44 protein-coding genes and 2 pseudogenes are annotated in these 56,760 nt (G+C 53.1%); 22 read left to right on the top strand and 24 right to left on the bottom strand.

The genetic code is table 11. The features are described 5' to 3' along the window. The 5 genes from EPIR_RS18925 to EPIR_RS19240 all read left to right on the top strand — a co-directional run. On the top strand, positions 1-842 hold an 842-nt coding region (locus EPIR_RS18925; RefSeq protein WP_048697737.1), incomplete at its 5' end, for a VgrG-related protein. A gap of 1 nt (position 843) precedes the next feature. Then, positions 844-1,221 carry a lysozyme inhibitor LprI family protein gene (locus EPIR_RS14335; RefSeq protein ID WP_023656182.1) on the top strand — a complete coding sequence of 126 codons (378 nt, stop codon included), beginning with the start codon at positions 844-846 and terminating at the stop codon, positions 1,219-1,221. A 284-nt stretch (positions 1,222-1,505) separates the two neighbouring features. Continuing rightward, positions 1,506-3,458, top strand: coding sequence for a type VI secretion system Vgr family protein (locus EPIR_RS14330; protein WP_023656180.1), 1,953 nt, complete (start codon positions 1,506-1,508; stop codon positions 3,456-3,458). A 54-nt stretch (positions 3,459-3,512) separates the two neighbouring features. Continuing rightward, positions 3,513-3,653: a glycosyl hydrolase 108 family protein gene (locus EPIR_RS19210; RefSeq protein ID WP_277302538.1), complete on the top strand. Its 141-nt coding sequence runs from the start codon at positions 3,513-3,515 to the stop codon at positions 3,651-3,653. Continuing rightward, positions 3,590-3,745 carry a glycosyl hydrolase 108 family protein gene (locus EPIR_RS19240; RefSeq protein WP_338043465.1) on the top strand — a complete coding sequence of 52 codons (156 nt, stop codon included), beginning with the start codon at positions 3,590-3,592 and terminating at the stop codon, positions 3,743-3,745. The genes EPIR_RS19210 and EPIR_RS19240 overlap by 64 nt, the downstream gene beginning before the upstream one ends. A gap of 40 nt (positions 3,746-3,785) precedes the next feature. Here EPIR_RS19240 and EPIR_RS14325 read toward each other — a convergent pair. From EPIR_RS14325 to EPIR_RS14270, 12 genes and pseudogenes are all read right to left on the bottom strand, one after another. Then, positions 3,786-4,754, bottom strand: a pseudogene (locus EPIR_RS14325) (IS5 family transposase). Positions 4,755-5,255: 501 nt separating this feature from the next. After that, complete coding sequence (locus tag EPIR_RS14320; RefSeq protein WP_023656176.1) at positions 5,256-6,251, bottom strand: FecCD family ABC transporter permease; 996 nt, start codon at positions 6,249-6,251, stop codon at positions 5,256-5,258. After that, positions 6,248-7,180 carry an ABC transporter substrate-binding protein gene (locus tag EPIR_RS14315; RefSeq protein ID WP_048697744.1) on the bottom strand — a complete coding sequence of 311 codons (933 nt, stop codon included), beginning with the start codon at positions 7,178-7,180 and terminating at the stop codon, positions 6,248-6,250. Before EPIR_RS14315 ends, EPIR_RS14320 begins: the two co-directional genes overlap by 4 nt. Before the next feature lie 56 nt (positions 7,181-7,236). Beyond that, entirely contained in the window at positions 7,237-8,010 is a 774-nt protein-coding gene (locus tag EPIR_RS14310; protein WP_023656174.1) for an ABC transporter ATP-binding protein, read from the bottom strand. A gap of 527 nt (positions 8,011-8,537) precedes the next feature. Beyond that, positions 8,538-9,370, bottom strand: a pseudogene (locus EPIR_RS14305) (omptin family outer membrane protease). Between the two features lie 416 nt (positions 9,371-9,786). Then, positions 9,787-10,815 (bottom strand): fimbrial protein, encoded by a 1,029-nt coding sequence (locus EPIR_RS14300; protein ID WP_023656171.1) that lies wholly within the window; start codon positions 10,813-10,815, stop codon positions 9,787-9,789. 109 nt (positions 10,816-10,924) lie between these two features. Then, positions 10,925-13,549 carry a fimbria/pilus outer membrane usher protein gene (locus EPIR_RS14295; RefSeq protein ID WP_240987368.1) on the bottom strand — a complete coding sequence of 875 codons (2,625 nt, stop codon included), beginning with the start codon at positions 13,547-13,549 and terminating at the stop codon, positions 10,925-10,927. Positions 13,550-14,013: 464 nt separating this feature from the next. Next, complete coding sequence (locus EPIR_RS14290) at positions 14,014-14,517, bottom strand: fimbrial protein (RefSeq protein WP_023656166.1); 504 nt, start codon at positions 14,515-14,517, stop codon at positions 14,014-14,016. 544 nt (positions 14,518-15,061) lie between these two features. Continuing rightward, a complete protein-coding gene (locus EPIR_RS14285; RefSeq protein WP_023656165.1) occupies positions 15,062-15,571 on the bottom strand; it encodes a fimbrial protein in 510 nt (169 codons plus the stop codon). A 297-nt stretch (positions 15,572-15,868) separates the two neighbouring features. Then, positions 15,869-16,552 carry a fimbrial biogenesis chaperone gene (locus tag EPIR_RS14280; protein WP_023656164.1) on the bottom strand — a complete coding sequence of 228 codons (684 nt, stop codon included), beginning with the start codon at positions 16,550-16,552 and terminating at the stop codon, positions 15,869-15,871. Between the two features lie 52 nt (positions 16,553-16,604). Beyond that, a complete protein-coding gene (locus EPIR_RS14275; RefSeq protein WP_023656163.1) occupies positions 16,605-17,159 on the bottom strand; it encodes a fimbrial protein in 555 nt (184 codons plus the stop codon). 372 nt (positions 17,160-17,531) lie between these two features. Then, on the bottom strand, positions 17,532-18,248 hold the full coding sequence (locus tag EPIR_RS14270) for a PilZ domain-containing protein (protein WP_023656162.1): 717 nt from the start codon (positions 18,246-18,248) through the stop codon (positions 17,532-17,534). A gap of 426 nt (positions 18,249-18,674) precedes the next feature. On the opposite strand from EPIR_RS14270, the gene EPIR_RS14265 reads away from it, so the two are divergent. From EPIR_RS14265 to yjjJ, 11 genes are all read left to right on the top strand, one after another. Continuing rightward, on the top strand, positions 18,675-23,498 hold the full coding sequence (locus EPIR_RS14265) for a membrane-targeted effector domain-containing toxin (protein WP_023656160.1): 4,824 nt from the start codon (positions 18,675-18,677) through the stop codon (positions 23,496-23,498). Positions 23,499-23,699: 201 nt separating this feature from the next. Then, positions 23,700-25,289, top strand: a complete 1,590-nt coding sequence (prfC, locus tag EPIR_RS14260) for a peptide chain release factor 3 (RefSeq protein ID WP_048697734.1) — start codon at positions 23,700-23,702, stop codon at positions 25,287-25,289. Between the two features lie 275 nt (positions 25,290-25,564). Next, positions 25,565-26,179 (top strand): molecular chaperone OsmY, encoded by a 615-nt coding sequence (gene osmY / locus EPIR_RS14255; protein ID WP_048697731.1) that lies wholly within the window; start codon positions 25,565-25,567, stop codon positions 26,177-26,179. 122 nt (positions 26,180-26,301) lie between these two features. Beyond that, positions 26,302-26,463, top strand: coding sequence for a DUF1328 domain-containing protein (locus EPIR_RS18370; RefSeq protein WP_004159835.1), 162 nt, complete (start codon positions 26,302-26,304; stop codon positions 26,461-26,463). A 103-nt stretch (positions 26,464-26,566) separates the two neighbouring features. After that, complete coding sequence (locus tag EPIR_RS14250; RefSeq protein ID WP_023656157.1) at positions 26,567-27,574, top strand: patatin-like phospholipase family protein; 1,008 nt, start codon at positions 26,567-26,569, stop codon at positions 27,572-27,574. After that, complete coding sequence (locus EPIR_RS14245; RefSeq protein ID WP_023656156.1) at positions 27,571-28,347, top strand: TatD family hydrolase; 777 nt, start codon at positions 27,571-27,573, stop codon at positions 28,345-28,347. The genes EPIR_RS14250 and EPIR_RS14245 overlap by 4 nt, the downstream gene beginning before the upstream one ends. 267 nt (positions 28,348-28,614) lie before the next feature. Beyond that, positions 28,615-29,394, top strand: coding sequence for a deoxyribose-phosphate aldolase (deoC, locus tag EPIR_RS14240; RefSeq protein WP_023656154.1), 780 nt, complete (start codon positions 28,615-28,617; stop codon positions 29,392-29,394). 123 nt (positions 29,395-29,517) lie between these two features. Then, complete coding sequence (deoA, locus tag EPIR_RS14235; protein ID WP_023656152.1) at positions 29,518-30,840, top strand: thymidine phosphorylase; 1,323 nt, start codon at positions 29,518-29,520, stop codon at positions 30,838-30,840. Between the two features lie 63 nt (positions 30,841-30,903). Continuing rightward, the gene (deoB, locus tag EPIR_RS14230; protein WP_023656151.1) at positions 30,904-32,127 is read left to right on the top strand and encodes a phosphopentomutase; all 1,224 of its coding nucleotides are present in this window, start codon (positions 30,904-30,906) and stop codon (positions 32,125-32,127) included. A 72-nt stretch (positions 32,128-32,199) separates the two neighbouring features. Continuing rightward, entirely contained in the window at positions 32,200-32,919 is a 720-nt protein-coding gene (deoD, locus tag EPIR_RS14225; protein WP_023656150.1) for a purine-nucleoside phosphorylase, read from the top strand. A gap of 145 nt (positions 32,920-33,064) precedes the next feature. Further along, complete coding sequence (gene yjjJ, locus EPIR_RS14220) at positions 33,065-34,393, top strand: type II toxin-antitoxin system HipA family toxin YjjJ (protein ID WP_023656149.1); 1,329 nt, start codon at positions 33,065-33,067, stop codon at positions 34,391-34,393. Between the two features lie 17 nt (positions 34,394-34,410). Here the strand turns inward: yjjJ and EPIR_RS14215 are convergent, their stop codons facing one another. Then, positions 34,411-35,094 carry a YtjB family periplasmic protein gene (locus EPIR_RS14215; protein WP_023656148.1) on the bottom strand — a complete coding sequence of 228 codons (684 nt, stop codon included), beginning with the start codon at positions 35,092-35,094 and terminating at the stop codon, positions 34,411-34,413. A gap of 162 nt (positions 35,095-35,256) precedes the next feature. Between EPIR_RS14215 and serB the strand changes: the two genes are divergently transcribed. The 5 genes from serB (at position 35,257) to EPIR_RS14190 (ending at position 42,316) form a co-directional block, all read left to right on the top strand. After that, entirely contained in the window at positions 35,257-36,234 is a 978-nt protein-coding gene (gene serB, locus EPIR_RS14210; RefSeq protein WP_023656147.1) for a phosphoserine phosphatase, read from the top strand. A gap of 9 nt (positions 36,235-36,243) precedes the next feature. Next, entirely contained in the window at positions 36,244-37,626 is a 1,383-nt protein-coding gene (gene radA, locus EPIR_RS14205) for a DNA repair protein RadA (protein WP_023656146.1), read from the top strand. 49 nt (positions 37,627-37,675) lie between these two features. Continuing rightward, entirely contained in the window at positions 37,676-38,902 is a 1,227-nt protein-coding gene (nadR, locus tag EPIR_RS14200) for a multifunctional transcriptional regulator/nicotinamide-nucleotide adenylyltransferase/ribosylnicotinamide kinase NadR (RefSeq protein WP_023656145.1), read from the top strand. Positions 38,903-39,255: 353 nt separating this feature from the next. Then, positions 39,256-40,515: a collagen-like triple helix repeat-containing protein gene (locus EPIR_RS14195; RefSeq protein ID WP_023656144.1), complete on the top strand. Its 1,260-nt coding sequence runs from the start codon at positions 39,256-39,258 to the stop codon at positions 40,513-40,515. Between the two features lie 61 nt (positions 40,516-40,576). After that, entirely contained in the window at positions 40,577-42,316 is a 1,740-nt protein-coding gene (locus EPIR_RS14190) for a POTRA domain-containing protein (protein ID WP_048697729.1), read from the top strand. 93 nt (positions 42,317-42,409) lie between these two features. Here EPIR_RS14190 and EPIR_RS14185 read toward each other — a convergent pair whose 3' ends face one another. Next, complete coding sequence (locus tag EPIR_RS14185; RefSeq protein ID WP_023656142.1) at positions 42,410-43,411, bottom strand: zinc-binding alcohol dehydrogenase family protein; 1,002 nt, start codon at positions 43,409-43,411, stop codon at positions 42,410-42,412. A gap of 97 nt (positions 43,412-43,508) precedes the next feature. Here EPIR_RS14185 and EPIR_RS14180 point away from each other — a divergent pair, with 97 nt between their 5' ends. Beyond that, positions 43,509-44,390, top strand: coding sequence for a LysR family transcriptional regulator (locus tag EPIR_RS14180; RefSeq protein WP_048697727.1), 882 nt, complete (start codon positions 43,509-43,511; stop codon positions 44,388-44,390). A gap of 64 nt (positions 44,391-44,454) precedes the next feature. On the opposite strand, the gene ettA is transcribed toward EPIR_RS14180, so the two are convergent. The 10 genes from ettA to uca form a co-directional block, all read right to left on the bottom strand. Further along, positions 44,455-46,122 (bottom strand): energy-dependent translational throttle protein EttA, encoded by a 1,668-nt coding sequence (ettA, locus tag EPIR_RS14175; protein WP_023656140.1) that lies wholly within the window; start codon positions 46,120-46,122, stop codon positions 44,455-44,457. Positions 46,123-46,466: 344 nt separating this feature from the next. Further along, the gene (locus EPIR_RS14170) at positions 46,467-46,877 is read right to left on the bottom strand and encodes a hemolysin XhlA (RefSeq protein ID WP_240987367.1); all 411 of its coding nucleotides are present in this window, start codon (positions 46,875-46,877) and stop codon (positions 46,467-46,469) included. A gap of 152 nt (positions 46,878-47,029) precedes the next feature. Further along, entirely contained in the window at positions 47,030-47,782 is a 753-nt protein-coding gene (gene deoR, locus EPIR_RS14165; protein ID WP_023656138.1) for a DNA-binding transcriptional repressor DeoR, read from the bottom strand. Between the two features lie 123 nt (positions 47,783-47,905). Then, on the bottom strand, positions 47,906-48,604 hold the full coding sequence (gene urtE / locus EPIR_RS14160) for an urea ABC transporter ATP-binding subunit UrtE (protein WP_023656137.1): 699 nt from the start codon (positions 48,602-48,604) through the stop codon (positions 47,906-47,908). A 1-nt stretch (position 48,605) separates the two neighbouring features. Next, positions 48,606-49,397: an urea ABC transporter ATP-binding protein UrtD gene (gene urtD / locus EPIR_RS14155; protein WP_023656136.1), complete on the bottom strand. Its 792-nt coding sequence runs from the start codon at positions 49,395-49,397 to the stop codon at positions 48,606-48,608. Then, entirely contained in the window at positions 49,390-50,466 is a 1,077-nt protein-coding gene (gene urtC / locus EPIR_RS14150) for an urea ABC transporter permease subunit UrtC (RefSeq protein ID WP_048697740.1), read from the bottom strand. The genes urtD and urtC overlap by 8 nt, the downstream gene beginning before the upstream one ends. Further along, positions 50,466-52,025, bottom strand: coding sequence for an urea ABC transporter permease subunit UrtB (urtB, locus tag EPIR_RS14145; RefSeq protein WP_023656134.1), 1,560 nt, complete (start codon positions 52,023-52,025; stop codon positions 50,466-50,468). The genes urtC and urtB overlap by 1 nt, the downstream gene beginning before the upstream one ends. A gap of 56 nt (positions 52,026-52,081) precedes the next feature. Continuing rightward, on the bottom strand, positions 52,082-53,350 hold the full coding sequence (urtA, locus tag EPIR_RS14140; protein WP_023656133.1) for an urea ABC transporter substrate-binding protein: 1,269 nt from the start codon (positions 53,348-53,350) through the stop codon (positions 52,082-52,084). Positions 53,351-53,366: 16 nt separating this feature from the next. Beyond that, a complete protein-coding gene (locus EPIR_RS14135; protein WP_023656132.1) occupies positions 53,367-54,077 on the bottom strand; it encodes a GntR family transcriptional regulator in 711 nt (236 codons plus the stop codon). A gap of 10 nt (positions 54,078-54,087) precedes the next feature. After that, positions 54,088-56,760: urea carboxylase (uca, locus tag EPIR_RS14130; protein ID WP_048697724.1), on the bottom strand; the 2,673-nt coding region annotated here is incomplete at its 5' end.

The following is a 56,760-nucleotide window of genomic DNA, read 5'->3' as shown; positions in this document are numbered from 1 at the left end:
TGGAAAAAGACGGCTTTATTAATACCGGCGGTAAAATCAATCTGAATGATGGTAGCGCGGCAGCGACTGCCGCCCCGGGTTCATCCCATAAAGCAAATATTACCAGTGCCGTGGAGGCGCTGTTCCCGGCAAAAAAGGGGAGTAAGCAAGGGGCGGCGGTAAAAAAATCGCCACCTTCTTCTTCGGATACAGAAAGCCACCAGCGTGGCGACCTTTCAATGAAATATGAGACCGGAAGACGTCCAGGCCAATATGCTCAGGCTGCGGCAACCGTCTCATCCGGAAGAGGAGATCCTGGAGGTAAGTCTTATGGTGCTTATCAGCTTGCATCTTCAGCTAAAGGTGGACATCAGGTGCAGAAGTTTTTGCAAAATGAAGGCGCAAAGTGGAGTAAAGAGTTCAGTGGTATGAATCCCGAAAAGTCCGGCTCTTTTGAGAGTAAATGGAAAGAAATTGCTAACAGTCAACCTGACGAGATGTTCAATGCGCAACATGCTTTTATTGAGCGAACACACTTTAAGCCAGCACTTGAAAAAGTTTTAGATAATACGGGTGTTGACCTTTCGTTAAGGAGTGCTGCCGTACAGGACGTTGCATGGTCGACATCTGTCCAGCATGGTAAAGCGGCGGAAATGCTGACTCAAGCTGTTAATGAAGTTAAAGCCACAACGCCGGTAGATAATGTTAATTTTGACAGGGAATTTATTGACCAGCTGTACAGCAACAGAACAGACTATGTAAATAGCCTTTCTAAGCTAAATGAAAAAACTAAATCTGGATTAGTTAATCGATATCTTGATGAAAAAAACAGTGCGCTTAAAATGTTAACGGACGGGATGTAAAATGAAATTATTTATTGCTGCATTTATTGTGCTTCTGTTTTCGTTTACCGTGCAGGCTAAAGAGCAGGCTTATTCTGACAGCTATAATCAATGTATGGATAAAGCGGGCGGGGTGACAGTGTCAATGCGTAATTGTCTTGCGGATGAAATAATCGTTCAGGATAAAAGGCTGAATGATAATTACAGGAAGTTTATTTCGACAATGAGTGCTGATGTGAAAAAAAACTTTATTGATGCGCAGCGACAGTGGGTAAAATTCAGGGATTTAGACTGCAATGCTTTTGCCTCTCTGGAAGCAGGTGGAACGCTGTCTGCGGTTATTGCCGATAGCTGCTATCTGAAGATGACGGCGCAACGCGCCGATGATTTTAGCCAGTAAACCAAGGGCGGCAATGATAACGGTGGCCATAGCACCACCGTTATCATTGTTAACGGATGCTGGCACCACTAATGGTTTTTTATTCGCTAAAGAAATAGTTTTTTCCTTAATATTCTCACTGTTGCAGATATAAGAATAAACTGATGGTGTGCTGAAAATAGATCAAATACAACAGGCAGCCGTTATTGCCGATAATCAAAATAACCCCCGTGCGCCCGGCTGCTAAAGCCACAGAATAAAGACCACGCCCGCCAGCCTGCGGGTGCTGCTTTAAGGAGAGAGTTATGTTTGACCGTATCACCGTGCAGCTGCCGATGGACGGCCTGCTGTTCTGGCGTCTGAGTGGGCGCGAAGCGCTGTCACAGTCATTTGAACTGAGCGTGCAGCTGTTAAGCACCGACGCGCGCATTGAGCGCAAGGCGCTGCTCGGCCAGCCGATCGTCGTCTCCATTCCCACCCTGGGGCTGCTGAGCACGCGCTATCTGAACGGCAAAATCACCAAGGTCTCGGTCAGCAGCCAGGAGCTGGGCGGCACGCGCTATGCGGTGTACACCCTGGTGATGGAGCCGGATCTGTGGCCGCTGAAGCGAGATAAAAACCTGCGTATTTTCCAGGGGCAAACGGTGCCGCAGATCGTCAAAACCCTGCTCGGCGAGTACAACGTCAAACTCGAAGATCGGCTGACCGGCAGCTACCGCAGCTGGGAGTACTGCGTGCAGTACCAGGAGAGCAGCTTCAACTTTATCAGCCGCCTGATGGAGCTGGAGGGGATCTACTACTACTTCCGCCACGAGGCGGACGGGCACACGCTGGTGCTGATGGACGCGGCGCAGCAGCATCAGCCGTTCAGCGGCTATGAGGCGATCCCTTATCACGTCACGCCGTCCGGTGGCAGCACCAGCGAAGAGGGCATCGGCCTGTGGTCGCTGGAGGACAGCGTCACGCCGGGAATGTACAGCATCGACGACTACGACTTCCGCAAGCCGAACGCGTGGATGCTTCAGGCGCGGCAGAACCCGGCCTCGCCGCAGCCGGGGGCGATCGACGTCTACGACTGGCCGGGCCATTTTGTTGACCACGAGCACGGCGAGTTTTACGCGCGCATTCGTCAGGAGGTGTGGCAGGTGGAGCACCAGCAGATCAGCGCCGCCGGCACCGCGCTCGGGCTGGCGCCGGGCAACACCTTTACGGTGCTGAACGCGCCGTTTATCAGCGATAACGGCGAGTACCTGACCACGGAGGCGTACTACGATTTTGAAGAGAATCAGTACGCCAGCGGTGACGGTGGCAGCGGGACAAAACACAACATTGCCATTCGCGTTATTCCCTCCGGCGTGACCTTCCGCGCGCCGCCGGACACGCCGTGGCCGCGCACCCACGGGCCGCAGACGGCGAAGGTGGTGGGGCCGAAAGGGGAGTCGATCTGGACCGATAAATATGGCCGTATCAAGGTCAAATTTCACTGGGACAGGCTGGCCAAAGGCGACGATACCAGCTCGTGCTGGGTGCGCGTCTCCAGCGCCTGGGCAGGCCAGGGCTATGGCGGGGTGCAGATCCCGCGCGTGGGCGACGAGGTGGTGATCGACTTTATCAACGGCGATCCGGATCGGCCCATTATCACCGGCCGCGTGTACAACGAGGCGAGCATGCCGCCGTGGGCGCTGCCCGCCGCCGCGACGCAGATGGGCTTTATGAGCCGCTCGAAGGACGGCACGCCGGACAACGCCAACGCGCTGCGCTTCGAGGATAAGGCGGGCGAGGAGCAGGTGTGGATCCAGGCCGAGCGCAATATGGATACCCAGGTGAAGAATGACGCCAGCCACAGCGTGGGCAAAAATCACAGCCATTATGTCGGGGAAAGTGAGCTGCACCGGGTAGAGACGGATCGCGTACATGGCATTAAGGGGGGGGAACAGCTGCTGACCGGTAAAGGGAAAAGCGATGCTGCGGCAGAAACCTATGTGATTGGTTCCGGCACCACGCTGCGTCTTGAGTGTGGGGAAAGCGCCATTGAACTGACCGCCAGCGGCCAGATCAATATTGTTGGTAAGGGCTTTAATCTCTGCGTGGAAAAAGACGGCTTTATCAATACCGGCGGTAAACTCAATCTGAATGATGGTAGCGCGGCAGCGACTGCCGCCCCGGGTTCATCCCATAAAGCAAATATTACCAGTGCCGTGGAGGCGCTGTTCCCGGCAAAAAAGGGGAGTAAAGCTTCTACTGCACCGACTAAATGAATAAATTCTCCTGTTGGCAAAGGTGATAACTTCTCTAAGCTTTCGCCAATTATTTTGAAGCATGAAGGAGGTTATTCTAATCGAGCAGCAGATAAAGGAGGGCTAACAAATCATGGCATTGCATGGAACACATGGAAAAAATATGCCAAAGAAGATCTGGGGATAGATCCTACCCTTCCTGCTCTAAAAAAATGACCGCAGAGCAAGCTGAGGTCATCTATAGAAAGCGCTATTGGGAAGTGAGTGGGTTTAATGATATTAAAGATCCAAAAGGCTTTGTTGAATAAATCAGAATTCGGGTACGTATCCCTGTAGCTGGTTTTGTTTTCAGGCAATACGCATGCTTTCAGGCATACCTGCCTTCGTCATTTTGTTAAGTGCGCGCACCATGGCCATAGCTTCCGCAACCTGACCATCGTAGTCATGCAGCGTCAGTGAACCTCCAAACAACCGTTTTACCCGGTACATCGCCGTTTCCGCTATCGAGCGACGGTTTTAATCTGTTGTCCATTTCCACCGCGCATTACTCTCGGTCAGCCGCTGATTAGCCACTGCACGGTTACGGTCCGCGTATTCACCGGGCCAGTAACCCGCGCCTTTTCGGGGAGGGATAAGCGCGCTGATTTTCTTACGCCGCAGTTCATCGTGACAGAGTCGGGTGTCGTAAGCCCCGTCTGCCGCTGCTGCCCTGATTTTTCTGTGAGTCTGCCGGATAAGACCCGGGAAGGCTTCTGAGTCCGTGACGTTGTTCAGCGACAGGTCTGCACAGATGATTTCATGTGTTTTACCATCAATAGCCAGATGCAGTTTTCGCCAGATACGACGGCGCTCTTTGCCGTGCTTTTTGACTTTCCATTCACCTTCACCAAAGACCTTCAGCCCGCTGGAATCAATCACCAGATGTGCGATTTCACCCCGGGTGGGTGCTTTGAAACTGACATTAACCGACTTTTCCCGCTTACTGACACAGGTGTAATCCGGGCAGCGCAACGGAACGTTCATCAGGGCAAAAATGGAATCAATAAAACCCTGCGCAGCCCGCAGGGTCAGGCGGAATACGCGTTTAATCACCAGAACGGTGGTGATGGCGAGCTCAGAATAGCGCAGGGGTCTTCCGCGTGATGAAGGCGTAGCCGTCTCATACCAGGCCTGAATCGTCTCATTGTCCAGCCAGAAAGTGAGGGAGCCACGGTTGGTAAGGGCTTTGTTGTAGATGGGCCAGTTGGTGATTTTGAACTTTTGCTTTGCCACGGAACGGCCTGCGTTGTCGGGAATATGCGTGATCTGATCCTGCAAATCAGCAAAAGTTCGATTTATTCAACAAAGCCGAAGTATTGGTCAATGTTGCCTATGTATATGGGAAAATAAGAAAAAATTAAATTAAAGCCGGAAGCGATCCCTCAGATCCTTCCGGCTTTAACCTTCAGCCGTCCTTCACACCAGTATCTCGATAATCCACTCTTTAGCCTGCTCCAGCTGCTGCTCCATTTGTAACCATCCGGCATACTAGTAATGCCCATGAGGAGATCACTATGCGCAAAGTCTGTTATACCGGACACCAGATCATCGCCGTTCTCAAGCAGATGTTCGCCGATCTGAGCTTTGAGAGCAGGGCGCTGAAATATGTGACCGAATAAAACTCTGAAGCTGGCAAAAAAGCGGGAGCTGATAAAGCACGTGCGCAGACGTTTCTCTCAGCATCAGGTAAACCTGCCGGGCTTTTCGTTTTAGTTCTTCGGAATTTCCTTTTCATAACAAACGAAACTATATCTTTTAAACTTAATAAACAGGAGGCTATTATCGTTTTAAAAGTAGTCCTAGCACAAAAAAACCACCAAGTCCGGCGGTAATGATACCGATTGGTAACTCCTGAGGTGCGATAAATATTCGGCTCAGAAGATCCCCGCCCGACATCAAAATCGCACCAAAAAGAGCGACTACAGGTACTAATAGCCGATGACGCACGCCGCAAAGTGGGCGGGCTAGATGTGGTACCATTAGGCCAACGAACCCTATCACGCCTGTCAACGAAACCAATAATGACGTTGCTAGTGCACAGCCGAGGAAAATCTCAATTCGCAGAAGATTAAGGTTAATCCCCAGAGAAACGGCTGTTTGCTCACCAGCCAATAAAGCATCAAGCCATCGCCATCGCAGAGCAACTAATGCAAAAAGTAGCACCACGGCGGCCAGTGCAAAGCCAATGTTGTCCCATCTGGCCAATCCTAACCCCCCGAGAGACCAAAAAAGTACAGAGCTTGCGGCACGTTGATCGCCTGAAAAAACCAAATAATTGGTCAGAGAGCCAAACAGGAACGAAACCGCCAGGCCGCTAATTACCAGTTTTTCTGCCCCTTTAGCGCGCTGCAGTATAAACAACAGCATTACTGAAATTGAGGAAATAATCCCCCCAACAAAGGCCGAAGTAGGTAAGCCCCAGGATCCCAAATGGTCGCCGTATCGGGTAATTACTGCCACAGCGCCTGCGGATGCGCCGGATGAAAGCCCAAACAAAAACGGGTCGGCCAGTTCGTTTCGTGTGGTGGTTTGCAGCAAAGCGCCGACCATCGCCAGACCAGCACCTGTCAGTGCTGCCAATAAACTTCGCGGTAATCGAAGCTCAAAGACGATGCGACAGACCATATCAGGAACCGGGACGTGGTAAAGCCCTAGTGATGACAAAACCTGCGAAATGGGCAGAGGAACACTGCCCACCACGACGCTCAATAACATCAAAATGATTAAAGTAATTAGACTTATAATAATTATTAGAAAATAGCGAAAATGACTCATTTTTGATGGCTTTTTGTTCGTTCGAGAACATTAGCGATCTTCTCCACTGCATCGATATTTGACGGTCCCGGCGTTAACTCGGTGTATTGCAGTTTCACATAATGATGGTTCTTCACTGCTGGCGTCTGTTTCATCAATGGGTGAGATTCCAGAAAATGCTGTAATGTCTCCGCTCCGCCTCCAGTCTGGTAATCCAGCAAAATAATCACGTCAGGTTGGTTATTCGCCACGCTTTCCCAAGAGGTGGTGACCCAACTGGCATCTAAATTGTCCATGATGTTTTTGCCACCGGCAGCCTCGATGATCGCGGTTGGCATGGCATATTTACCGCTGGTAAAGGGTTTGTCCTCACCTGAGTCATACACGAAGACTTTGAGCGGTTTTTGTTGATCTGTCTTCATTTGTACCGCTGCTACTCTGGCTTTCCAGGAAGCAACTAATTTTAAGGCTTGTTCGCGCTTTCCGAAAATTTCTCCCAATTTCATCTCATCACCATAAAGCAGGTCCATGGTCGCTCGGGGACGACGTTTATCCACAAACGTGCAGCTTTCGCTCAATACTAATGTTTTTATACCGTAATGGGCTAATGATTGTGGTGTCACATCACCGCCGATTTTCATTCCATAATTCCAGCCTGCGAAAAATAGGTCGGGTGTTACCGCTAATAAAGTTTCTAACGATGGATACTTAGCTGCCAGTTCAGGAATACTCCCTTGATTTAACTTAAAATCCGGCGTGATTTTGTACCATCCGCTAACGCCAGTGATACCAACAATATGGTTTTGCAAGCCCAAAGAAAATGCCATTTCTGACATATTTAAATCGTTGATAACCGCACGCTGGGGTGCTTCAGTAAAAGTTAGAGGCTGCCCGCAACTCTCAACGGTTACGGGAAAGTCAGCAGAATAACTTATGCAGGGAAATAGCATAATCGATATTAAAAAAAGTAATTTTTCTATTATATTTTTTATAAAATATTTACTTATTATACACATGAAGATGCCTCAAAAATAAGGATGGGATGCCCGGTTATAGGATGGGTGACGGTGTGACTTTTCATGCCGAACACCGCGTTTATTACTTTCGAGGACAGCGCATGTTTTGGTCTGGCGCATGTCACCATTCTGCCTTTTTCCATTACGACGACCCTGTCGGAGAAAGGTTCAATGAGCGGCAAATCATGCAATACAGCGATAGTCGCAATTCCCTTACTGCGTACTAGTGACAACAAGGTTGAACGACTTAGCGGGTCGAGATGATTGGTCGGTTCATCAAGTAATAGCAACTTGGGAGTTTGAGCAAACGCGCGAGCCAGGGAGGCGCGCTGTTTTTCACCGCCAGATAGCGAACCTATAAGCCGATTGCGCAAAGAGACAAGCCCAGTATCAGCGAGCGCTTGATCAATGCAACGTCTATGATGAACATAGGAACAGCAATGATGGTGTGGGATTCGACCAAGTGCCACATAATCTTCAACCATCAACCTCGGGTCGGCCGGATCGTCTTGTGCAACTAATGCGATGTTTTTGGCTCTATCCTGCCGTGAGTAACGATCCAGCGGCTGGCCATTCAGCACAATACTTCCTTTCCTGATCGCGAACTCACTTGCCAGTGCACGTAACAAGGTTGACTTACCACTTCCGTTCGGTCCGATCACTGCCAAACACTCACCACGGCGAAGAGAGAAGCTCACTTTGTTGACGAGAAGTTGGCCGCTATGAGTGCAGATATCCAGACTATTGACACAAAGAACACTCATGCAAAAAATCCTCAAGCTCAAATCATATTGCAATGTTATAACATAACAATTGCAGAATGCAAAATATGATTCCCATATACTTCAGTGGATTTTAAAAAATATAATAAACTTATTAATTTTTTCCGAGCATAGAGTCTTTTTCTGCATCACTTAAATACATGACTCCACCACCAGTGGGAACTTTTTCCTAGCGGAGAGGGCGCGCCACCTTATAATTTCTCGCAGTGCATTTTTCTTCTTGGAGCAGGTGTAACCATCCCGAATAATAATGCCATTCTCTTCCAGTGACCGTAAGATTAGTATAATAACTGGGGTGATGAAGAGGTGATATTTAAGGCTTACCTCACTGAGGGAAGGAGCCTTTTTTAGGCGGGTTGATATTTAACTCTTATATTAAAACCTTAGAAGATCTGAATTGCGAAAAACGATTGCTTGGTATTTCCGATAAAAAGTGATCTCCCGTCAGTCGTCGTATCGGCGTGCTATTCCTGCTGCTGCCACGCCAACATCTCTGTCATCCGCCATTCTTAGAAAGAGTACTGCAGGCCGGCTGTCGTGATAAAGTTATCGCTTTCAATACCGCTGCTGTTCTCTATGCTAAATGTCTCGCCTGTGCCGTAATCATTGACAGACATACTGTCTTTTTTGTTGCTTGTGCGGTTCCATACTCCCTCCACATAGACTTTTACATTGGGCATTAAGTCATAACCCGCGTTCCCGGCAACAGAGTAAAAATTCGGGTTCTTAATATTCGATCTGAAGGTTGTATTTGTCAGGTAATGTTCATCGTTGTCGGATGCGCGCACCCATCCACTATATTTAAAGCTGCCGCCGAACTCGAAACGCTTATAACGGTAGCTGCCGACAAGGCCGATATAGGGCATTTTAAAACGCTGCTTGTAGCCGATGACTACCCTCCTGCACGGGAAAGTCCCAATGTCAGTGAGGCCGGTCTCGTCATCAGTATAGTTGTAGGCTCCACCGGAGGCCGTAAAGCTGTAGCGGCTTTCCTGATAGCCAGCCATCACGCCAAAACGATAATCAGGCTCCTTTAATAACCATCCTTTTAGATTGAAATCAAATTCGTTTGCATAGTTTAAGCGGGTGTCAGGATGACTGCTGTAGTCTGTCCATGCATCCTGACTTTCATCCAGCCAGTCGGTGTCGTCCATATAACCCCCCGGCTGGCAATCGTTGTCCAGCCAGAAGCGCCAATCGATACCCTTTGCATTAAATCCCAGTCAACAGAACCTTTAATGATCGCAGCGTTATCGTATTGCCAGTTAAGCTGGCTGATCTTACGTTCACCGAAATCGGAGTCGTAAACCCGTTCTTTGATCTTACCGCTCAGGCTACCCAAGCCTATATCTCCGGTAAAACTTCCAAGTATAAAAATTGATTGTCAATATCGGCCACGGCAGCAAAAGAAACGGTTAAGGCAATGGTGAGTGCCAGAATGGAAACTCTCATTAATTAGATCCTTAATAAATTAGTAAAGAGTTTTATGTTTGAAATGACGAAGAGAGTCCACAACTCACCATTGAAAATTCAGGTGATGTTTAGCTCGTTATCTGAATTTCGCAGGTCTGCGGTATCTAATATCCCTTAACCTGAGTTTTCGTTGCCGTTAGCATCAGGATCCTAATAATTTTATTGCAGACAATCAACAGGGTGGAAAACGTGATGCGAGACCCGCCAGGTGGCGGCGGATCTCGCTATGATCAAAAAACGAGTGAGATTCCGGAGCGGCCTTATTAGCCTTAGCACCTGGATCCGCTATTTAAACGTGACATCCACATTTGCCGTGGCGCGAAAGAACCCGGTTTTTGGGGCGTTATTCAGCCAGCGCAGACTGGCAATAAAATCATTTTTTGCCACGCTGCCATTGACATAACCCAGCGCTACGTTGGTGTTTAGCGGAATAAAGCTGTTTGGCGCATTGGCGGGGGCGACGGAAATGCCAAATCCGCTGTCGGCACCGGGTAAAATCATATCAGTGCCGCTGGTAGCATTGGTGGTACTAAAGCTGACATTCATCATCTTACCCTGGCAGTCTTGTCCCGCATTGCGATCGGTTAAATTCGCCTGAACGGAGAACGGGAGCTGTTTTTCCGTTTTTCCCGCCTGCGCATTGTGTGCCTGAATAGAACCAAAATCCACCCCCGCACCGTTATTTGCCACCACGTTAATTTGCGGTTTACAGGAGGTAAACTGGATATTTGTCAGCCCGCCGAGGTAAACATAATAATCTGAGGATAAGGAGCGACTATTTTCCACACCTATGTCAAATAGAGCATATTGCCCAGCGTTGTTGATATGCCCATCCGCAGGTGGTGTCTGACCCGTTGCTTTGAGTATAATAGAAAAATTGACCGAAATAGCTGTTGGGCCGCAGAATCCTGCACTACAAAAAAGTGTTTGACCAGTCGAGAATTGGCCTTGTGTACTGACCTTGAGATCAGCATTGAGATAGTTCACATCTACCTCAATCGATTTGTCAATTTGCCCAATTACGCTCTCTGGGTTAAATTTCAGAAAAATAGTTCTTTTATTAACATCTGATGGGATTCCAAAACATGATAATGCGATGTTTAACGGATCGGAACGCCAAATTACCGTTCCCGGTGTTAATTTATCGGTGGGGAATCTAATGGTCGGAACCAGATGTGTGTAATAGTCTACAGAGCCAGATGATTTAGCTTTACATTGAATATCAGCCAGAGCACTTTGCGAAAACAGACATAAAATCACCGCCAGCAGGACAGAACTGAAATACGTTTTTATTTGTCTTAAGGTAATATACATTGAATAAATCCTTATCGGGATAACTTATACTTTTTTCTGACTGATTAACCCGGGCTACAGCATCGCCCGGGGTGCAGGGAATAATGACTGCCCTCATTACGGAGGACGGTTACTTAGGCTGGCACGGCAGACTGAGTTCCTGATAGCCCGCTTTCGTGCTGGCCTGAATCGTCGGCAGGGTGATCCAGCAGCGCTGTGTCGCTCCTTCCCCCCATTTCACCTGTAGCCGCTCATTGCTGCTGACGCCGGAAACATAAGTACTGCCGTTGGTACCCACGGTGCCGACATTGCTGCCGTCTGCGTTAAATACCGCCGCGCCGATAGTGGGCAAATTATTTTCTGCACTTTGCAGGTGGATCAGTAAACTCTGCCCGCTGCGTGTCTCGAAGGTGACCCAGCTAATCGCACCTTCGGTTGGCACAATATCTTTGACCGCCATCGGAATATCCAGCCCGGCCCCAATATCCTCGGTACGTAGGGCTATTCGGTTATGACGATAAGGCATGGCAGAGTTCATTACCGCATAGCCCGCCCGGTTGATGGCCACACCGGGCTGGTTCTCCAGCCGCACGCCCCGGGCATTTTTCGCCTGCACCAGCACGATGGTATTTTGTAGCGGCTGGCTCAGGGTGACGCCGCCACTGTGTGCCAGTACGCCACCCGCCAGGTTTAGCGAGCTTTGTTGATAGCTGTCGCTCCAGGCGTAGCCCATATCAATATTCCCCATGCTGCCCATATAGCCTGAGTTAAGGCTGCTGGTTTCACCGCCCGTGTGTGAATGACCGGTTTGCAGGCTATAGTTCAAACGGTTGTCATCAAGCAACGTGCCACTTAAACCACTGCTAATACTGTCGCCGCTCTGCTTGCTGTGTGACAGGTTGAGATTCGCGCTCAGCTGTTTACCGCTAAATGCCGTAAACGGTATCGAAAGGTTAAGGGCAATGCTGCGATCCTTTTCACCGTAATTACTGTGGCTGTCCTGTATGAAAACGCTGTAGTTAACGTTTCCGACCATGCCGTTCACTCCCGCTTGCAGAGTGCGGTCGCGTTGATCAGATCCCCAGTAGGCTTGGTTAGAAAGGGTGGTATAAAGTGATACCGGCCCGATATTCTGGTTAACCGTCATCTCCACGCGTTGGCGTTTGTTGTTATAGCGTCCGGTGTAATAGTATTTGTGCTGCTGATTAGCCCAGTCTGGGATACCGTTGCCTTTGTCACCGCTATCGTTATATTCATTGCGATAGCGACCGTTCTCGTAGTTGGCTCGCTCGGACACCATATCGTTGAAATCGTAATAGCCTGATGTGGAGTAACGGTAACCGGCAATGCGGAATTCGGTGCCCAGTTCATTCAGTGATTTGGCGTACAGCAGGCGGAAACTGTTGCCCTGTTTGTTATCACCATTTTGTAAATCGGTATCTGACCAGGCGGTATCGAACGAGGCAGCCCCAAAACTTCCGAGGCTTTTACCCATCCCCAGTACCGCAGAGCGATAGTGATCCGCCAGCAGCACGCCACCATATGGCGTGATGTCGTATTTCATACCGTGTGAGAGCGTGCCCTGGATAAAGCGCGGCTGATAGGTTGACGATCCGTTCTGATATTTACCTGCCGTGAGTGAATAGTCCCAGATCCCCTCACGTAGCATATTAGGGACGGAAGAAAACGGGACGCTGAAACTTTGCTTTGAGCCATCGGCTTCAAAAACCGTCACCATCAGATTGCCGCTCGTGGCGCTGGGATAAATATCATTCAGTGCAAAGGGGCCGGGAGCCACGTTGGTACTGTAAACCGTATAGCCATTTTGACGAACCTCAATGCGCGCATTGGTGCGGGCAACCCCACGTATTACCGGCGCATAGCCACGCAGACTGTCCGGCAGCATTTCAGTTACGCTGGTAAGCTGCACGCCACGGAATTGAAAGCTGTCAAACACCTGATTACTGGTGCTACGCTGGCCTATTTGCAGGCGTGAACGCCAGGGCGCAATATCGGTTTCCGCCCAGCTGGCGACAGGGGTCCAGTGGCTGCCACCGGTGGACTGCCTCTGCCAGTTGGCATCATTACGCAGCCGCCAGCGCCCGATATTGAGCCCGCTGTTAGTGGACAAATAATAATAGTTGTTGGCACTGTTCAGGCCGTCCGCGCGGTTGCGGTTACGGGTGGCGCTAAAATTATAATTAATAAAACCGGCGTTGATGCCCTCGTCATATACCCGCGTCGGGATGCTGCCTTGTGCCATAGGGATAAGAAAAATTTGTGGCACCGAGATGTCCACTTTTTGTATACCCGCATCATAGGTAACCTGAGCGCCGGTAAGCTGGCTGGCCAGGTCGGCACAGTCTGTTTTTTCGTTCTGCGCTGCACCAAGCTGGATACCGTAGTCACGGTATTCCTGGGCGCTGAGACAGATCTGCACGGGCTTGTCGGCAGAGACCTTGCGAAATTCAACCTGGCGGTGATCCACCTGCTGACCATTAAGGAAAATATCAAAAGGGTAAGTGCCGGGTAGAATATTATCGACGCTGGTCAGTGCCTTTACGGCAGAGGCATCTCCGTGGATAAATGCGGTATTAAACGTCTCTTCAGCTAATACCGGAGCGGAATTCAATGACAGAAGTATTGCAGCCACGATAAGGGATAAAGCAGATATTTGTTTTTTCCTGTCATCGGCAGGGAGGAGAGTGATGGCAGCAATAGCGATCATATAAATTTTTTCCAGTGTTAACATCATTATCGTTCAGTCCGTCGCTCACAGGTTGATATTCCTGATCCGCTCGTTACCGACAAATCACGATATATCTGAAGCTTAATCGGGGACATTATCATCTGCGGTAGCAGGTTAATTGTCTTGCGGTAAACAGATTTATTGTTATCAGCATCAACAGTCTGCTTTTTCCGCTGCTGCTGCCGGTGATGATATTATGCAATCCCGCACGGTCACCCAGAATCATGATTCAACATTCTGGGTGAGTCCTTTATTTAACAGATAAATATCACTTCGTATTCTAACCGGCAGCAGGTTTTAGCTCTGGCCATTGATGATAAATAATCCAGATTTTAAATCTCTGTAATGAATGGATTTTATTGCATCAGTTCAGATAACCGCTACGGCAATCAGCAGCACAATGTCCGATTGTTTGTTCAGGCTTTCTTATTTAAACCTTCACCGCCGGTGGCAGAGGTGTTACAGATTCATTAGTTATACACAAGCTCAACATTCGCGCTGGCATTCGCTGGGCCTGCGGTGACGCTATCTTGGAATGATATGTAAAATGCGGACAGACTAAACGTATAGATACCGGTGTCTGGCATGGTTATATACATGTTGTCAGTAGGATCTTGGTTGAAAATAGCCCGCTGGTTTGTTTTTTGATCAATTATCCTGATGCCCAGGCCTTTAGCGCCATCGACCGCTAATAAATCGGCGTTATTAATGACTGTATTTCCGCCCCACTTTAGGGCAATTCTGCTTTTTTGACAGCCGGATATATTTATTGAGAAGTTTTTATACTCTGTCGTAGTGTTCCGCGCTGAAAACTTGGATGTGGGGTAATTCCCCATGAACACGGGACTCCCCACTATTTGCAGCGAACAGGCCTGCTCGACCAATCCGTTGAATTGAACGGTATCGACGGCCAGAGTACAGGTCGCTGTCAGCACCAGCATCACCCCAGTCAGAGGTAAGAAAACATTTCTCATTTTTATTTCCCGCAATCAAAATAAACAGAATGAATAAAGATATTCCAGCATCGGTGGAGTACGTTCTTTCAGATTCCTTTCGCGTTAACATAAGCAGCGGAGGAAACCCTATTGGTAATAAATTTACTCCGACTTTGGCACATGATTAATTATTTATATTTAGCCAACTCAACTTATTAACAGGTAAAAACTATCGTTGGTTGCATCTTATTGATTTTACCGAGCGAATGAGTACTTCAATAAGGCGGCCAGAGACGAATGCGTTTTATAGCAATGTAGAAAACTTGCCCCTGGCAGCATGGTGATGATTGTATAAATAAGATTATTTAACGGATTGAGACGGAATTATTGCGGCATCCTACGCTGCGATGAGCAAACCAGCCATTGAGTGATCAATAAATATCGTTATATCAGAATAAATAACGGCATTGCATCAACGGCGGCTACTTGACTCAGAGAAAACAGTGCGGGTTGGGAATGATTCATTTCTACAGGCAGACTTATCTCAAGCTGCCTCGTCAGAGGGGGAGGCTGCACTGATGGATTACCCATAAATGACTTCAACCGTTGCGCTGGCATTCGCCGGGCCTGCGGTGACACTGTCCAAGTAGGATTTATAGAATGCGATCATGTGAAAATTATAGTTGCCGTCGTCTGGCATGGTTATAAACATATCGTCTTGTGGGGTTTGGGTAAAAGTAGACAGCCTGTTTTTATCTTGGTCTCCAACCAGAATTCCAAGACCTTTAGCGCCATTGACAGCTAATAAGTATTGATCTCCATTGGCTATATTTCCGGTCCACTTAAGGGCAATTTTACTCTTTGCGCAGCCAGATATATGTATTTCAAAGGGTTTCCTCGGACTATAGGTTGACGCTCTGGGAAAATAGGACGTGGGGTAACGTCCCATATCAACCACCAGGGGGTTACTACTCATACTTAGCGTACAGGATTGAACGACGGTGGCGGTAAAATCAAGTTGAGTGCCAGCTTCGGCACCGGCATTTGCCAGCATCAGCACTATCCAAGTCAGAGGTAACAGAACTTTTTTCATTTTTATTTCCATTAATCAGTACAGATGGGATAGTGATTAATATCAGTATCCGTGGGACGATTTATTGTCGTACTCCTGTCCTGTTGCCAGGCATGGTAGTCTCGACCTTGGACGTTTGAGCAGTGCTAAATGGAATTCAGCATGACAGGATGATTAATCCTTATTTTTATCCACATTTATCGTGGCTTAGAAACACCGCGACCGGCGGGGGGAATTCAGCCCACACCCACTGGTCGCAAATTATATTGGCCTGACTGTCCGTGACAATAATCCGTCCCGGTGCATAAGCGCGTGGGCTTACAGGCTGATATTGTTAACCTGACTGTTGCCGCCATAGTCATTGATATAGCTGAAGCCTATCCGTGAACCATTTTCTGTTCCTGCCGGAAGAGTCATCGTCGCATGATCAAAAGGTTTAATCATGTCAGCATCGATCGTCTGTTTTTTACCGCTGCCGCTGGTGAGTGTCACCGTGCCCAGCGTAATATTCAGCGGGCCGCTATTTTCAACGATCAGTTGATTGCCCTGGCGATGCCATTTCAGCGCCTCTGCCTGCTTTTCTAAGGTGGTATTAAGTCCATCGGGGCGATAGAACAATTTGATACGCGTGCGAACCGCAATCTGTAGCACGTTTTCCTTGCTAGAGGTTGGCGGGATTTCCTGCACGTTGACCCAGAATAGCGATTCACGATCCTGAGGTAGTCCCTTACCCGAATAGATGAAACGCAGTACTGCTTCTTTATTACCGGCGAGTTTTAACACCGGCGGGATCACCTGCACGGGGATATCCTGAGGTGTTTTAGTCGCGTCGCCCTGGTCAAGCCAGGTCTGCACCATATAGGTTTCCGGTTTATCGTTATGGATGTTCAACGATGCGGATTGCGCATTACCATGATAAATAACCCGGGTTGCATCAACCTGAATGCCGGCCGCAGCACTCAGAGAAAAGCAGCACAGCACAGCACTTAATAATTTTTTCATTAATTAACTCTTCTAAATGTGTGCCATCCCTGGCAGACACGATCATGACTGATTACTTGTATGCGATGACGAATTTTACGGTGGCATTTGCATCGCCAGCCGTGACTTTATCCGTGAAAGACTTATAGTGCGCTTTCAGGTTAAACGTGGTGGTATCAGGTGTGCCTGGAGCGGCATTTGACGCTGGCTGCCACGTTGCTTCATCCGCAGCCTGATTGAAAGTGATCAATTTATCACCTACACCCGAAAATTCGACGCCCACTCCAAGAGCCTCGCCCACTCCGGCAGATAATAAATTAGGGTTGTTATTAACGGTAGTACCATCAAAACGCAGCCCGTAGTTACCGGCGCTCTTCGCACAGCCCGTTAACTTGATAGTAAAGGGGACGTCAGGCGTTTGGTCACCTGTCTTTTTGAAAGTATCAGTGGAATAGTTTCCCAGCACGACCGGTTTCGTTTGATCGTTCGCATCAACCGTACAGCTGGATTGAAGGATACTCCCTGTTAACGAAATGGTACCACCAGCATTATTAACTACATCGGCCTCTGCATTAACAGCTGCAAAAACCAGCGCCGCGCCAGCGACAGGCAGCAACAATCTTTTCATTTTAACTCCATAGATTAAGGAAGGATAAACAGTGAAACAAACATCGTTATCCCCGCCAGTTTGCCTTTATCTTTAAATCAGGAAACAGAAAAAGCTGTCAGGGAGTACCTGTAAGTTCAAAATAAATTTAATCCGGTCAACACGCATCATTGATTATTTATTTTTCTCCAAAGCTATTAATTAACAGGTATAAACTATCGTTTGATATATCCTGTTGATTTGGATGTTTAATTAACAACTTTACCAGAGGTAGGGTTATGCTGTTATCACTACGTGGTAAATACGCTCTACACTTGGCAAAACATGGTGAGTCTCTTCATGTATAAGATTATTTAACAGGAGGTGGAGAAATTTATGGCAAAGTCGACGTCTTCAGCGAAGTCGCTTTAATTTTTTCTGTTCAAGAAGAATATGCATTATAATTTCTTCTATCTTTCGGTTAAAGGCTTTGGATGGCCTCTGGAAGCGGCAGGAGATGATATGATAACTATATTTTCTGTTTTCACTATCCAGTGCAGTGACTTCCTTAATACCTGATAGTATGATATTTATCATATACTTATCCTGCTCCTTCTCACCCAGCATAATTACCATCCCTGTTAATAAAATCCCTGGGCGAGTTAAGCCAGGCAGGGGGTGAGGGTAGTGCAGTCCGATGCCCTTGAGTGAGAGATCTTTAATGCGCAGTTTGTAAATAAAGCCATCACGGAAACGCCCTTCACAAAAGAAATTATAGTGCTCCGGGATCGCTATTCGGTGGTGGCTGCGGCGTTGTGTAATGACAACTTCTTGTGGGAAATCAAAGGAAAGAGTCCCGAACGAGCTTTTATCTACTGACTGGCTGGTGGTAAAACTAATTCGTTCCCGGTTGCCCTTGATCACCACTTCGACTGGCGTGGTGAGCATGCTCAACTCATCCAAGTTGGCAACGGTGAAACGTTGCAAATCAATGCTTAAAAACTGACAGCTGAACGCACGTTCGGGGAGCATAAACTCAACGCTTCCACTTTGTTTCATTGATTCACGCAGCAGGGCAAGTATTTCATAGCGGTCAGTTCTTTTCAGTTCTTTATATTCTGGTATGAGCATTTGATAAGCCCTACTTCGTTAGTGAAATTTATTTTATGGATTATAATTTCAGGTGCTGTAGCAGAAAGCAGGTTGATCCCCGTCATCGCCTTACAGTTATATGACAAAGAGAAAACTTAGTGTAGTGACAATGCGTAATTTATTGAGAAAGCCTCTTTCATTCACCAAATTATAGTTCCGGATAATCGCACTGATTTGTGATCGTACATCCAAAATGAATGTCGTTATGACAGTAGTAAGAGCAACGTATTGTTATTTTGGGAGTTAAATATGATACCCCGCATCGATTCAAGTGGCTGAAGTCAGCACCTAAAAAAATAAAAGCGTTTTGTGACAACAATAAATGTTAATTGATCGAAATTGATTTAGCACTTCCGTTACCTTGACAGGTGTTATTCCATCCCACCTATCATTGGAGAGCCTATTGTGCCAAATATCAATGTACCCACTGCCCCTCAGACAACCCCGTTCTGTGCTGACGGAAACGCCTGTCACCCTGATGTGCAGGCAACGCCAGTAATCGAATTGCTGAAGTCTGTCAGCAATTCGGCCGTCAAGTATTTGGTTTGTCCTGTCCTGAATACCGGCAGGCAGGTTTACCGCTCACTGCGCGAGCGTTCGCCTTGGCGTGTGTACCGCGTCTGCGAACAAGATATTGAGCTGCAACCGGTTCACGCCATGGGGGAGAAGTTGCGCAGCGAAGCTGAAGCCATCAATCATTCCCGACGTATGCAGGATGGACATCAAACTCTGCCGCTATTACTAAAGGGGAAAGTCGGGGTAGCCCTGGGCGCGGCTTTGCTGACTGGAACAGGCTTTGGGGCGGGGTATTATTTCAGAAGGGCTGGCAGCAATGCACAGAAGGAGGATTTCAGCGAGGGTCGCCGCACCACGACCGCCGGCAACAGTTCGGATAGTCCGTATTTTACCCGTGGCGAGACACTGAAGGAGTCACTGGCTACTCATCTGTGGCGTTATAACACCACCTCCAGCGGCAACGCTTACCCAGGCCAATCCGGTTCAACTGTCGTGCCGGAGGCAGAAAACATCCCTGCGGGTGGAGTCGCTGGCGCTGGCAAAAGGGGAAGGCGTCATATTGATATTTCCGATACGACCAAAGAGGCAAACAGCAAAATAATCTGGCATCTTTATAATGAAAATTATTTGCAAGATGGTGATATTAACATACAAAAGATGCTCGCTGTCGCATCAGGTTATCTTTTGAATGTTGATTCAGATTCCTCCGGCGAGCAAGAGGATAGAATGTGTCTATTAGCCAGGAAAATACTGGCAGCCGCCGATCTGTATGGAGGAAGAGAGAATGAGCCAATTTCCGATGCGCAGGCAAAGTCTGCCGTCCGCCACTGGTTTTTTAGTAATGTACTGGGCGGCAGTCCGGGATACGTTATTGCAAGGAAAATAGCGCTCAGTAAGTCTCCCTCTACTTATACTCCCGGCAAGATTAACGGATATTTCTCATTTGAAAAATTGTATTCCTACACTGGAAAACTGGCGAGTGATGTCAGTAGGGGATATTTTAATGCTTTTGCCATTATGTGGAATAAAATGCTGAATGAAGAGATGCCATTTTTAAAATTTGCAACGGTTTTAGATGAATCTTTCGTGCTATATGGTGAGCAGTTTGCTTCTCTTTATGCCGGAGCGAAGTTTATGCAAGAGAATGGGCAGTGGAATTATGCTCCAGAGGATGCCATCAAAGTCGGTGAGGTGATATGGGGTGTGGCGATTAATGGAAATATTAGCGTTGATCAACTCGGTTATTTTGAATTGCCCTCCATTTTCTTTATGGCGAAGCATTCACCGCAAAAAATCACCAATGTGTTGAATGTACACGATCTGAGTTATTCTGCTATTCTGGAATATATTGCAAACCGTAAAAATAACGTGATTAAAGCGCACTATAATCATTATCGCACGGCAGTCAATACATGGCGCAGTAAGGGAGCGCTGGCTGATGATATTTTATCAGGATGCCCGACCGAAGAGCTTGTGGCGTTGCCTGATATAGCCGATGGCATCCGCAATCAACAGGAGCGCCGTGAAAATGCGTTACCCGGAGCCAGGCAGTTCTATTTGTTGGGATGGAGAAAGCCCTGCAAAAGTGCGCCTGATAGTTTGATTGATGAGTTTACTAAACAAACGTTAAATGTCGCTGATAAATATTTTGAATTGGATCGAGTTCTCATTCAATCAGCGTTTAATGCCCTGCCAGAGGATGAATATAATTTTTTTTCTGCTGCGGGTGTGATAATGCGTCCGGTGTATTTTAGTATGAGTAAACAAGGAGCGGTGTGGTTTGCCTATAATGTTGTAATAGATACAGATGTCTCTATCGTTTTAAATAAAACGGATCTGTTTTCCCTGGCTAATGAGACAGAGGAGAGGATCTATGCTCTTAAAAGAGTCAACGTAGAAAAAAATTTTTACACAATTATTCGCGTCGACAGGGATATCCGAAAATATATTCACTCCGGTATTCTTGGTTCTGACCTTCTCGGCACTGACTATGAGGTAGAAGGGAATACGGTTATCAGCAAGGGTATTCATTTTGGTTATACAATTACCACTGACCACCATAAAATTTCTGCCAGAGCCGGTGATATTGAATCGCTTGTTCACTTCCTCAGCACATCACATCGGGAAAAGCTCTATCACGCTCTTTTCGAAGCGGGAAACGATAGCTCAGAGATCGGCAAGATCTGGGATGTTGTTAAGCATATCATCCCTTTTTATGACTGCATTGAAGGAGTCGTTAATAACGATCCCGTTCAGGCAGTATCTTCATGCATAATGGACGCTCTTCCTGTTGGCACAGTAACAGGGATGGCAACCGATCTGAGCGTACATTTTGCTATGAAGCTTGCTTATGGGGCTCGTAGTGGCGTTCTGAACGCAGGCAAAAACGGGTTATCATTAGTCGTTAAAAACACCCTTAAACATGTCAGTCTGCCCAACTCAGCTGATATGCTTACATTAGGGATAACAGCGATGAGAAGCATCGATCCTGGTTTTGAGCTTTTATCCACCGTAAGCAGGAGTTTTAACAAAAAAATAGAGGTGCTGCTGGAGACCGATAGTAAAACACGTTATTTGTCGCGTAAGGTTGCGCCAGTAAGCACTGTTGATAGCCAGCCCCTCCCCCTGCCAACTGAATCCATAGTGGCTTCAATCCCCGGCACGGACTTGAGACTCCCTTTAAAACGCATCCCTGATGTAAACGGGAAAAATCTATATGCACAGTTTAATCCAGAAACGGGTGAAGCATTCGGAGCATACTATCACCGCGATGATGAACAGTTCCACCAAGTTACTATAGAATATCCTGGTGGAAGTTTTTCTTCTGAAAACAACCTTGAGTATCTACTTATCAATTCACCGATGTTAAATAGTAAAATGTTAATGCATTTGACCCTCGATAACAAAGGGTTGTATCGCTATATAGATTCGGTGACAAGGTACAAAAAACATGCATTAAAAGTGAATGAAAAATTCTATCAGATTATGCCCGGAAAGCAGCCGTGGTCAATGAAGGTCGTTGGTGAAAATAATATATATATTGAGATTGCCCGTTTCGATAAGCTTTATTATAAGATAAACCATGCTGAAAAGCTGAAAGTGAAGTATATAAGCTGTCGTTCACTGCGTTCGCCTGGCGGTCGCTGCGTGCATCTGTCCCCCAAGTTGGAAGCTATCTTTAAAGAAAATAAGCGCTATGGCATTCCTGAGGGTGATGTTTCATCTATTAAGCCCGCAGAGTCTCATCCTGGGCTGTATGAGAATTCAGAAGGAAGGCTCTATATAAAATACGAGAATGTTCTTTTCAGTTTAAAAAATGAAGGGGCTAAAGATCAGGATGAAATACTTTCAGTTACTGGCCCAAGTTTAGGGGGTGTTTTTGGCGGTCTAATAAAAAAAAGAATTGCTGAGGTGACTGCCAGCAGAGATGGAGGTGGGTATTACTTCAATACGCCTGAAGAGAATATGATGGAATGTGCAGGAACCAGCCAGTCAGTGGCAGAGCTGCATTCAGCCATGAGAAGGTTGTCGTTTATGGACCATCGAAATTTTCTTATGCCTGCAGAAATAAGGGCGACTGGCATGAGGATGGATAAAAAAGTCTTGAATGATAGAGATTATTACTCTAATGATCTGACAGCAGAAGAAGAAACTATCGTCAGTGTTTTCAGAAAACAGACGGACGAAATGTTAGATGAGGCAAAGAGATTTTTCAAAAAAGGAGTGAGTTATCTTAATAAATGTCATATTCCCACCATTTCGTTAACGGATAAACCGAAAATTTTCTTATCAAAGATTTACGAAAAAAATAACGGCATCGCTATTGGAGAGTTTCACTCATCCATAGCCAGTAAAAAGTTTATCATTGAAAATATTGACGTTCTTCATAAAAATGGTGTGAGGACGCTTTATATCGAGCATCTGCAAACAGATATGCATCAGGCCGATTTGGATAGTTATTTTCAAACAGGAAAAATGTCAGTCAGCCTTAAAGGTTTCATCAATGAGATGGATACTATGGCTGAGACAGATCTACTTGGATTTTATACCTTTATGACGCTGATTCAAACGGCACAGAAAAGAAAAATTCGTATCACGGCTATCGATTCATTTGTCAGTTATTTCGGTATCCCGTCAGGAACCGGAACCAGTGACAGGGTGGCATTAATGAATTATTACTCCCACTTACTGATAAATAAAAATCAGTTACATCATCAGAATAAATGGATTGCATTGGTAGGGAGTGCCCATACAAATACCTTCGAAAATGTGCCAGGTCTGGCTGATTTAAACGGGGCAGTCAGTATCCGGGTTAACGATCTTCGCGTTGGTGAAGTTGGCGGGATATTTAAAGACCCTGGTGAAGTTTATCACTGTTTTCGGGCACACCGGGCAAGGGTTGTTCAAGCGGACCTGTTGCTTGAAATGGGGGTCACTAATATGAGAAGGGTGAGGACAACACCTCCTGCAACAAGGCATTTGAAAACTCCCGGTCAGTTTATCATTGTCAGGAGAGGTAACCAAAACTTTCTGGCATATATGGACAGAGAGGCCAATATCTTGCATTTCCCTATAGACCTGACGGAGGATAATTATTTTTACCTGAATACCAACGAACCTCGTTGGGATATTGTTTCCAGAGAAAGGTTTGAGCGTCTTGATGCGATGATAAGCTTTATCGAAGAAAAGCGGGGGATGAAGCTGGTTGCCTGATTGTCCTTTGCCCGAACCGATCTCATGCTCCAGGAGGATGAATACCGCGTACCGGCGTCTTTCCACGGATTAAGCGCCGTTCCGCATTGTGTCTGGCGCCGGGATCGGCGAAAATGCCGACCATTAACGTTCAATCGGCTGTGGATCCCGCTACGCACGCTGCGTGACGGAGTGGCACAGCGCCAAACCAGAAGAATCTTCATGTCAAATGCACCTTTTATGCAAGAGGTGGCACGCCGCCGCACTTTTGCCATCATTTCTCATCCGGACGCCGGTAAAACCACCATCACCGAAAAGGTGCTGCTGTTCGGACAGGCGATCCAGACCGCCGGTACGGTAAAAGGCCGTGGTTCCAGCCAGCACGCTAAATCTGACTGGATGGAAATGGAGAAGCAGCGTGGCATCTCCATCACAACCTCGGTGATGCAGTTTCCCTATCGCGGTAGCCTGGTAAACCTGCTGGATACCCCTGGACACGAAGACTTCTCTGAAGATACCTACCGCACCCTGACGGCGGTGGACTGCTGTCTGATGGTGATTGATGCCGCAAAAGGCGTTGAGGATCGTACCCGCAAGCTGATGGAAGTCACCCGCCTGCGCGACACGCCGATCCTGACCTTTATGAACAAGCTGGATCGAGATATCCGTGACCCGATGGAGGTCATGGATGAAGTAGAAAGCGAACTGAAAATCGCCTGTGCGCCCATCACCTGGCCGGTTGGCTGTGGCAAGCTGTTCAAAGGCGTTTACCATCTTTATAAAGATGAAACCTACCTGTACCAGTCCGGTAAAGGCCACACCATTCAGGAAGTGCGTGTAGTAAAAGGGTTGGATAACCCGGAGCTGGATGCTGCCATCGGTGAAGACCTTGCCGCGCAGCTGCGCGACGAGCTGGAGTTGGTGCAGGGTGCCTCGCACGAATTTGACCGTGATGCGTTCCTGAACGGCAAGTTAAGCCCGGTATTCTTCGGTACGGCGCTGGGTAACTTTGGCGTTGACCATATGCTCGACGGGCTGGTGGAGTGGGCGCCTTCTCCGATGCCGCGTAACACCGATCTGCGCACCGTAACCGCTACCGATGAGAAATTCACCGGTTTCGTGTTTAAGATCCAGGCCAATATGGACCCAAAACACCGTGACCGCGTGGCATTTATGCGCGTGGTATCCGGCAAGTACGAAAAAGGCATGAAGCTGCGCCAGGTACGCACCGGTAAAGACGTGGTGATTGCCGATGCCCTGACCTTTATGGCCGGTGACCGTTCACATGTTGAAGAGGCGTATCCCGGCGATATTATCGGCCTGCATAACCACGGCACTATCCAGATCGGCGATACCTTTACCCAGGGCGAAAATATGAAGTTCACCGGCATTCCGAACTTCGCGCCGGAACTGTTCCGCCGCATCCGTCTGCGCGATCCGCTGAAGCAGAAACAGCTGCTGAAAGGACTGGTACAGCTGTCGGAAGAGGGCGCGGTTCAGGTGTTCCGCCCGGTACACAACAATGATTTGATCGTTGGTGCAGTCGGTGTGTTGCAGTTTGATGTGGTGGTAGCCCGCCTGAAAAGTGAGTACAACGTCGAAGCGATTTACGAAGCGATCAACGTCTCTACCGCCCGCTGGGTAGAATGCGATGACGTGAAGAAGTTTGACGAATTCCAGCGTAAAAATGAGATCAACCTGGCCTTAGACGGCGGCAATAACCTGACCTACATTGCTCCGACAATGGTTAACCTGAACATTACGCAGGAACGTTACCCTGAAGTGGTGTTCCGCAAAACCCGCGAGCATTAATCTTCGCTTTTTGCTGACGGCGGCGGGCCTTTCCTGGCCCGCCCGCTTACAGACTCCTCCTAAAGAATCTGCTTTTTGCTGTTTTATCCATCAATCCCACTGTTATGCCCGGTGAAATCCTGATTACCAACTATATTAATTGGCACAGGACGCAAAACATGCGGCGCGGTTGCTGCAACGTTCACCGGCTAGCATCATGCCGACATCTACAGTCACGTCGTTTGTGGCTGAAAAGCTCACCGTTGTGAGTTGTCTAAGACAAAAGGAACGAATCGATAATGAAGACTAACATTGCAAAAACTCTGATGGCAGTAATGGTAGGTTCTGTACTGGTAAGCGGTTCTGCTGTGGCAGACGAGTCGATGACCCATAAAGCGCAGTCAAGCGCGGACAGTGCCGGTGCCAAGCTTGATAGCTCAATGAAAAAAGTTGGCGGCTACATGGACGATAGCGGCGTGACCGCCAAGGTGAAAGCGGCGCTGGTTGACGATGAAGCAATCAAAAGCACCGATATCTCCGTCGAGACTCACAGCGGCGTTGTTACCCTTAACGGTTTTGTGACCACCCAGGATCAGGCGGAAAAAGCGGTTGCGGTCGCCAAGAAAGTGGAAGGCGTGAAATCGGTTAGCGATAAACTGCATGTGAAAGACAGCACTAAGCAGAGCGTGAGCGGTTATGCTGGCGATACGGCCACTACCAGCGAAATTAAAGCTAAACTGTTAGGTGACAGCACCATTGCTTCACGTCACGTGAAAGTGGAAACCACCAACGGCGTGGTACAGCTGACCGGTTCGGTGAAAACTCAGGCACAGTCTGAACGCGCCGAAGGCATTGCTAAAGCTATTGAAGGCGTTAAAAGCGTTAAAAACGATCTGAGCGTTAAGCCGTAACAGGCTGGCGGCTCCGTAACGAGTCGCCATCAGAGTGTCCCGCAAAGAAAAACGTTCGGCACGCCTGAGGCGTGCCGAACGATAAAAAACAGTCTGAATTCACTACTGGTAAGGAGAGGCTTATGTTTCGTTGGGGTATTATTTTCCTGGTTATCGCGCTGATTGCTGCGGCGTTAGGTTTTGGTGGTCTGGCGGGTACCGCAGCATGGGCAGCTAAAGTGGTCTTTGTGGTTGGTATCGTGATCTTCCTGATCAGCCTGTTTACCGGCCGTAAGAAGCTCTAGTCACATCGCTCAAGCGCATTGCTAAGAATAGCAAGAAGCGCCCCACGGCGGTCAATGATTACGGGTATCCTCTTTACGCGCTGATACTAAGAGGATACCTGACTTGGGCATACATATTCCGATTACTCCTGGCAATATTGCGCCACTGGCTATACAGCCTTTTGCACCCGGCAAGCTTGCCCTGGTGTGTGAGGGGGGCGGACAGCGCGGTATCTTTACTGCTGGCGTGCTTGATGAGTTCCAGCGTGCTCACTTCAATCCCTTCCATCTAATGCTCGGCACTTCCGCCGGTGCGCAAAATCTTTCAGCCTTCGTTTGCGCACAGCCGGGTTATGCCCGTCGCGTGATCACCCGCTATACCACCAGTAAACTGTTCTTTGATCCTTTGCGTTTTGTGCGCGGCGGGCACCTGCTCGATCTTGACTGGCTGATTGATATCACGCGCCAGGAGCTGCCCCTGGCTATCGACGCCGCAGAGAAGCTCTTTGCCTCCGGGCGCGAATTTTATATGTGCGCCTGTCGCAGTGACGATTACAGCCCGGACTATTTTGCACCAACCGCTGAAAACTGGCATGACCTTATCCGGGCTTCCAGCGCCATTCCCGGCCTGTATCGGTTAGGGGTCGATCTTTCAGGCGTGGCTTATCTGGACGGCGGTATCAGTGATGCCATCCCGGTGCGAGAGGCGGCGCGGCGCGGGGCTGAAACCATCGTCGTGATCCGTACCGTGCCGTCGCAGATGACCTACACGCCACAATGGCTGAAAAGAATGGAACGCTGGCTGAGCGATGGTGCATTGCAGCCGCTGATCAACATTATGCAGCTGCATGAAGAGAGCTATCATCAGACCCAGGATTTCATCAATAACCCGCCGGGTAATCTGCGTATCATTGAAATTTATCCGCCGCATCCGCTGTCCAGCATGGCGCTAGGGAGTCGTGTCTCTTCCTTGAATAAGGATTATCACCTTGGCAGGCGCTGCGGGCGTTACTTCCTTGCCACGCTTGGCCAGTGGTTGAGTGACGATGACAGCCCGTTACATCGGCATATTGTCATGCCGTCTGCTCCCGTGGCCAATGACACTCACTTTGAGAAGGGGTCGCTGGCATGATGCCGCACTTTGTCGATACGCACTGCCACTTTGATTTTCCGCCATTTGTGGGTGACGAAGAGGCAAGTCTGGCGCGGGCGGCTCAAGCCGGGGTTGAGAAGGTGATTGCCGTTGGCGTCTCTGCACCGCGCTTTGCCGGGGTGATGGCGCAGGCAACACGACATGCGGCGGTGTATGCCGCGCTCGGACTGCATCCGATGGCGGTGGCAGAGCATAATGAACAGAGCCTGGCCGCGCTGGAGCAGCAGCTGCGGCAACGACATCCCAAACTGGTGGCCATTGGCGAAATCGGCCTCGACCTGTATATCGAGAACCCGCAGTTTGAACGTCAGCAGGCGTTGCTGGATGCGCAGCTGCGCCTGGCACGGGATTACGCTCTGCCGGTGATCCTGCATTCGCGCCGTACTCATGACAAGCTGGTGCAGCAGCTGCGTCGTAGCGATCTGCCCAGACGTGGCGTGGTGCACGGCTTCGCCGGGAGTGAACAGCAGGCGCTGGCGTTTATTCGCGCCGGTTATGCGATTGGCGTAGGAGGCACTATCAGCTATCAACGCGCCAGCAAAACCCGTCAAACCATTGCCCGCCTGCCGCTCACCTCGCTGCTGCTGGAAACTGACTCCCCCGATATGCCGTTACAGGGGTTTCAGGGCCAGCCTAACCGCCCCGAGCGGGTCAAAGATGTCTGGCATGCCCTGTGCGCCCTGCGCGACGAATCCCCGCAACACATCGCCGAAACGCTACGTGAGAATACGTACAACCTGTTTGGTATATGAATGACGCCGATCGGCAACCCGTTGATTTGCTGATTTTATGTGATAATTATAACATTGTCATATCGTCAGCGGCCTGGCGCGCTTCGCCCTCATTCAGCCATCACAATGTGATCCTTGCCTTGTTTTAGATGATAATGTTGCAAACACCATATTATTTTCGTGAACTTCTCCATAAAATAACACACCACAGGATGTTATCATTTTCACATCGCAGGCGCTGCTACTCCTGGTTAACGCCTGCCCGACGACTTTTATCTGGAGATAAGCATGTCCAAAGTCAAAGCTCAGGCGCTGCGCGCCCTGCAATTGATGGATCTTACCACCCTGAATGATGACGATACCGATGCGAAAGTGATCGCCCTTTGTCATCAGGCAAAATCCCCGGCCGGTAACACTGCCGCCATCTGTATCTATCCGCGTTTTATCCCGCTGGCGCGTAAGACGCTGCGCGAACAGGGAACGCCGGAAATCCGTATTGCTACCGTGACCAATTTCCCACATGGTAATGATGATATCGACATTGCGCTGGCGGAAACCCGTGCGGCAATTGCTTACGGGGCGGATGAAGTGGACGTGGTATTCCCGTACCGTGCGCTGATCGCCGGTAACGAAACTATTGGCTTTGAGCTGGTAAAAGCCTGTAAGCAGGCCTGTCTGGATGCAAACGTGCTGCTAAAAGTGATTATTGAAAGTGGTGAGCTGAAAGAGGAGGCGCTGATCCGTAAAGCGTCTGAAATAGCCATCGATGCCGGGGCTGATTTCATCAAAACCTCCACCGGAAAAGTATCCGTTAACGCCACGCCAGCGGTTGCTGAGATCATGATGCGCACCATCGTCGCGAAAGGCGTACAGAAACAGGTCGGCTTCAAGCCTGCCGGTGGTGTGCGTACCGCAGACGATGCGGCGCTCTACCTGAAACTAGCCGATGACATTCTTGGCCCGGACTGGGCGGATGCGCGTCATTTCCGTTTTGGTGCTTCCAGCCTGCTCGCCAGCCTGTTGACCGCTGCGGGCTTTAGCGGAGTGACCAGCAACAGCAGCTATTAACCCTTGCGCATCCACAACCTGTCTGATGATCAACCCTGGGCTGTGTTTTTACGCCCCTGAGCGGCGACAGCCATCACGCCGCCGTGGAGCAGCATCATTGATGGCATTGACCTGGGAGTTATTGTGTTCCTGCCACAAGAAATTATTCGCAAAAAACGGGATGGACATGCGCTAAGTGAAGAAGAGATCCGCTTCTTTATCAACGGAGTGCGTGACAACCAGGTGTCCGATGGGCAGATTGCTGCGCTATCGATGGCCATCTGGTTTCGTGATATGACGCTACCAGAGCGCGTGGCGCTGACGATGGCGATGCGTGATTCCGGTTCGGTGCTCGATTGGAAGGAGGTGGATCTCAATGGCCCGGTGGTGGACAAACACTCTACCGGCGGCGTTGGCGATGTCACATCGCTGATGCTCGGCCCGATGGTAGCCGCCTGTGGCGGCTATGTGCCGATGATCTCCGGCCGTGGGCTGGGCCATACCGGCGGCACGCTGGATAAACTGGAAGCCATTCCCGGTTTTGATATTTTCCCGCCGGACGACCGGTTCCGCGAGATGATTAAACAGGTTGGGGTGGCGATTATCGGACAAACCCGCTCGCTGGCCCCGGCAGATAAGCGTTTTTATGCCATTCGTGATATTACCGCCACGGTAGACTCAATTCCGCTGATCGCCGCCTCCATCCTCGGTAAAAAGCTGGCCGAAGGGCTGGATGCGCTGGTGATGGATGTGAAGGTGGGTTCCGGGGCGTTGATGCCCACCCTTGAACAATCTGAAGCGCTGGCGCAGGCGATTTTTGGCGTCGCAAACGGTGCCGGCTGTAAAACCACCGTGCTGTTGACCGATATGAATCAGCCATTGGCTTCCAGCGCCGGTAATGCGCTGGAAGTGCGCGAAGCGGTGCAGTTCCTGACTGGCGCGCACCGTAATCCGCGCCTGCTGGAAGTGACGATGGCGTTATGCAGCGAGATGCTGCTCTCCGGCGGGCTGGCGCAGTCCGTGGATGAAGCGCAGACGAAGCTGCGCGCCGTGCTGGATAACGGTGCTGCTGCCGAGGTGTTTGCGCGCATGGTCGCCGCGCAGAAAGGCCCGACGGACTTTATTGAACGCATCGACAGCTATCTGCCCGCCCCTATGCTGAGCAAAGCGGTTTATGCCAAAACCAGCGGCATTGTCAGCACGATGGATACCCGCGCGCTGGGGATGGCGATAGTGGCGATGGGTGGTGGTCGTCGCCGCGCCAGCGACAGCATTGACTACAGCGTGGGCTTTAGCCATCTGGTACAGCCGGGCGATAAGGTTGACGGCGGGCGTCCGCTGGCGATAATCCACGCCGCCAGCGAATCCAGCTGGTTGCAGGCCGCGCAGGCAGTGCAGCACGCCGTGGTGGTTGGACAGGAACCGCCAGCCTCAACGCCAGTTATTTATCGCAGAATTTCGCAATAAGCGGTATTCTACTCCGATCGCAAATTTTTAACGCTCATCGCGCGGATAGCGCAGGAGATCAGGATGAAACGTGCATTTATCATGGTGCTGGATTCTTTCGGAATCGGCTCCAGCAAAGACGCCGAAAAATTCGGCGATAAAGGCTCGGATACCCTCGGGCATATCGCCGAGGCCTGCTTCAGGGGCGAAGCAGACAAAGGACGTAAAGGCCCGCTCCATCTGCCCAATCTGACCGCATTAGGTTTAGGTAAAGCAGCAGAGGCCTCAAGCGGGAAATTTCCACCGGGCCTGGATGAAAAGGCTGAGATTATCGGCGCTTACGCTTATGCCAGCGAACTCTCCTCCGGCAAGGACACGCCGTCAGGTCATTGGGAAATCGCTGGCGTTCCGGTGCTGTTTGACTGGGGTTACTTTAGCGATACCGAGAACAGTTTCCCGCAGGAGCTGCTCGATTTGCTGGTGGAAAAAGCCGGTCTGCCCGGCTATCTCGGTAACTGCCATTCGTCCGGTACGGTGATCCTTGACCAGCTTGGTGAAGAGCATATGAAGAGCGGAAAACCGATCTTTTATACCTCCGCCGACTCGGTATTCCAGATTGCCTGTCACGAAGAGACTTTCGGCCTTGAACGCCTCTATGCACTCTGTGAAATCGCCCGCGAGGCGCTGACCGAAGGCGGTTACAATATTGGTCGCGTCATTGCACGTCCATTTGTTGGCGATAAACCGGGCCACTTCGAGCGCACCGGCAACCGCCACGATCTGGCGGTAGAACCCCCGGCACCGACCGTGTTGAAAAAACTGGTTGATGAGCAGGGCGGCGAGGTGATCTCCGTGGGTAAAATTGCCGATATCTATGCCCATGTTGGCATCACCAAAAAGGTGAAGGCCACCGGCCTGGATGCACTGTTTGACGCCACGGTGGCAGAAATGCAAAGCGCACCGGACAACAGCATTGTGTTCACCAATTTCGTCGATTTCGATTCGACGTGGGGGCACCGCCGCGATATCCCAGGCTATGCCGCAGGACTGGAGCTTTTCGATCGCCGCCTGCCGGAGCTGATGGCGCAGGTGAAAGAGGGGGACATTCTGATCCTCACGGCGGATCATGGTTGCGACCCCAGCTGGCACGGAACCGAGCACACCCGTGAGCATATTCCGGTGCTTTGTTTCGGGCCGGGCGTAAAGCCGGGTGATTATGGCTATCGTGAGACGTTTGCCGATATTGGCCAGACGGTCGCCCACTATTTTGGCCTGTCGCCGATGGCTTACGGCAAACCGCTCTTCTAAAGGTTAAAGTGCGCTTTAACACTATTCGTAATCGGCCAGGCAGCCCCTGGCCTGACAATATAAGGATTAAACATGGCTACGCCTCATATTAACGCTGAGATGGGTGATTTCGCTGACGTGGTGCTGATGCCCGGCGATCCGCTGCGCGCTAAACATATTGCTGAAACCTTCCTCCAGGATGCGGTGGAAGTGAACAACGTGCGCGGCATGTTGGGCTATACCGGCACCTATAAAGGCCGCAAAATCTCGGTAATGGGACACGGCATGGGGATCCCTTCCTGCTCAATCTATGCTAAAGAGTTGATCACTGAATTCGGCGTGAAGAAGATCATTCGCGTTGGCTCGTGTGGCGCGGTGCGCACTGACGTAAAGCTGCGCGATGTAGTGATTGGTATGGGTGCCTGCACCGATTCTAAAGTGAACCGTATGCGTTTCAAAGACCATGATTTCGCCGCGATTGCGGATTTCGAGATGGTACGCAACGCGGTAGACGCGGCGCAGGCGCTGGGCGTAAAAGCCCGCGTCGGCAACATCTTCTCTGCCGATCTGTTCTATACGCCGGACCCGCAGATGTTCGACGTGATGGAGAAATACGGCATTCTTGGCGTGGAAATGGAAGCGGCCGGTATTTACGGCGTTGCGGCAGAGTTTGGGGCCAAAGCGCTGGCGATCTGCACCGTGTCCGACCATATCCGTACCCACGAGCAGACCACTGCCGCCGAACGTCAGACCACCTTTAGCGAGATGATTGAGATCGCGCTGGAGTCGGTACTGCTGGGCGATAAAGCGTAATTCCTCCTTCTCGAGGCTGGTTTCTGCCAGCCTTCTTTACTCAGTATCTATTCATTTTTATCTTTAATTATAACTATTTTTCTTTTATCACAAGCAATTAAGTGATAATTATCTATTCACGAATCTATTCATAAATCTATTCACCATGAGCGAACTGACGACACTGCTGTTACAGGGGCCGCTGGATGCCGCCAGCCTCCAGGCGCGGCTCAGCATCAGCCAGGCCACGCTGTCCCGTCTGATTAAGACCCAGCCGCAGGTGCTGAAATATGGCCGCGCCCGCGCCACGCGCTATGCCCTGCTGCGACCGCTGCGCGAGGTCAGTCAGTTTCCATTATGGCAAATAGATATAACCGGTCAGGCTCATACAGCCGGGCAACTTTATAGCATCTGGCCAGCGGGAAGCTGCGTGGTGCAGGACGCGAGCGCCAGCTGGCACTCCTATCCCGTATTACCCTGGTATCTGAGCGATATGCGCCCACAGGGCTTTCTCGGACGGGCATGGGGGCGCGAATGCGCACGGCTTCTGGGGTTGCCGGAAGATATCCGCCAGTGGAACGACGATCATTGTCTGCTGGCACTGAGCAGCCGGGGGGCCGATGTCACCGGCAGTTGGCTGATTGGTCAGCACAGCTATCAGCAGTGGCTGCAACAGCCGCGTCCGGCAGCGGTGTTGCTGTCTGACAAGGCGACCTGCTATCCCCAGTTGGCCAGCCAGGTTCTGGCAGGCGAGCAACCCGGCTCTTCTGCGGGGGGCGAACAGCCCAAATTTGCCAGCCTGGCCGAGCTGTCCGACGGCAGTCTGGCCCATGTGTTAGTCAAATTTACCCCGGCGCGTGCCAACGAAAACAGCCAGCGCTGGTGCGACCTGTTGCGCGCTGAGGCGCTGGCGTTACGGCTGATGCAGCAACATGGCCTCGCCGCAGCACGAGCGGAGGTGATAGCGGCCAGCGATCAGCTGTTCCTGGAAGTGGTGCGCTTTGACCGCGTGGGGGAAAACGGACGGCGCAGTATGGTCTCGCTTGAGGCGGTGCAGGCAGAGTTTATCGGTCATCAGCACCACTGGCCTGCGGCGTTACGGCAGCTGGTAGCGCAGAAACGCCTGAGCGAGCGTGATGCACAGCGCGGCATCTTGCAGTGGGCGTTGGGTCGTCTGATCGCCAACGGCGATATGCACGCCGGTAATCTGTCATTTTTCCTGACTGACGACGGCTTACAGTTGACGCCAGCATACGACATGCTGCCGATGAGCTTCGCGCCGAACAGCGCCGGTTATATGCGCGACAGCGCCGTAGAGCTGCGGCTTGATGACGGCGTAAGCCAGCACCAGTGGCAAACTGCGCTGAAAATAGCCGGGCAATACTGGCAATCAATCAGCGCAGAGAGCGCCTTCAGTGCGGGCTTCCGGCAGCTGGCGACGGAGATGCAGCAGCAGCTGCCCGCGCTGGCCGGGCAGATTGCGCGTATGGCCTGAGGCATCCCCTGTAGCGGCTAGACGCCTTTTTTTTCCGCTTCGTCCGCTTCGGAGGATGCCGTATCACCGTCTTCTTCATCATCTTCTTTCACCGGGTTATTGGCGGTGAGCAGGAACGGTGACTGCTGCCAGCGCGTGCGGCGGTCGCGCAGCAGCGTGCGGGTGAGAATAATGCCGATAGCCAGCGCCAGCAGCATCATCAGGCGCAGAATATTGGTGGTGTTATCCACCTGTTTGGCCTCGGTGACCAGCACATGGGTGTCGAGCGTAACGCGCAGAAAACCGCCGGGGCCGTCTTTGCTCTCCAGCGGCTGGACAATCTGATGGTTGAAATAGCTGCCGGCGCGTTGTCCGTCGAGTGCCAGGCGATCGCGCACATTGATATTTTCACCGCTGTGCGCCACCAGATTCCCCGTGCCATCATACAGTGAAATATCAAGAACACGGCTTTCATGGGTCAACTGGGTCAGCGTGTCGACGATTTTTTGCTGGTTGTCATCCGGGTTATCCATCAGCGGCGTCAGACTCCAGGCCACCTGGCGGGTCAGCGTGTGCGCCAGCTCCTCTACCTGTTCGGAACGCGCCGCCTGGTGACTCAAACTGAACCATGATGCGCCCTGCATAAGTACAACCAGTAACGCAAGGCAGATCAGTACGATGACCGTGCGGTGCAGGCGAAACTTGATTTTGGCTTTTGCCATGTCGACCCTTAAAAATTGCCAGATGAATACCTGCCGCCTGAAGTCGGGCAGGGATAGCTTTATGTTGCCAGAAGGCGGGCTTACAGGGTAGCCTCTTGCCAGGTTTTAATGCTCTCCCTGTTTTGCGCATAACGGGGGGTAAAAGTCCTTACAGGAGCTGTAATGCCAAATAGTCTGACCTGGTGCGACCTGCCTGCTGAAGTCTCTCTCTGGCCGGGATTACCTCTTTCTTTAAGCGGCGATGAGGTGATGCCGCTTGACTACCGTGCGGGCCGCAGCGGCTGGCTGCTGTACGGGCGTCAACTCGACAAAGCCTGCCTTACCGCCTACCAGCATCAGCTGGGCGCGGCGATGGTGATTGTCAGCGCCTGGGTGGTGGAAGACTATCAGGTGGTGCGCCTTGCCGGTTCACTCACGCCGCTGGCGACCCGCCTGGCGCATGATGCCGGCCTGGACGTTGCCCCGCTGGGCCGCATCCCGCACCTGAAAACGCCAGGGTTGCTGGTGATGGATATGGACTCGACGGCGATTGAGATCGAATGTATCGACGAGATAGCCAAGCTGGCGGGCAGCGGTGAGCAGGTTGCCGAGGTGACAGAGCGCGCGATGCGCGGTGAGCTGGACTTTGCCGCCAGCCTGCGCCAGCGCGTGGCAACGCTGAAAGGTGCCGATGCGAATATCCTGAAAACGGTGCGCGATGAGCTGCCGCTGATGCCGGGTCTGACTTCACTGGTGCAAAAGCTTCAGGCGCTGGGCTGGCATGTGGCGATAGCCTCCGGTGGTTTCACCTGGTTTGCCGAATATCTGCGTGATACGCTGCAACTGTCGGCGGCGGTGGCCAACGAGCTGGAAATCCGCGACGGTAAACTGACCGGCGAAGTGCTGGGCGATATTGTCGATGCACAATACAAAGCGGATACCCTGCGGAAGCTGGCGACGCGTTTTGCTATTTCACCGCAGCAGACGGTTGCCGTTGGCGATGGAGCCAACGATCTGCCGATGATCAAAGCCTCGGCGCTCGGCATTGCTTACCATGCCAAGCCGAAGGTCAATCAACAGAGCGAATTTATTATCCGCCATGCGGATCTGATGGGCGTGTTCTGCATTCTCAGCGGTAGCCTGATCCACGAAGAGCGTTAAGGGGAAGATTTGGCCAAAGCGGTAAAGCGCGCTTTTGTTTGTAATGAATGCGGCGCAGATTATCCTCGCTGGCAGGGGCAATGCAGTGCCTGCCATGCCTGGAACACCATCACCGAAGTGCGCCTGGCGGCTTCGCCCACCGTGGCACGCAATGAACGCCTGACGGGTTATGCCGGCAGCGCCGGGCCCAGCCGGGTGCAGAAGCTGTCGGAAATCAGCCTTGATGAATTGCCGCGCTTCTCGACCGGTTTTAAAGAGTTCGACCGCGTGCTCGGCGGCGGCGTGGTGCCGGGCAGTGCCATTCTGATCGGCGGTAATCCCGGGGCCGGGAAAAGTACCCTGTTGCTGCAAACCCTGTGCAAGCTGGCCGAGGGGATGAAAACCCTGTACGTCACCGGGGAAGAGTCGCTGCAACAGGTGGCGATGCGCGCCCATCGGCTGGGATTACCCACCGGCAATCTGAATATGTTGTCGGAAACCAGCATTGAGCAGATCTGCCTGATCGCCGAGCAGGAGCAGCCTAAGCTGATGGTGATCGACTCGATCCAGGTGATGCATATGGCGGATATCCAGTCATCGCCAGGCAGCGTTGCCCAGGTGCGTGAAACCGCCGCCTATCTCACGCGTTTTGCCAAAACCAAAGGCGTGGCTATTGTTATGGTCGGCCACGTCACCAAAGATGGTTCGCTGGCAGGGCCTAAAGTGCTTGAGCACTGTATCGACTGCTCCGTCCTACTGGATGGCGACGCTGACTCGCGCTTTCGTACTCTGCGCAGCCATAAAAACCGCTTTGGTGCGGTCAATGAGCTGGGGGTGTTTGCCATGACCGAGCAGGGGCTACGCGAAGTCAGCAACCCGTCAGCTATCTTCTTAAGCCGGGGGGATGAAATCACTTCCGGCAGCTCGGTGATGGTGCTGTGGGAAGGAACGCGCCCGCTGCTGGTCGAGATCCAGGCGCTGGTGGATCACTCCATGATGGGGAATCCCAGGCGCGTCGCCGTAGGCCTGGAGCAGAACCGTCTGGCGATCCTGCTGGCGGTGCTGCATCGCCACGGCGGCCTGCAAATGGCCGACCAGGACGTGTTTGTTAATGTGGTCGGCGGCGTAAAGGTGACGGAAACCAGCGCCGACCTGGCGCTGATGCTGTCGATGGTCTCCAGCCTGCGCGATCGCCCTCTGCCGCAGGACTTAGTCGTTTTTGGGGAAGTGGGGCTGGCGGGAGAAATACGCCCGGTGCCCAGCGGGCAAGAGCGTATTTCTGAAGCGGCCAAACATGGATTCCGCCGTGCGATTGTGCCTGCCGCCAACGTGCCGAAGAAGCCGCCGGAAAATATGAAAGTGTACGGTGTGAAGAAGCTGGCCGATGCTCTGGCCATCCTTGACGACCTATAAATGACATGACGCGGGCCGGTACGGTTCGCTGATACTGCAGGAGGCATACGTGTCGTCTTTTGACTATCTGAAAAGCGCTATCCGGCAACAGGGCTGTACTCTGCAAAAGGTGGCCGATGCCAGCGGCATGACTAAGGGGTATCTTAGCCAGTTGCTGAATGCCAAGATTAAAAGCCCCAGTGCGCAGAAGCTGGAGGCGCTACACCGCTTCCTCGGGCTGGAGTTTCCGCGTCGGGAAAAGAGCATTGGCGTGGTAGTAGGCAAGTTCTACCCGCTGCATACCGGCCATATTTATCTGATCCAGCGCGCCTGTAGCCAGGTTGACGAGCTGCATATTATAATGGGTTACGACGAGCCGCGTGACCGTAAGCTGTTTGAAGATAGCGCCATGTCGCAGCAGCCAACGGTGAGCGACCGTCTGCGCTGGCTGCTGCAAACGTTCAAATACCAGAAGAACATCCGCATTCACGCCTTTAATGAAGAAGGGATGGAACCGTATCCGCACGGCTGGGACGTCTGGAGCCGTGGTATTCAGGAATTTATGGCGGATCGGGGCATTATTCCGGATCTGATCTATACCAGTGAAGAGGCCGATGCGCCGCAGTTCCGCGCTCACCTCGGCGTGGAAGCCGTGCTGATCGATCCGAAGCGTTCATTTATGAATATCAGCGGCGGTCAGATCCGTCAGGACCCGTTCCGCTACTGGGAATATATTCCCACCGAGGTAAAGCCGTTCTTTGTGCGCACCGTGGCGATCCTCGGCGGTGAGTCGAGCGGCAAGTCGACGCTGGTCAATAAGCTGGCTAATATCTTCAATACCACCAGCGCCTGGGAATTTGGCCGTGATTACGTGTTCTCACATCTGGGCGGCGATGAAATGGCGTTGCAGTACTCCGATTACGACAAAATCGCTCTCGGCCAGGCGCAATACATCGACTTTGCGGTGAAATATGCTAACAAAGTGGCATTCGTCGACACCGACTTTGTCACCACCCAGGCGTTCTGCAAAAAGTATGAAGGGCGTGAACATCCGTTTGTGCAGGCTCTGATCGCTGAGTATCGTTTCGACCTGGTGATCCTGGTAGAAAACAACGTGCCCTGGGTGGCAGACGGATTACGCAGCCTGGGCAGCTCGGTGGATCGCCGAGAGTTCCAGGCGCTGCTGGTTTCCATGCTGGAAGAGAACGGCATCAGCTATATCCATGTGGATCAGGATAACTACGATGAACGTTTTCTACGCTGCGTGGAGCTGGTAAAAGAGATGCTCGGCGCATAATTGTACCTCCGCGCCGTCTGTGAACATAACGCTTGGTAAGCCGGGCGTTATGTGGCACGGCTGTCACTGTCACCTTTCTGTTCCCCCGCTGCGAAGAGTTTAGAGGCGATAAACGGTCATCCGAGGCTATTTTTACGTTTGTGATCGCGTTCTCAGTGAGTCCCACCCCAGAGTCTTCATCCATTTTTTCTCTTTTTTTACATATCGATACTTCGTCCTACTACATTGAAAATGAGGGGCTTAGCTATCATCTGGTTGCTCAAAAAATAAACATTATCCCCGCATCGCATTAAATGCAAAAACGCATACACTTAAAGTACGCTAACAGGCGTATTCATTGTGGAGGGCATATCATGCGCCCTGGCAACCCTGGCCGCCCGGGAAAGATTGGGCTGGCAATCCTGCTTGCATTATCCCTGGCTGCCTGTAGTGGTGGTGGCGGCGGTAGTTCGGGCCATACGGCAAAACCAACCGCTGCTGCCAGTTCCGGCAGTGGCACTAATGGGAGTTACTCTGGCGGTGGTGGTACATCGAGCGGTGGCGGTACATCGGGCGGTGGTGGTACATCGGGCGGTGGCGGTATATCTGGCAGTGGCGGTATATCGGGCAGTGGCGGTATATCTGGCAGTGGCGGTATATCGGGCAGTGGTGGTATCTCGGGCAGTGGCGGAGGTTCTGGCTCCGGCGTGTTGAACACCGGCACTATTCTTAACAGCGTGGGGGCGGCGACCGGCAATATTGGCTCTCAGATTGGTAGCATTGCCACTCAGACGCCAGTTGGCAGTCTACCGATTGTTGGCTCGGGCGTTGCCACAATACTTGATAGCTCAGGTCATGCCGTTTCCTCCATCGGTAGTGGCATACAAAACGGTGTCGGCCAGTTAGGTAGCAATCCTAATGCTATCGGCGTGACCGCCGCCGGGGTTGCCACTGGGGGGGCTAATCTTGGAACCGGTATTAGCGGGCTGGGAAGTTCACTGTCCGCTGCAACGGCTAACACGCCGCTTGCTGGCGTGACGGCCACCGGTGGCGGCCTGGTCAGCTCGGCCGGGGGACTGGTGACCTCAACGGGAAACGGTCTGGCACAGAGTCTGCAAACGGGGCCCGCATCCGGTATTACCTCTGCCGCAACTGGCCTGGTGACTCCGCTGGTTGGACAGGTACAGGGCGTGACTCAGGGCGTGGGTGGTGCGACGGGATTAGGCGCGCCAGCCAGCGGTTTGCTTAGCGGTGCAGGTAACACGGTGAGCGGCATCGGAACGCAAATCAGCACCGTCGCACCTGCTTTAAGCGGTGTGGGTCAGGCTGTACAGAACAGCGGGGCAGCGGTTTCACAGGTAGGTGGTCTGGTCACCCCGTCGGGTAATGGCTCATCAGGTGGATTGCTCAGTGGCAGCCTGTCACTCAGTGGTACAGGAACGGCAGCGGCGAGCGCACCACTCGGTAATGTCATGACCACGGTTGGAGGATCGACAGCGGTGGGTGGGTCACTGGGTAATATCGTCACCACGCCTACAGGCGCGTCTTCACCCGCTGGTTTACCGGTTATTGGTAATACGGTGAACGGCTTAACATCTGGACTGACTTCGGGATTAATCCCGCCGCAAAAATAACAACGGAATGTCTTTATATGCCCCCTGCCAGCAGGGGGCTTTTTTGCCCGGAATGGGTTAAGTGGAGACAACTATTTTGAAAATAAAATCAAACGTTGTTGTTGTTATCATTGTTGTCAGTGGTCAAAGTACGGGCGAAACGCTGCCAACGCTCATCGATGCCAATAATCCCACCCGGCAGTCCAGATATGTCCCCGCCCCCGAAGCTGCGCAGCCGCTAGCACCGGCCGGATCGCTACCTAAATTAGCGGCTTCTACGCCTGCAATGACCTTGCAAACCCAGGTCACCGTTGATCGTATCCACTTTATTGGCGGAACCCGCTATCCGCTGGCAACGTTAACACAGCCATTCAATCAGCTGATGGGGAAAAAGGTTTCCGTTCAGGCGCTACTGGCAGCGACGGACAGCCTTACGCAACGCTATCATCGCGATGGTTATCCTCTCTCCTATGCCTATATCCCGGCGGATAATTTCCACCAGGGAGTGCTGACTATCGGCCTGGTGGAAGGATATGTTGCTCACAGCCGGATACACAGCGATAACCTACAGGTGGGGCGGTGGCTGGGCGCTTTGTCACAACGGATTATGGCAGAGAAACCCCTGACTCAGGATACCTTCGATCGTTACAGTATGCTGATGGCGAGAACGCCGGATACTGAAGTCAAAGCAACGGCTAACAGTCCTGACAATATTTATGGCGCGACCGATCTGGATGTTAACGCGCAGCGTACCCATAACTGGAATGTGATTAACACCCTGGATGTGCGCAAAAAGCAAAGTCTGGATTTAGTGAGCGCCACGCTAAGCGGATTAACGCCCTATGGTGAGCAATTGGGCATTGCCACCATCATTCCATTGAATAAGCAGACTCGTGAATCGTATCTGGGGCTTAACTACCAACAATATCTGGGTGATGATGGCCTACAGCTACAGGTAAAAGGCAGTTATCTCAACCAAAACCCCAGGGATTTCACCACGCTATTAACCGAACCCAATGGCGTTAATATCAATGCGCGCGAGAAAGAGGTGCTGTACAACGCCGGAATAGGGCTGAACTATCCGCTGCTACTTACGGCAAAGCAGCAGTGGAGCCTGGGCGGAGAGCTGGACTATGTGCATAAGCGCTATGACTATACGCTACAGGCCGAGCAGGGTGGGCAGACGGCTGTTTTGCCCGCTATCAATCAGCAAATCCGTTACCCGGCGGTCGAGCTGAATCTATCCGGCAGCCATCAGTATCAGCAGGCCAGCTGGAGTACGCGTTTCAGCGTGCGTCAGGGGGTAAACGGTCTGGGTGCCAGCAATACCACCAGTCCTGCGGATCTCTCTTTTACCCGCTGGCGTTTCAATGGTGATGCCGCCTGGGTATTTAATCAAAAATGGCGTCTGAGTAGCGCCATAGAAGGAGACTGGTCCAACAGTTCATTGCCAGAGCCGGAACGCCTCACCTTTGGCGCGTTCCATTTTGGCCGTGGTTATCCCGATTCAGATGCCACGGGGGATTACGGCATGGGCGGCCACGTTGAGATGCGTTATCTGCACGATCGCAGCACGGGAGATTGGGTGAAAACCATTCAGCCTTATGTGATGGTCGACGCGGCCCGCACCGCCTTTCATCAGTCGGGGCTGGCCAGCCAGAAACTGGCATCGTATGGGGCGGGGGTGACGTTCGGCGATAACCGACACTACGCCCTGTCGCTGGAAGCCGCGCGTCCGATAGGGGATGTGCCGATTGACAGCAGCAAGCGCGACTGGCGTTTCAGCGCGACCTTTACTTATAACTTTAACAATGGCAGCTGATACCGTGTCTCGAAAGAGAATGCAGCGCAAAGAGTTAGGCTGCACCGGATAAGGGAACAGGCCGATCCTGGCTGGCAGGATCGACCGGCGCACTTAGTACACTAATACCACTTTGCCGCGCATATGGCCTTCAAGCACCAGGCGGTGCGCTTCAGACAGCGTTTCGACGCTCAAACCGTGCAGGGTCTTACTCAGCGATGTGGTTATTTTTCCTTGATCCAACAGCTGTGCAGTGGCATCAAGGATCTCTCCCTGACGAGCGATGTCCGGGGTGGTAAACATGCTGCGGGTATACATAAATTCAAAATGCAGCGCGGCGCTTTTCAGCTTAAGCTGCTCCATATCCAGCGGCCCGGCGTTTTCCACGATAGTGCAAATCTGGCCCTGTGGCGCAATCAGCTGGCTCATAGCCTGCCAGTGACCATCGGTATCGTTCAGGCAGAAAATGTAGTCAACCTGCTTCAGGCCATGCTTCTCCAACTCGGCCGGCATATCATGATAGTTGATCACCAGATCAGCACCGCGATCGAGACACCACTGTACCGAATCCGGGCGTGAGGCGGTGGCGATCACTTTCACCTTGCTATGCAGTTTCGCAAAGGGAATAGCCAGCGATCCTACGCCGCCAGCCCCGCCGACGATCAGTAAGGTTTTACCTTCACCTTCACTGTCGATATGCAGACGATCGAACAAGCCTTCCCATGCGGTCAGCGCGGTCAGTGGGATGGCGGCCGCCTGCGCCCAGTTGAGCGTTTTTGGCTTGTGGCCAGTAATACGTGCATCAATCAGCTGATGCGTGGCGTTACTACCGGGGCGGGTAATATCACCGGCATAGAAAACCTCATCACCCACGTTAAAACCGCTAACCTTGCTGCCTGTCGCCAGGACAACACCGCTGGCATCCCAGCCGAGCACCTGCGGCTGTTGCAGACCGTTTTTCTGCGCGCCTTTATGCACTTTAGTATCGACTGGATTGACTGAAGCGGCTTTCACTTCCACCAGCAGGTCGTATTCGTTGGGGGTCAACTGCGGCCGCTGGATTTCGATAAACTGTTGTGGATTTTCCGGGTTAATCGCAATGGCTTTATGCGTCATGATGTCTCTCCTTAATGAGGTGATATTCAGTGTAGGCAACAATTGGGTTGATGATAAGATGGACAATAACGCACTCAGTGTTCGTACAGGATGAACAATCGTGTTTAAACAGTTACAGGATATGGCCCTGTTTGCCTTGGTTGCCGAATGCGGCAGCTTCACGGCGGCCGCCGTGCGTGCGGGGCTACCAAAATCCAGCGTCAGCCAACGCATCAGCCAGCTGGAGCAGGCATTGGGACTCAGGCTGATCAACCGCACCACGCGCCAGCTCAACCTGACTTTTGCCGGTGAGCGTTATCTGGTGCACTGTCAGGAGATGTTGCAGGCCAGCGAAAGGGCCGGACTGGCGATTGAACGACTGCGTGATAATCCCAGCGGGCGCTTGCGCATCACTTCTCCAGCCGGTATTGGCGCGACCCTGCTTGCTCGGGTTAACACCGCCTTTCAGCAGAAATACCCTGACGTGACGCTGGAAGTCTCAATTTCAGATGAGATGTGCGATCTGGTGCAGGATGGGTTTGACGTGGCGCTGCGTACCGGACGGCCGCAGGATTCATCGCTGATTGGTCGGCGTATTGGCTACTGCCGGCGTTTGCTGGTGGCATCGCCGGGTTATCTTGCGGGTTACCCGACGCTCTCTCATCCCCGCCAGCTGTCGGAGCATCGCTGTATCGCCCATCGTGCCTGGAATGAATGGCTGTTAAAGCGCAACGATGAATATTACCGCTGGCTGCTGCCACCTACCCATATGACGGATAATCTGGTCTATGCGCGCGAGTGTGCGCTTTCTTCGGGTGGCATCACTCTGTTGCCGCGTTTTTTAAGCGGTGAAAAGCTGGTGCAGGTGCTGCCGGAGTGGGAAGTGGAGGGCAATGAGCTGTGGCTGGTTTATCCAAGCCGCAAGCTGAACTCACCGGCGCTGTCGCGCTTTATTGATTTCGCCATGCAGTCAGAAATATTGCGCGAATTTTATCGCTAAGGGCCGATCTCGTTGGATCGACCCTTCAGTCACCGTAGCGACCTCCGGGAGGCCGCGGCAGGGATTACTTGATCATACGCTTGTACTTGATGCGCTTCGGCTCCAGCGCTTCGGCGCCCAGCGTGCGTTTCTTGTACTCTTCGTATTCGGTGAAGTTACCTTCGAAGAACTCGATCTTGCCCTCATCCTGATAATCCAGAATATGGGTGGCGATACGGTCAAGGAACCAGCGGTCATGCGAGATAACCATCGCGCAGCCGGGGAACTCCAGCAGGGCGTTTTCCAGCGCACGCAGGGTTTCGATATCCAGGTCGTTGGTCGGTTCATCCAGCAACAGCACGTTGCCGCCAACCTGTAACAGCTTAGCCAGATGCAGACGACCGCGTTCACCGCCGGACAACTCACCCACGCGCTTGCCCTGATCGACCCCTTTAAAGTTAAAGCGACCGACGTAGGCACGGCTTGGCATTTCGGTATTGCCGATGCGCATGATGTCCTGCCCGCCGGAAACTTCTTCCCATACGGTTTTGCTGTTATCCATGCTGTCGCGGAACTGATCGACCGACGCCAGCTTCACGGTATCTCCCAGCACGATGCTGCCGGAATCAGGCTGTTCCTGACCGGACATCATGCGGAACAGGGTAGATTTACCCGCGCCGTTCGGGCCGATAATACCGACAATCGCGCCCTTAGGCACAGAGAAGCTGAGATCGTCAATCAGCAGGCGGTCGCCGTAGGATTTACGCAGGTTGCTGACTTCTAAAACTTTATCCCCAAGGCGCGCGCCAGGTGGAATAAACAGTTCGTTAGTCTCGTTACGCTTCTGGTAGTCGGTATTATTCAGCTCTTCAAAGCGTGCCAGACGGGCTTTGCCCTTTGACTGGCGGCCTTTGGCACCCTGACGCACCCACTCCAGCTCTTTCTCAATCGATTTACGACGAGCGGCTTCGGAAGAGGCTTCCTGGGCCAGACGCGCATCTTTCTGCTCCAGCCACGAGGAGTAGTTACCTTCCCACGGAATACCCTCACCGCGATCCAGCTCCAAAATCCAGCCAGCAACGTTATCAAGGAAGTAACGGTCGTGGGTAATGGCCACCACGGTGCCTTCGAAGTCGTGCAGGAAGCGCTCCAGCCAGGCCACGGATTCGGCATCCAGGTGGTTGGTCGGTTCGTCGAGCAGCAGCATGTCCGGCTTTTCCAGCAGCAGACGGCAAAGGGCGACGCGGCGACGCTCACCCCCCGACAGATTAGCGATTTTCGCATCCCAGTCCGGCAGGCGCAGCGCATCGGCAGCACGCTCCAGCTGGGTATTGAGGTTGTGGCCATCGTGCGCCTGGATAATCTCTTCCAGCACGCCTTGCTCCTTCGCCAGCTTATCGAAGTCAGCGTCTTCTGCCGCGTACAGAGCGTACACTTCATCAAGGCGTTTCAGTGCGCCAACCACTTCGGCAACCGCTTCTTCTACCGATTCTCGCACGCTGTGTTCCAGATTCAGCTGGGGTTCCTGCGCCAGATAGCCGATTTTTATTCCCGGCTGTGGGCGCGCTTCCCCTTCAATATCCTTATCGATACCGGCCATAATGCGCAGCAGGGTGGATTTACCCGCACCGTTCAGACCCAGCACGCCGATCTTGGCCCCTGGGAAGAAGCTGAGGGAGATGTTCTTTAAAATATGACGCTTCGGCGGGACGACTTTGCCCACGCGGTGCATGCTATAAACGAATTGAGCCACGTTAGTTTGAGCCTCTGGTTTACGGGTTTCTGAGGTAGCCTGAACTTCTTATTGGGCATTTTTCCAGTCTGGGCATGGCGTATGCCAGCCGGTGATGCTCCATCTGCGTCGCAATAATTTCCGTGTCGGCTGCGGCTGATAAACGCCAGCACGCAGAGGTGCGGTGCGAAGGCCAGACATGACGGGCCAGATTTTAGCGTTTTTTCGCGCGTTATCACAGCTGTCACTGATTGAGCACCTAGTATAGCAATCGCCAGCTACCCGATGCGAATGGATCCCTGCCAGGAAAGACGGCATAACGCTTTCAACGTGGTGAATGTGTAAGGCGGTGGCCGCGAGGAAAATTAACGCAGCACTAAGCCATTCAGGGCATCAAGTATCTTTAAAACATAACTGCCAAACACACAGGCGCAGAGAGCAAACCCAATACTGATAACGGCAGCAGAAGATTTAAGCGCGGATTTAACCGCACCGATGCCGGTTTCAATGTTGATCAGTCTGGAATCAATTGCTCTGACGTCTGATTTAATTTCAGCCGCATCATGCCTGATATATTCGACATCGGTTGCCAGTCGGGACATTTTAATATCGATCTCATCATCCCTACCGCCGCCAATACCATAGCCTGCTAATCCACCGTAACCCTCCTCTTGCCCTGGTCGTGATGGCTTAGCGCCGCTATTCATTTCAGATAGTTTTAGTCTGTTCATCATCTTCTCCTTGATATAAGTGTAAAAAAACTGTCCGTTTATCAATGATGGTCTTCAGCATTTCAATCAGCTCATGCTAAGACAGGTCGCTTTCTAAGCTTGAAGGCGAGTCTACAAAACTTTTTGCCAGGCTGTCAGGCCTCAAAATGGATTGCTGCGAGGAGCATCATAATAAAGATGCGGAGTTTCATCCGGTTTCAGTCGCAGCCTGGTGTGGCAACCGCAATCGGCAGTGCTTCAGGCGGATGCGCATCGCTAATCAACAGATCAAAGGCGCTGAGGGAGGCAATGCGCGCGGGCAGTACCTGGCCAAATTTGCTGCTGTCCGCTACCAGAACTTTTTGGCGTGAGCGCTGTAGCGCCAGATGTTTGATCGGCAGCTCGTTGAGGTTATAGCAGCTGGCCCCCTGTTGCAGGCTGATGCCAGCTGCGGAGATAAAGGCTTTGTCCGGGCAGAGGCTCTCCATCAGTGACGGCTGGCCGATCGGGGTAAAAATCGCATTATCCGGGCGGTACTCTCCGCCGCACAGGATCACCCGACAGGCGGGTTTCTCTTTCAGCGCAAGAAAGGTGTTAAGCGCGCAGCATACGGCGGTAAAGGGCAGCTCGCCGTCAATAGCATCGATAATCCACGGGATGGTCGTGCCGCAGTCAAACCAGACCGTCTCATCGGCGTGGATCATTGTCGCCGCCAGTTGCCCCAGCAGGCGTTTACGCTCGACATTCTGCGCCTGCTGGTCGGAAACAAAATAGTGACTCTGCTTCTGAAGCGCATCGCTGACGATATAGCCGCCGAGCAGAACCACAGCCCCCGAACCTTCACTCAGATCGCGGCGAATGGTCATCTCGGAGACGCCGAGCAGCTGAGCCGCTTCTTTCAGATGCATTTTAGCGGTACGTTGCAATGCCTGGGACAGCCTGTTGATGCGCTTGTCACGCCGGGTTTCCATGATATTTCTTCCCTTATCGCGGATGAGTAGAAGGTAAAGCTGACCGGGTGAGTACCAGGCATTTTGCAGTTTACCTTTAACAAGATTGCGCCGTAAACTCTGGGGCTATCCGCTCATCCGCGTTTAAATGGCCACCAGACTACGGACGTCGTCCTTCGCCATATCCCTGCCTGAACCGCGCTGGACAATTTCACCGCGTGACATCACCAGGTAATGATCGGCCAGCCCGGCGGCAAAGTCGTAAAATTGTTCCACCAGCAGGATTGCCATATCGCCCCGGTTGGCCAGCTGGCGGATCACCGCGCCGATCTCTTTGATCACCGAGGGCTGGATCCCTTCGGTCGGTTCATCGAGGATCAGCAGCTGCGGCCGAGAGGCCAGCGCCCGACCGATCGCCAGCTGCTGCTGCTGGCCGCCGGACAGGTCGCCGCCGCGCCGCTGCTTCATCTCTTGCAGCACGGGAAACAGCTGCCAGATCTCCTGCGGCACCTGCTTAGCCGCGCTGCCGGAGAAACGCGCCAGCCCCATCAGCAGGTTTTCCTCTACCGTCAGACGCGGAAATATCTCGCGCCCCTGCGGAACATAGGCGATACCCGCCTGCACTCGCTGGTGCGGCTTGAGATGATTTATCGATGTTTCCTGCCAGTTCAGGCTACCGGATCTTGCCGCCACCAGCCCCATCAGGCACTTCAGCAGGGTGGTTTTCCCCACGCCGTTACGCCCCAATAGACAGGTTATCTCGCCCAATTTGGCCTCAAACGATAGGCCGCGCAGAATATGACTGCCGCCGTAATATTGATGCAGTTCAGTAACCTGTAACATGTTAGCGCCCCAAATAAACTTCTATAACCTGCTCATTTTCCTGCACTTCACGCAGCGATCCCTGCGCCAGCACCTGGCCCTGATGCAGCACCGTGACATGATCGGCGATGGTTTCGACAAACCCCATATCGTGCTCTACCACCATCAGTGAATGCTTACCGGCAAGCTGGCGGAACAGCTCGGCGCTCCAGGCGGTTTCCGCGTCGGTCATGCCTGCTGCCGGTTCATCCAGCAGCAGCAGATGCGGCTCCTGCACCAATAGCATGCCGATTTCGAGAAACTGCTTCTGGCCGTGTGACAACAGACCAGCCGGGCGCTGGCGCAGTTCGCCGAGGCGCAGCAGTTGCAGCACTTCGTCAATGCGGTCACGCTGTATCCCGTTTAATCTGGCGCGCAGGCAGGCCCAGACAGATTTATCGCTTTTCAGCGCAATCTCCAGATTTTCAAACACCGTGAGTGCCTCGAACACCGTCGGCTTCTGGAATTTGCGCCCGATACCGATGCGGGCGATCTCAACGGTGGAGAGCGTGGTGAGATCGGTGGTTTGATCGTAAATAACCCGACCGCTGTCGGGGCGGGTTTTTCCGGTTATCACATCCATCAGCGTGGTTTTTCCCGCGCCGTTGGGGCCGATCACGCAGCGCAGTTCGCCCACGCCAATCTGTAATGACAAATCGGTCAGCGCTCTGAAACCGTCAAAGGTGACGTTAATCTTTTCCAGCTGTAACACCGGATCGCTGTGTTGACGATGGCGATCCGCCGGAAGAGGTTGGGTAAACGGCTGTTCAGTCATGCTTCCTCCGGCGCAGCAGGCCAATCACGCCATGCGGTAGCCACAGCGTCACAAGAATAAACATCAGTCCGAGGAAAAACAGCCAGTACTCGGGGAAGGCAACGGTAAACCAGCTTTTTGCGCCGTTGACGATGCCCGCGCCCAGCAGAGGCCCAATCAGCGTACCGCGCCCGCCGAGCGCCACCCAGATGGCGGCCTCAATCGAGTTGGTTGGCGACATTTCACCCGGGTTGATAATGCCGACCTGCGGCACATACAGCGCCCCGGCCAGTCCACAGAGCACGGCAGACAGCGTCCAGACAAACAGCTTAAAACCTTTCGGATCGTAGCCGCAGAACATCAGGCGGTTTTCCGCATCGCGCACCGCCGTCAGCACGCGGCCAAACTTGCTGCGCGCCAGGGCAAATCCTACCCCGAGGCTGGTTATAAGCAGCAAAACGGTGGCGATAAACAGCGCGATACGTGTCCCGGTGGCGCTGACCGGGAAGCCAAGCAGCGTGGTAAAACCGGTAAAGCCGTTGTTGCCGCCGAAGCCGGTTTCATTGCGGAAGAACAGCAGCATGCCCGCATAGGTCAATGCCTGGGTAATAATTGAGAAGTAGACGCCTTTAATTTTCGAGCGGAAGGCGAACCAGCCAAACAGCAGCGCCAGCACGCCGGGAACCAGTACGATCAGGCACAGCGCCCAGGCGAAATGCTGGGTGCCTGCCCAGAACCACGGCAGTTCATTCCACGACAGGAACGACATAAAGGCGGGCAGTCCGTCACCGGCGGCCTGGCGCATCAGATACATGCCCATCGCATAGCCGCCGAGGGCGAAGAACAGCCCGTGACCGAGCGACAGCAGCCCGGCATAGCCCCACACCAGGTCGAGCGCCACGGCGACAATCGCATAGCACAGGATCTTGCCGACCAGCGTCAGCGTCCAGGTGGAGATCGCCAGCGGGTTCTCCTGCGGCAGCAATGCCAGCAAGGGCAGCAGCAGCAGGGCCAGCAGCAGCACCGTGCCCAGCACGACGGTAAGGCGCGGCGCTTGCCGCGCGGCGCGCAGCGTTAATGGTTGTGTTATCAATCAATTACCCTCCCTTTCAGCGCGAACAGCCCCTGCGGCCGTTTTTGGATAAACAACACGATCGCCACCAGAATCAGGATCTTACCCAGCACCGCGCCGATTTGTGGCTCCAGCAACTTATTCAGGATACCGAGGCCAAGTGCGGCAAATACGGTGCCTGCCAGCTGGCCGACGCCGCCGGTGACGACCACCAGGAAGGAATCAATAATATAGCCCTGGCCCAGCTCCGGCCCGACGTTACCCAGCTGCGACAGCGCCACGCCGCCCAGCCCGGCAATGCCGGAGCCGAGGCCAAATGCCAGCATATCAACACGCCCGGTTGCCACGCCGCAGCAGTCGGCCATCGCCCGGTTTTGCGTTACCGCGCGCACGTTCAGGCCGAGACGGGTTTTATTCAGCAGCAGCCAGGTGAGCACCAGCACGCCGACCACAAACAGCATCACCGCCAGGCGGTTATACGGCAGCACCAGGTTTGGCAGCACCTGCCAGCCGCCGGAGAGCCACGCCGGGTTGGCCACTTCCAGGTTCTGTGCGCCAAACAGCATGCGCACCAGCTGGACAAGCATCAGGCTGATGCCCCAGGTGGCGAGCAGGGTTTCCAGCGGACGGCCGTACAGATGGCGAATAATGGTGCGCTCCAGCGCCATGCCGATGGCGGCGGTGAGAAAGAACGCCGCTGGTAGCGCCAGCAGGGGATAGAATGCCAGCCATTCCGGCGCAAAGCGCTGGAACAGGTGCTGCACCATCCAGGTGGCATAGGCACCGATCATCAGCATTTCACCGTGCGCCATATTGATCACGCCAAGCAGGCCGTAGGTGATCGCCAGCCCCAGGGCCGCCAGCAGCAGCACCGATCCGAGGGATAAACCGCTAAACGCCTGGCCAAGCAGGTCTCCGGCCAGCAGGCGATGGTGGATTTTTTGCAGACTATGGGCGGCAGCGGCGCGTACGTCGGCATCCGCCTCATGCTCCGGCTGTAGCAGCTGTTCAAGGCTGGCCTGGCTTTGCGCATCGCTGGTCTCCCCCAGCAGCCTGACCGCAGCAAGGCGCACCTCCGGATGGCTATCACCGAGTTGCAGCGCGGCAACGGCCTGTGCCAGCACCGCGCGTACCGCCGGGTCCTGTTCGCCGGTCAGATGTTGTTGCAGCAGCGCCAGCCACTCGGGGTGGGCATCGCTCTGTAGGGTGCGTGCGGCATTGAGGCGGATGGATGCCAGTGGATCTGCCAGCTGGTGCGCGGCGAGGGTAGTGGCTATCGCCACGCGCAGGCGGTTGTTAATAAACAGCTTTTTAACCGGATTGACCGCCGTGGCGCTGCCTTCCAGCGGCGTCAGGACGCCATTAATTTGCGTAAAGGGGCGTTTGTTCTCGTCCAGCACCAGGTTTTCCTGATGCAGCGCCAGCAGCAGCGGCAGGCGTGCGGCATGCGGCGCGGCGGCCCACTGTTGCAGGAGCTGTAGCTGAGCGCTGCGGCTGGCCGCAGCAAAATCTGCCGCCGGCCCGGCCTGGGCAAGCCACGGCAGGCACAGCAGCAGGAATAACAGAAATCGCGTCATATCAGGGCTCCGCACTGGGAGAAGGGGCCGGTATTACCCGCCCCGGGCTAATGAAATTAATCGCTGCTTTTTACCGGGTGGTCAGGCTTTTTGTCGTTACCGGCAATAAACGGGCTCCACGGCTGGGCGCGTACCGGCTTATCACTCTGCCACACCACGTTGAACTGGCCGTTATCGGCGATTTCGCCGATCATCACCGGTTTATGCAGATGATGGTTGCTGTTATCCATCGTCAGCGTGAAGCCGTCCGGGGCGGTAAACGTCTGTCCGGCCATTGCCGCACGCACTTTATCCACATCGGTTGTCCCTGCTTTTGCCACCGCCTGCGCCCACATATGGATGCCGACGTAAGTGGCTTCCATCGGGTCATTGGTCACTACGTTATCGGCGTTCGGCAGCCTGTGCGCTTTGGCCCAGGCTTTGTAGGCAGCAACAAATTTGGCATTGGTCGGGTTATCCAGCGACTCAAAGTAGTTCCAGGCGGCCAGGTTGCCGACCAGCGGTTTAGTATCAATGCCGCGCAGCTCCTCTTCACCCACCGAGAAAGCCACCACCGGCACTTCGGTGGCCCTGATCCCTTGGTTAGCCAGCTCTTTATAGAAGGGGACGTTGGAATCGCCGTTGATGGTGGAGATCACCGCCGTTTTGCCCGTGGCAGAGAATTTTTTGATGTTGGCGACGATGGTCTGGTAATCGCTGTAGCCAAACGGCGTATAGACCTCGGCAATATCGTTGTCCTTCACGCCTTTACTGTGCAGGAAGGCGCGCAGAATTTTGTTGGTGGTGCGCGGGTACACATAATCGGTTCCCAGCAGGAAGAAGCGTTTGGCGCTGCCGCCGTCGTCGCTCATCAGGTATTCCACCGCCGGGATCGCCTGCTGGTTTGGCGCGGCTCCGGTGTAAAACACGTTGGGCGACATCTCTTCGCCTTCATACTGCACCGGGTAGAACAGCAGGCCGTTCATTTCCTCAAACACCGGCAGCACCGATTTGCGTGATACCGACGTCCAGCAGCCAAACACCACCGCCGCTTTGTCCTGGGTCAGCAGCTGGCGCGCCTTTTCGGCGAACAGCGGCCAGTTGGAGGCGGGATCGACCACCACCGGCTCCAGTTTTTTGCCCAGCACGCCGCCCTGCGCGTTGATCTCGTCGATGGTCATCAGCGCCACCTCCTTGAGCGGCGTTTCGGAGATGGCCATCGTACCTGACAGCGAATGCATAATGCCTACTTTGATGGTGTCAGCAGCCTGCGCGCTCCACGCCAGTCCCATGGCGGCGACGGTGGTTGAGAGTGCAAAGGCCTTGAGCAGTGAACGTCTTTTCATCGGTATTCCCCTGAAATTATGTGGACGAAACGGTGTGTAGCCTTGCCTGCTGCAAGCGGTGAAGGGTGATTTTCCTCACCTCGGCCTTGCTGATGGCAATATGGTCAGTGAGGATGCGCTGCGCTTCCTCATGCTGCTGGTTCAGTACCGCGCGTAAGATGCGCGCGTGTTCGTGATAAGTGGCGTCAATCCGCGCCTCATCGGTGAAATCAAGGCGGCGGATAATGCGTATTTTCTCCGTCAGTTCGCGGTGGATACGCGCTATTTCACCATTGCCCGCCGTGGTGACCAGCGCGATATGAAAGGCTTCGTCGTGCTGCGCCACGGTGATGCCATCCTCCAGGCGCGGTTGATTTATCCAGAAAGCGCTTAGCGGCTCCAGCAGTTCCGCACTGAGCGCGGGGGGCATCAGGCACAGGCGTTTTACCGCTTCGCACTCCAGCACGATGCGCAGATCGTACAGCTCCTCGAACCAGGCAAAATCAAACTGCCGCACCTGCCAGCCGCTGCGGAACCCGACATCGACAAAGCCTTCACGCTGTAGCCGGAACAGCGCCTGGCGCACCGGCGTGCGGCTGACCGCCATGCGGGTGGCGATCTCGCTTTCGCTGAAGCGATCCCCCGGCAGCAGACGGAAATCGAAAATGTCGTTTTTCAGCGCCAGGTAAACCCGGTCGGCCAGCGCCTCCGGGCGAACTTTATTGCCGGGCTGCGGTGATGTGCTCATAGACATCCCCTTATTCCAGCCACAGCAGCGTATCGCCGGGCGTAACCGGGCGTCCGGGCTGGCAGACGACCCGTTTGACGCGCCCGGCCTGCGGGGCGTGGATCGCCAGCTCCATTTTCATCGCCTCGACAATAATCAGCGGCTGACCTGCTGCCACCTCATCGCCCGGCTGCACCAGCACTTTCCAGATATTGCCGTTGAGATCGGCACTGACCAGGCAGCCGCCTTCCTCCTCCAGCGGGGCCGGCAGCGTCTCTGTGGCGGTGAGTGGCGCAGCATCCTCCTCCTCCTGCGCCCACAGTGCCACTTCGGCTTCAAAAGCGCTGGCCTGCTTCTGGCGGAATTCAGCGATGGATGGCGCGTTATCGTGCAGGAATTGCGTATGTTCGGCGAAATCAAACGTCGACTGTTCGATGCGAATACTGGCGCGGCCTTCACGGAAATCATCGCGCAGCATCTCCAGTTCTGCCTCGCTGACCGGGTAGAAACGCACCTGGTCGAAGAAGCGCAGTAGCCAGGGTTCTCCGGCGGTGAACTGTTCGTTTTTCAGGAATTTGTTCCAGATTGGCAAGGTGCGGCCTACCAGCTGGTAGCCGCCGGGGGAGTCCATGCCGTAGATGCACATATACATGCCGCCGATGCCGACCGTGCCCTCGGCGGTAAAGGTGCGCGCCGGGTTGTACTTTGAACTCAGCAGACGGTGACGCGGATCGATCGGTACTGCACAGGGCGCACCGAGATAGACATCACCCAGACCGAGGATCAGATAGCTGGCGTCAAACAGGGTGCGACTGACGGCTTCGCGGCTGCTCAGGCCGTTGATGCGCTGGATAAAATCGACGTTATTCGGCAGCCAGGGGGCGCTGGCGCAGACGGTCTGCTGATAGCGCTCGACGGCGCCCAGGGTGGCGCTGTCTTCAAACGCCAGCGGCAAATGGACGATGCGTGACGGCACCTGCATCCGGCTGACGTCGCCGAGGTCGCTCTCCAGTTCAAGCAGCAGCGCCATCAGCTTTTCCTGGCTGATAATGCGGCTGTCATAGCGGATTTGCAGCGAGCGAACCCCCGGTGACAACTCCTCTACGCCGGGATGGCCTGCCTTATGCAGGGCGGTCATCAGCAGATGGACGCGCAGGCGCAGGGCCAGATCCAGCACGTTGTCGCCGTATTCCAGCAGGATATAGTTATCCCCCGCCTGGCGGTAAATGGCGGTTGGCGTACTGGCGCTGGCTTTGATCGCCGCCAGTACGCTGGCCGATCCGTTAGCACCGGCTGCCAGCGTAGGTGCCGCAAAGGCGGGAACCTGACCGGGCTTCAGCGTATCAATGGTGTACGTCTGCGCCTGCTCCAGCGCGCTGGCTTCTTCAACGCCAATCGGATGGAAACGAATGCGGTCGCCCGGTTTAACCTGGCCGACTTTCCACAGCTCAGCTTTGGCGATGGTCACCGGGCAGACAAAGCCGCCGAGACTTGGGCCGTCGCGCGTCAGGATCACCGGAAAATCGCCGGTAAAGTTCACCGCGCCGATGGCATATTCGCAGTCGTGAACGTTAGAAGGGTGCAGCCCGGCTTCACCGCCGTTCAGCCGCGCCCAGCCGGGTTTCGGCCCTGCCAGCCGTACGCCGAGGCGGTTAGAGTTGTAATGCACCTGCCATTCGGCGGCAAAGAAGTTGTCGATCGACTGATGAGTAAAGAAGTCCGGCGCGCCGTGCGGGCCATACAGAACGCCAATATGCCACTCATCGCCGTACACCGGCTGCGCGGCCACGGGCAGCGGCTGCGGATCGCTCACCGGCGCTGGCGTGGTACAGGCGGCAAGTGACGGCTGCGAGATCGCCAGCATATCGGCCACGCGCAGCGTCCGTCCGGCATGGCCGCCAAACTGACCGAGGGCGAAGGTAGAACGGCTGCCGAGGTATTCCGCCACGTCAAAACCGTTGCGCACCGCCAGATAAGTGCGACAGCCCTGCTGCATACGGCCCAGCGTCAGCGTCTGCCCGGCTTTCACCGCCAGCGGCTGCCACCAGCTCACCGCATCGTCGTCGAGGGTGGCGGGGCAGAGCGCACCGGTCAGGGCGATCAGCGTGTCGCTGTGAAAGCGCAGCGTTGGCCCCTGCAAGGTAAACTCCAGCCCGGCGGCCTCTTCGGCATTACCGACGATACGGTTGGCGAGGCGAAACGCGTAATCGTCCATTGGGCCGGACGGCGGTACGCCGATATCCCAGTAGCCGAGGCGGCCCGGATAATCCTGCACGCTGCTCCAGGTGCCTGGCTGGAGCACCTCCACCATCGGGGCGTGCGGCGTAAAGCTGTCCAGCAGGCGGGTCCATATCTGTCCGCTGCGAAATGCCTCGCTGGCGATGACCTGGCGCAGATAGTCAAGGTTGCTGGCAATGCCGTGCAGGCGCGTTTCATTCAGGGCGGTCTGCATTTTTTCCAGCGCCGCCGCGCGATCTTCGCCGTGCACAATCAGCTTGGCGATCAGCGGATCGTAGAAGGCGGAAACCTCGCTGCCGCTGTCAACGCCACTGTCGACACGGACATCCGGCGGAAAACAGACGTCGGTAAGTACGCCGGGGCTGGGCTGGAAGTTTTTCAGCGGATCTTCGGCGTAGAGGCGCACTTCAATTGAAGCGCCTCGTGGCGGCTGCGCCATGCGCTCCCAGTCCGGCGCTTCGCCTGC

Source organism: Erwinia piriflorinigrans CFBP 5888 (assembly GCF_001050515.1).
GTDB lineage: Bacteria > Pseudomonadota > Gammaproteobacteria > Enterobacterales > Enterobacteriaceae > Erwinia > Erwinia piriflorinigrans.
The sequence above is the reverse complement of the archived record's forward strand: the minus strand, read 5'-3'. Positions and strand labels throughout refer to the sequence as shown.

Excerpts from the sequence above, each read along its gene's own strand:
- EPIR_RS14335 (WP_023656182.1), top strand. The coding sequence starts at position 844 with ATGAAATTATTTATTGCTGCATTTATTGTGCTTCTGTTTTCGTTTACC.
- EPIR_RS14330 (WP_023656180.1), top strand. The coding sequence starts at position 1,506 with ATGTTTGACCGTATCACCGTGCAGCTGCCGATGGACGGCCTGCTGTTC.
- EPIR_RS19240 (WP_338043465.1), top strand. The coding sequence starts at position 3,590 with ATGGAAAAAATATGCCAAAGAAGATCTGGGGATAGATCCTACCCTTCC.
- EPIR_RS14320 (WP_023656176.1), bottom strand. The coding sequence starts at position 6,251 with ATGAGTCATTTTCGCTATTTTCTAATAATTATTATAAGTCTAATTACT.
- EPIR_RS14315 (WP_048697744.1), bottom strand. The coding sequence starts at position 7,180 with ATGCTATTTCCCTGCATAAGTTATTCTGCTGACTTTCCCGTAACCGTT.
- EPIR_RS14310 (WP_023656174.1), bottom strand. The coding sequence starts at position 8,010 with ATGAGTGTTCTTTGTGTCAATAGTCTGGATATCTGCACTCATAGCGGC.
- EPIR_RS14300 (WP_023656171.1), bottom strand. The coding sequence starts at position 10,815 with ATGTATATTACCTTAAGACAAATAAAAACGTATTTCAGTTCTGTCCTG.
- EPIR_RS14295 (WP_240987368.1), bottom strand. The coding sequence starts at position 13,549 with ATGATGTTAACACTGGAAAAAATTTATATGATCGCTATTGCTGCCATC.
- EPIR_RS14290 (WP_023656166.1), bottom strand. The coding sequence starts at position 14,517 with ATGAGAAATGTTTTCTTACCTCTGACTGGGGTGATGCTGGTGCTGACA.
- EPIR_RS14285 (WP_023656165.1), bottom strand. The coding sequence starts at position 15,571 with ATGAAAAAAGTTCTGTTACCTCTGACTTGGATAGTGCTGATGCTGGCA.
- EPIR_RS14280 (WP_023656164.1), bottom strand. The coding sequence starts at position 16,552 with ATGAAAAAATTATTAAGTGCTGTGCTGTGCTGCTTTTCTCTGAGTGCT.
- EPIR_RS14275 (WP_023656163.1), bottom strand. The coding sequence starts at position 17,159 with ATGAAAAGATTGTTGCTGCCTGTCGCTGGCGCGGCGCTGGTTTTTGCA.
- EPIR_RS14270 (WP_023656162.1), bottom strand. The coding sequence starts at position 18,248 with ATGCTCATACCAGAATATAAAGAACTGAAAAGAACTGACCGCTATGAA.
- prfC (WP_048697734.1), top strand. The coding sequence starts at position 23,700 with ATGTCAAATGCACCTTTTATGCAAGAGGTGGCACGCCGCCGCACTTTT.
- EPIR_RS18370 (WP_004159835.1), top strand. The coding sequence starts at position 26,302 with ATGTTTCGTTGGGGTATTATTTTCCTGGTTATCGCGCTGATTGCTGCG.
- EPIR_RS14245 (WP_023656156.1), top strand. The coding sequence starts at position 27,571 with ATGATGCCGCACTTTGTCGATACGCACTGCCACTTTGATTTTCCGCCA.
- deoC (WP_023656154.1), top strand. The coding sequence starts at position 28,615 with ATGTCCAAAGTCAAAGCTCAGGCGCTGCGCGCCCTGCAATTGATGGAT.
- deoB (WP_023656151.1), top strand. The coding sequence starts at position 30,904 with ATGAAACGTGCATTTATCATGGTGCTGGATTCTTTCGGAATCGGCTCC.
- deoD (WP_023656150.1), top strand. The coding sequence starts at position 32,200 with ATGGCTACGCCTCATATTAACGCTGAGATGGGTGATTTCGCTGACGTG.
- yjjJ (WP_023656149.1), top strand. The coding sequence starts at position 33,065 with ATGAGCGAACTGACGACACTGCTGTTACAGGGGCCGCTGGATGCCGCC.
- EPIR_RS14215 (WP_023656148.1), bottom strand. The coding sequence starts at position 35,094 with ATGGCAAAAGCCAAAATCAAGTTTCGCCTGCACCGCACGGTCATCGTA.
- serB (WP_023656147.1), top strand. The coding sequence starts at position 35,257 with ATGCCAAATAGTCTGACCTGGTGCGACCTGCCTGCTGAAGTCTCTCTC.
- EPIR_RS14195 (WP_023656144.1), top strand. The coding sequence starts at position 39,256 with ATGCGCCCTGGCAACCCTGGCCGCCCGGGAAAGATTGGGCTGGCAATC.
- EPIR_RS14185 (WP_023656142.1), bottom strand. The coding sequence starts at position 43,411 with ATGACGCATAAAGCCATTGCGATTAACCCGGAAAATCCACAACAGTTT.
- deoR (WP_023656138.1), bottom strand. The coding sequence starts at position 47,782 with ATGGAAACCCGGCGTGACAAGCGCATCAACAGGCTGTCCCAGGCATTG.
- urtE (WP_023656137.1), bottom strand. The coding sequence starts at position 48,604 with ATGTTACAGGTTACTGAACTGCATCAATATTACGGCGGCAGTCATATT.
- urtD (WP_023656136.1), bottom strand. The coding sequence starts at position 49,397 with ATGACTGAACAGCCGTTTACCCAACCTCTTCCGGCGGATCGCCATCGT.
- urtB (WP_023656134.1), bottom strand. The coding sequence starts at position 52,025 with ATGACGCGATTTCTGTTATTCCTGCTGCTGTGCCTGCCGTGGCTTGCC.
- urtA (WP_023656133.1), bottom strand. The coding sequence starts at position 53,350 with ATGAAAAGACGTTCACTGCTCAAGGCCTTTGCACTCTCAACCACCGTC.
- EPIR_RS14135 (WP_023656132.1), bottom strand. The coding sequence starts at position 54,077 with ATGAGCACATCACCGCAGCCCGGCAATAAAGTTCGCCCGGAGGCGCTG.